The 57,671-nt window shown below is 53.1% G+C and carries 53 protein-coding genes and 3 pseudogenes (2 of these 56 only partly in view); 38 read left to right on the top strand and 18 right to left on the bottom strand.

Annotation, left to right across the window (positions count from 1 at the left end; genetic code table 11):
* Together ileS and CBE74_RS20530 are read left to right on the top strand one after the other, a co-directional pair.
* Nucleotides 1-2,174, top strand: partial view of an isoleucine--tRNA ligase gene (gene ileS / locus CBE74_RS20535; RefSeq protein ID WP_087454259.1) — the 3' portion only. 988 nt of this gene lie to the left of the window's left edge; only the last 2,174 of its 3,162 coding nucleotides appear in the window; its start codon lies off the left edge, out of view; its stop codon occupies nt 2,172-2,174.
* Between the two features lie 137 nt (nt 2,175-2,311).
* Nucleotides 2,312-3,706: a DNA polymerase IV gene (locus tag CBE74_RS20530; RefSeq protein WP_166740993.1), complete on the top strand. Its 1,395-nt coding sequence runs from the start codon at nt 2,312-2,314 to the stop codon at nt 3,704-3,706.
* Here CBE74_RS20530 and CBE74_RS20525 read toward each other — a convergent pair.
* On the bottom strand, nt 3,703-4,644 hold the full coding sequence (locus CBE74_RS20525; protein ID WP_166740994.1) for an asparaginase: 942 nt from the start codon (nt 4,642-4,644) through the stop codon (nt 3,703-3,705). The genes CBE74_RS20530 and CBE74_RS20525 overlap by 4 nt on opposite strands.
* A gap of 388 nt (nt 4,645-5,032) precedes the next feature.
* Between CBE74_RS20525 and CBE74_RS20520 the strand changes: the two genes are divergently transcribed.
* Nucleotides 5,033-5,620 (top strand): WKL family lipoprotein, encoded by a 588-nt coding sequence (locus CBE74_RS20520; RefSeq protein WP_087454256.1) that lies wholly within the window; start codon nt 5,033-5,035, stop codon nt 5,618-5,620.
* A gap of 217 nt (nt 5,621-5,837) precedes the next feature.
* On the opposite strand, the gene CBE74_RS24765 is transcribed toward CBE74_RS20520, so the two are convergent.
* Together CBE74_RS24765 and CBE74_RS20510 are read right to left on the bottom strand one after the other, a co-directional pair.
* Nucleotides 5,838-6,008 carry a hypothetical protein gene (locus CBE74_RS24765; protein WP_225870062.1) on the bottom strand — a complete coding sequence of 57 codons (171 nt, stop codon included), beginning with the start codon at nt 6,006-6,008 and terminating at the stop codon, nt 5,838-5,840.
* Between the two features lie 49 nt (nt 6,009-6,057).
* Nucleotides 6,058-6,741: a hypothetical protein gene (locus CBE74_RS20510; protein WP_225871123.1), complete on the bottom strand. Its 684-nt coding sequence runs from the start codon at nt 6,739-6,741 to the stop codon at nt 6,058-6,060.
* A 137-nt stretch (nt 6,742-6,878) separates the two neighbouring features.
* Here CBE74_RS20510 and lspA point away from each other — a divergent pair, with 137 nt between their 5' ends.
* From lspA to CBE74_RS20495, 3 genes are all read left to right on the top strand, one after another.
* Nucleotides 6,879-7,370 carry a signal peptidase II gene (gene lspA / locus CBE74_RS20505; RefSeq protein ID WP_087454255.1) on the top strand — a complete coding sequence of 164 codons (492 nt, stop codon included), beginning with the start codon at nt 6,879-6,881 and terminating at the stop codon, nt 7,368-7,370.
* Nucleotides 7,363-8,286, top strand: coding sequence for an RluA family pseudouridine synthase (locus CBE74_RS20500; RefSeq protein WP_046096086.1), 924 nt, complete (start codon nt 7,363-7,365; stop codon nt 8,284-8,286). Before lspA ends, CBE74_RS20500 begins: the two co-directional genes overlap by 8 nt.
* Before the next feature lie 66 nt (nt 8,287-8,352).
* Complete coding sequence (locus CBE74_RS20495) at nt 8,353-8,892, top strand: hypothetical protein (RefSeq protein ID WP_087454253.1); 540 nt, start codon at nt 8,353-8,355, stop codon at nt 8,890-8,892.
* Here CBE74_RS20495 and rarD read toward each other — a convergent pair.
* Nucleotides 8,889-9,773: an EamA family transporter RarD gene (gene rarD, locus CBE74_RS20490; protein WP_087454252.1), complete on the bottom strand. Its 885-nt coding sequence runs from the start codon at nt 9,771-9,773 to the stop codon at nt 8,889-8,891. The two genes, CBE74_RS20495 and rarD, sit on opposite strands and share 4 nt — an antisense overlap.
* Nucleotides 9,774-9,967: 194 nt before the next feature.
* Between rarD and dnaE the strand changes: the two genes are divergently transcribed.
* From dnaE to CBE74_RS20465, 5 genes and pseudogenes are all read left to right on the top strand, one after another.
* A complete protein-coding gene (dnaE, locus tag CBE74_RS20485; protein ID WP_087454251.1) occupies nt 9,968-13,528 on the top strand; it encodes a DNA polymerase III subunit alpha in 3,561 nt (1,186 codons plus the stop codon).
* A 104-nt stretch (nt 13,529-13,632) separates the two neighbouring features.
* Nucleotides 13,633-14,937 carry a threonine ammonia-lyase IlvA gene (gene ilvA / locus CBE74_RS20480; protein ID WP_087454250.1) on the top strand — a complete coding sequence of 435 codons (1,305 nt, stop codon included), beginning with the start codon at nt 13,633-13,635 and terminating at the stop codon, nt 14,935-14,937.
* Nucleotides 14,938-14,999: 62 nt separating this feature from the next.
* A complete protein-coding gene (locus CBE74_RS20475) occupies nt 15,000-15,635 on the top strand; it encodes a YigZ family protein (protein ID WP_087454249.1) in 636 nt (211 codons plus the stop codon).
* A 38-nt stretch (nt 15,636-15,673) separates the two neighbouring features.
* On the top strand, nt 15,674-15,907 hold the full coding sequence (locus tag CBE74_RS20470) for a hypothetical protein (protein ID WP_087454248.1): 234 nt from the start codon (nt 15,674-15,676) through the stop codon (nt 15,905-15,907).
* A gap of 41 nt (nt 15,908-15,948) precedes the next feature.
* Nucleotides 15,949-16,324, top strand: a pseudogene (locus CBE74_RS20465) (RNA-binding S4 domain-containing protein).
* A gap of 66 nt (nt 16,325-16,390) precedes the next feature.
* Here CBE74_RS20465 and CBE74_RS20460 read toward each other — a convergent pair.
* The 6 genes from CBE74_RS20460 to CBE74_RS20435 form a co-directional block, all read right to left on the bottom strand.
* A complete protein-coding gene (locus CBE74_RS20460; protein ID WP_014836579.1) occupies nt 16,391-16,516 on the bottom strand; it encodes a hypothetical protein in 126 nt (41 codons plus the stop codon).
* Nucleotides 16,517-16,605: 89 nt separating this feature from the next.
* A complete protein-coding gene (locus CBE74_RS20455; RefSeq protein ID WP_087454247.1) occupies nt 16,606-17,646 on the bottom strand; it encodes a GTP pyrophosphokinase in 1,041 nt (346 codons plus the stop codon).
* Between the two features lie 142 nt (nt 17,647-17,788).
* Nucleotides 17,789-18,412, bottom strand: a complete 624-nt coding sequence (locus CBE74_RS20450) for a glycogen debranching protein (protein ID WP_087454246.1) — start codon at nt 18,410-18,412, stop codon at nt 17,789-17,791.
* A gap of 183 nt (nt 18,413-18,595) precedes the next feature.
* On the bottom strand, nt 18,596-19,954 hold the full coding sequence (locus CBE74_RS20445) for a 3'-5' exonuclease (protein ID WP_087454245.1): 1,359 nt from the start codon (nt 19,952-19,954) through the stop codon (nt 18,596-18,598).
* A gap of 300 nt (nt 19,955-20,254) precedes the next feature.
* A complete protein-coding gene (gene glgX, locus CBE74_RS20440) occupies nt 20,255-22,492 on the bottom strand; it encodes a glycogen debranching protein GlgX (RefSeq protein WP_087454244.1) in 2,238 nt (745 codons plus the stop codon).
* A gap of 10 nt (nt 22,493-22,502) precedes the next feature.
* Complete coding sequence (locus CBE74_RS20435; protein ID WP_087454243.1) at nt 22,503-23,120, bottom strand: TetR family transcriptional regulator; 618 nt, start codon at nt 23,118-23,120, stop codon at nt 22,503-22,505.
* Between the two features lie 377 nt (nt 23,121-23,497).
* Here CBE74_RS20435 and CBE74_RS20430 point away from each other — a divergent pair, with 377 nt between their 5' ends.
* On the top strand, nt 23,498-24,160 hold the full coding sequence (locus tag CBE74_RS20430; RefSeq protein ID WP_087454242.1) for an Rv0361 family membrane protein: 663 nt from the start codon (nt 23,498-23,500) through the stop codon (nt 24,158-24,160).
* Nucleotides 24,161-24,271: 111 nt separating this feature from the next.
* Entirely contained in the window at nt 24,272-24,973 is a 702-nt protein-coding gene (locus CBE74_RS20425; RefSeq protein ID WP_087454241.1) for a hypothetical protein, read from the top strand.
* An 8-nt stretch (nt 24,974-24,981) separates the two neighbouring features.
* Here the strand turns inward: CBE74_RS20425 and CBE74_RS20420 are convergent, their stop codons facing one another.
* On the bottom strand, nt 24,982-25,986 hold the full coding sequence (locus CBE74_RS20420) for a YbjN domain-containing protein (protein ID WP_087454240.1): 1,005 nt from the start codon (nt 25,984-25,986) through the stop codon (nt 24,982-24,984).
* Between the two features lie 397 nt (nt 25,987-26,383).
* Between CBE74_RS20420 and hisD the strand changes: the two genes are divergently transcribed.
* The 14 genes and pseudogenes from hisD (at nt 26,384) to pyk (ending at nt 39,473) form a co-directional block, all read left to right on the top strand.
* A complete protein-coding gene (gene hisD, locus CBE74_RS20415) occupies nt 26,384-27,703 on the top strand; it encodes a histidinol dehydrogenase (protein WP_087454239.1) in 1,320 nt (439 codons plus the stop codon).
* 77 nt (nt 27,704-27,780) lie between these two features.
* Complete coding sequence (locus CBE74_RS20410; RefSeq protein WP_087454238.1) at nt 27,781-28,896, top strand: histidinol-phosphate transaminase; 1,116 nt, start codon at nt 27,781-27,783, stop codon at nt 28,894-28,896.
* Nucleotides 28,897-29,021: 125 nt separating this feature from the next.
* Entirely contained in the window at nt 29,022-29,630 is a 609-nt protein-coding gene (gene hisB, locus CBE74_RS20405; protein WP_087454237.1) for an imidazoleglycerol-phosphate dehydratase HisB, read from the top strand.
* Between the two features lie 2 nt (nt 29,631-29,632).
* A pseudogene (locus CBE74_RS20400) lies at nt 29,633-29,838 on the top strand (hypothetical protein).
* A 368-nt stretch (nt 29,839-30,206) separates the two neighbouring features.
* Nucleotides 30,207-31,511, top strand: coding sequence for an MFS transporter (locus CBE74_RS20395; RefSeq protein WP_087454915.1), 1,305 nt, complete (start codon nt 30,207-30,209; stop codon nt 31,509-31,511).
* 21 nt (nt 31,512-31,532) lie between these two features.
* Nucleotides 31,533-32,165, top strand: coding sequence for an imidazole glycerol phosphate synthase subunit HisH (gene hisH, locus CBE74_RS20390; protein ID WP_087454236.1), 633 nt, complete (start codon nt 31,533-31,535; stop codon nt 32,163-32,165).
* 116 nt (nt 32,166-32,281) lie between these two features.
* Nucleotides 32,282-33,010, top strand: a complete 729-nt coding sequence (priA, locus tag CBE74_RS20385; RefSeq protein ID WP_087454235.1) for a bifunctional 1-(5-phosphoribosyl)-5-((5-phosphoribosylamino)methylideneamino)imidazole-4-carboxamide isomerase/phosphoribosylanthranilate isomerase PriA — start codon at nt 32,282-32,284, stop codon at nt 33,008-33,010.
* The gene (locus CBE74_RS20380) at nt 33,007-33,789 is read left to right on the top strand and encodes an inositol monophosphatase family protein (RefSeq protein ID WP_087454234.1); all 783 of its coding nucleotides are present in this window, start codon (nt 33,007-33,009) and stop codon (nt 33,787-33,789) included. Before priA ends, CBE74_RS20380 begins: the two co-directional genes overlap by 4 nt.
* A gap of 139 nt (nt 33,790-33,928) precedes the next feature.
* Nucleotides 33,929-34,702: an imidazole glycerol phosphate synthase subunit HisF gene (gene hisF / locus CBE74_RS20375; protein WP_087454233.1), complete on the top strand. Its 774-nt coding sequence runs from the start codon at nt 33,929-33,931 to the stop codon at nt 34,700-34,702.
* A 96-nt stretch (nt 34,703-34,798) separates the two neighbouring features.
* Nucleotides 34,799-35,155, top strand: coding sequence for a phosphoribosyl-AMP cyclohydrolase (hisI, locus tag CBE74_RS20370; protein ID WP_087454232.1), 357 nt, complete (start codon nt 34,799-34,801; stop codon nt 35,153-35,155).
* A gap of 60 nt (nt 35,156-35,215) precedes the next feature.
* The gene (locus CBE74_RS20365) at nt 35,216-35,857 is read left to right on the top strand and encodes a TIGR02234 family membrane protein (protein ID WP_087454231.1); all 642 of its coding nucleotides are present in this window, start codon (nt 35,216-35,218) and stop codon (nt 35,855-35,857) included.
* A 134-nt stretch (nt 35,858-35,991) separates the two neighbouring features.
* Entirely contained in the window at nt 35,992-36,801 is an 810-nt protein-coding gene (gene trpC, locus CBE74_RS20360) for an indole-3-glycerol phosphate synthase TrpC (RefSeq protein WP_087454230.1), read from the top strand.
* Nucleotides 36,802-36,913: 112 nt separating this feature from the next.
* Entirely contained in the window at nt 36,914-37,777 is an 864-nt protein-coding gene (lgt, locus tag CBE74_RS20355; protein WP_225870099.1) for a prolipoprotein diacylglyceryl transferase, read from the top strand.
* Between the two features lie 277 nt (nt 37,778-38,054).
* A complete protein-coding gene (gene pyk, locus CBE74_RS20350) occupies nt 38,055-39,473 on the top strand; it encodes a pyruvate kinase (protein ID WP_087454228.1) in 1,419 nt (472 codons plus the stop codon).
* Nucleotides 39,474-39,543: 70 nt separating this feature from the next.
* Here pyk and CBE74_RS20345 read toward each other — a convergent pair whose 3' ends face one another.
* The gene (locus CBE74_RS20345; protein WP_087454227.1) at nt 39,544-40,119 is read right to left on the bottom strand and encodes a DM13 domain-containing protein; all 576 of its coding nucleotides are present in this window, start codon (nt 40,117-40,119) and stop codon (nt 39,544-39,546) included.
* 235 nt (nt 40,120-40,354) lie between these two features.
* Nucleotides 40,355-42,763: a glycogen/starch/alpha-glucan phosphorylase gene (locus tag CBE74_RS20340; RefSeq protein ID WP_087454226.1), complete on the bottom strand. Its 2,409-nt coding sequence runs from the start codon at nt 42,761-42,763 to the stop codon at nt 40,355-40,357.
* Between the two features lie 489 nt (nt 42,764-43,252).
* On the opposite strand from CBE74_RS20340, the gene CBE74_RS24760 reads away from it, so the two are divergent.
* On the top strand, nt 43,253-43,612 hold the full coding sequence (locus CBE74_RS24760; RefSeq protein ID WP_166740995.1) for a DCC1-like thiol-disulfide oxidoreductase family protein: 360 nt from the start codon (nt 43,253-43,255) through the stop codon (nt 43,610-43,612).
* On the opposite strand, the pseudogene CBE74_RS20335 reads toward CBE74_RS24760, so the two are convergent.
* A pseudogene (locus tag CBE74_RS20335) lies at nt 43,606-44,872 on the bottom strand (amidohydrolase). The gene CBE74_RS24760 and the pseudogene CBE74_RS20335 overlap by 7 nt on opposite strands.
* Before the next feature lie 113 nt (nt 44,873-44,985).
* Nucleotides 44,986-46,323: a DUF4921 family protein gene (locus tag CBE74_RS20330; RefSeq protein WP_087454224.1), complete on the bottom strand. Its 1,338-nt coding sequence runs from the start codon at nt 46,321-46,323 to the stop codon at nt 44,986-44,988.
* Nucleotides 46,324-46,354: 31 nt separating this feature from the next.
* Between CBE74_RS20330 and CBE74_RS20325 the strand changes: the two genes are divergently transcribed.
* Entirely contained in the window at nt 46,355-46,786 is a 432-nt protein-coding gene (locus tag CBE74_RS20325) for a hypothetical protein (RefSeq protein WP_087454223.1), read from the top strand.
* On the opposite strand, the gene CBE74_RS20320 is transcribed toward CBE74_RS20325, so the two are convergent.
* Nucleotides 46,756-47,946 carry a glycerate kinase gene (locus CBE74_RS20320; RefSeq protein WP_087454222.1) on the bottom strand — a complete coding sequence of 397 codons (1,191 nt, stop codon included), beginning with the start codon at nt 47,944-47,946 and terminating at the stop codon, nt 46,756-46,758. The two genes, CBE74_RS20325 and CBE74_RS20320, sit on opposite strands and share 31 nt — an antisense overlap.
* 529 nt (nt 47,947-48,475) lie before the next feature.
* Between CBE74_RS20320 and gdhA the strand changes: the two genes are divergently transcribed.
* Both gdhA and ald read left to right on the top strand, forming a co-directional pair.
* Nucleotides 48,476-49,822 (top strand): NADP-specific glutamate dehydrogenase, encoded by a 1,347-nt coding sequence (gene gdhA / locus CBE74_RS20315; RefSeq protein WP_087454221.1) that lies wholly within the window; start codon nt 48,476-48,478, stop codon nt 49,820-49,822.
* 212 nt (nt 49,823-50,034) lie between these two features.
* Nucleotides 50,035-51,144, top strand: a complete 1,110-nt coding sequence (ald, locus tag CBE74_RS20310; RefSeq protein ID WP_087454220.1) for an alanine dehydrogenase — start codon at nt 50,035-50,037, stop codon at nt 51,142-51,144.
* Here the strand turns inward: ald and CBE74_RS20305 are convergent.
* Both CBE74_RS20305 and CBE74_RS20300 read right to left on the bottom strand, forming a co-directional pair.
* Entirely contained in the window at nt 51,103-51,537 is a 435-nt protein-coding gene (locus CBE74_RS20305; protein WP_225870100.1) for a dihydrofolate reductase family protein, read from the bottom strand. The genes ald and CBE74_RS20305 overlap by 42 nt on opposite strands.
* A 54-nt stretch (nt 51,538-51,591) precedes the next feature.
* Nucleotides 51,592-51,759 carry a dihydrofolate reductase family protein gene (locus CBE74_RS20300; protein ID WP_225870066.1) on the bottom strand — a complete coding sequence of 56 codons (168 nt, stop codon included), beginning with the start codon at nt 51,757-51,759 and terminating at the stop codon, nt 51,592-51,594.
* A gap of 420 nt (nt 51,760-52,179) precedes the next feature.
* Here CBE74_RS20300 and CBE74_RS20295 point away from each other — a divergent pair, with 420 nt between their 5' ends.
* From CBE74_RS20295 to smc, 7 genes are all read left to right on the top strand, one after another.
* Complete coding sequence (locus CBE74_RS20295) at nt 52,180-52,914, top strand: DivIVA domain-containing protein (protein WP_087454219.1); 735 nt, start codon at nt 52,180-52,182, stop codon at nt 52,912-52,914.
* A 59-nt stretch (nt 52,915-52,973) separates the two neighbouring features.
* Complete coding sequence (locus CBE74_RS20290) at nt 52,974-53,504, top strand: YceD family protein (protein ID WP_166740996.1); 531 nt, start codon at nt 52,974-52,976, stop codon at nt 53,502-53,504.
* The gene (gene rnc, locus CBE74_RS20285) at nt 53,501-54,250 is read left to right on the top strand and encodes a ribonuclease III (RefSeq protein WP_087454217.1); all 750 of its coding nucleotides are present in this window, start codon (nt 53,501-53,503) and stop codon (nt 54,248-54,250) included. Before CBE74_RS20290 ends, rnc begins: the two co-directional genes overlap by 4 nt.
* Before the next feature lie 24 nt (nt 54,251-54,274).
* Nucleotides 54,275-55,132, top strand: coding sequence for a bifunctional DNA-formamidopyrimidine glycosylase/DNA-(apurinic or apyrimidinic site) lyase (gene mutM / locus CBE74_RS20280; protein ID WP_087454216.1), 858 nt, complete (start codon nt 54,275-54,277; stop codon nt 55,130-55,132).
* 270 nt (nt 55,133-55,402) lie between these two features.
* Nucleotides 55,403-56,869 (top strand): alanine/glycine:cation symporter family protein, encoded by a 1,467-nt coding sequence (locus tag CBE74_RS20275; RefSeq protein ID WP_087454215.1) that lies wholly within the window; start codon nt 55,403-55,405, stop codon nt 56,867-56,869.
* A gap of 159 nt (nt 56,870-57,028) precedes the next feature.
* A complete protein-coding gene (locus CBE74_RS20270; RefSeq protein ID WP_171483187.1) occupies nt 57,029-57,361 on the top strand; it encodes an acylphosphatase in 333 nt (110 codons plus the stop codon).
* Nucleotides 57,362-57,423: 62 nt separating this feature from the next.
* A protein-coding gene (smc, locus tag CBE74_RS20265) for a chromosome segregation protein SMC (protein WP_087454913.1) crosses the window boundary here: on the top strand, nt 57,424-57,671 show its start. Its footprint extends 3,256 nt past the window's final position; 248 of the gene's 3,504 nt are visible here — the first part of the coding sequence; the start codon lies at nt 57,424-57,426; the stop codon falls past the right edge of the window.

Genomic DNA, 57,671 nt, shown 5'->3' with positions numbered 1-57,671 from the left:
ATGCTTTCCAGATTCTTGCTGCAGAATATGTGACCACTGAAGACGGCACCGGCATCGTTCACCAGGCACCTGCATTCGGTGAAGACGATATGAACACCTGTAAAGCCAACGGTATCCCCACAGTGATCCCGGTGGATATGGACGGAAAGTTTACGTCGCTAGCACCTGAGTATGAAGGTCTTTTGGTCTTTGATGCCAACAAGAACATCATCGCTGATCTCAAGGCTGCGGCTAGAGTTGTACGCCACCAGACGATCGAGCACTCTTACCCGCATTCGTGGCGTTCCGGGGAGCCTCTTATCTACATGGCGTTGCCGTCATGGTTCGTGGAGGTGACTAAGTTCCGCGACCGTATGCTTGAGCTGAACAAGGACATCGAGTGGATGCCCGCGCACATCCGGGATGGCCAGTTTGGCAAGTGGCTTGAAGGTGCTCGCGATTGGAATATCTCGCGTAACCGCTACTGGGGTTCGCCTATCCCAGTGTGGGTGTCCGATGATGAAAACTATCCGCGTATGGATGTTTATGGTTCTTTGGACGAGCTGGAACGCGATTTTGGTGTGCGTCCCACCTCGTTGCACCGTCCGTTTATCGACGAGTTGACGCGCCCTAACCCAGACGATCCAACAGGAAAATCGATGATGCGTCGTGTGCCTGAGGTGTTGGACTGCTGGTTTGAATCAGGCTCCATGCCTTTTGCTCAGAAGCACTATCCGTTTGAAAACAAAGAGTGGTTCGATAGCCATTCCCCGGCGGACTTCATCGTGGAGTACTCGGGCCAGACTCGAGGTTGGTTCTACACGCTGCATGTGTTGGCTACCGCGCTCTTTGATCGTCCTGCCTTTAAGAAGGTTGTGGCGCATGGCATCGTCCTTGGCGATGACGGAACAAAGATGTCCAAGTCTCGTCAGAATTACCCCAACGTGAACGAGGTCTTTGATCGCGATGGTTCTGACGCTATGCGTTGGTTCCTCATGAGCTCGCCGATCCTGCGTGGCGGTAACCTAATCGTCACCGAGCAAGACATCCGCGAGGGTGTACGCCAGGCGCTTTTGCCGATGTGGAACGCCTACTCTTTCTTGCAGTTGTATTCGTCGAAGCCTGCCGAATGGTCTGTCGATTCCACAGATGTCTTGGACAAGTACATCTTGGCAAAGCTTCACGACGTCGTCCGCGGCGTCGGCGAAGCCCTCGATAATACCGATATTGCTCAAGCATGCGATGAGGTCCGCTGGTTCTGCGATGCTTTGACCAACTGGTATGTGCGTCGTTCGCGCGAGCGCTTCTGGGCGGGTGACGATCAGCACCCAGAGGCCTTCAACACCTTGTTTACCGTGCTGGAGACTTTGACCCGTGTCACGGCTCCGCTGCTTCCGATATCCTCTGAGGTGATCTGGCGCGGACTGACCGGCGAGCGCTCAGTGCACCTGGCGGATTTCCCCAAGGCAGAGGATTTCCCGGCAGATGCTGACCTTGTCCGTGCTATGGATGAGATTCGTGGCGTATGTTCTGCTACGAGCTCGGTGCGCAAGGCTCACAAGCTGCGTAACCGCCTCCCGCTGCCTCAGGTGACGGTTGCATTGCCGGATTCGCAGCGCCTTGAGCCGTTTACGTCGATCATCCGTGATGAGGTCAACGTGAAGAACGTCGTGCTCACCTCCGACGTCGATGCCGTTGGGCGCTTTGATGTAGTGGTCAATGCCAAGGTTGCAGGACCTCGCCTAGGTAAGGACGTGCAGCGGGTGATCAAAGCAGTGAAATCTGGCAATTATGAGCGCTCTGGCGACGTCGTTGTTGCGGATGGTATCGAGCTGAATGCTGATGAGTTCACGGAACGTCTAGTCGCTGCGGATCCAGATTCAACGGCTCAGATAGATGGGGTCGACGGCCTGGTAGTGCTAGATATTACTGTGGATGAGGCCCTGGAAGCGGAAGGCTGGGCTGCGGATGTTATCCGTGGTTTGCAGGATGCTCGCAAGGCTTCGAACTTTGAAGTCTCAGACCGCATCACTGTGGAGCTCTTTGTCCCTGAAGAGAAGAAAGAGTGGGCTGATCGCCATTCGGCACTTATCGCCGGTGAGGTGCTAGCGACTGCTTTCACCGTAACCGTTGGTGGGGAAGGCGCGCATAAGGTCATAGAAGCTGTGACCGCAGATGTCGCAAAAGCTCAGTAATAACAGCGCATAAGAAAATATCCCGGACGCATAACACCCCCTTGTGTCCGGGATATTTCCTGTGGTGGTACCTGCAGCGTCTACTTGCGCTTTTATAGATTCGACACACACGTTTTATCGAACTAATGTTTGTATTTATGAGGCGTTGGGTACTGCACATAGATATGGATGCGTTTTTCGCATCCTGTGAGCAGCTGACGCGACCAACGCTGCGTGATAGACCGGTTCTTGTCGGAGGGGTGTCGGGCAGGGGAGTTGTCGCAGGTGCCTCCTATGAGGCTCGGGCGCTGGGCGCTCATTCCGCGATGCCGATGTACCAAGCAAAAAGGCTTGTTGGTTTCCGTGGCGTTATTGTTGCCCCGCGTTTTGAGGTCTACCGGGCGGCTTCGCACCGAGTTTTTGAGATTCTGCGTTCTGTGGGTGGGCTAGTGGAGCAAGTTTCTGTGGACGAGGGGTTTATGGAGCCAGAAGAACTCCAGGGGGCAACGTCTGCAGAAGTCATGGAGTGGGCGCATGAGTTGCGCCGGATAATACGACAGGATGTTGGGCTTCCGGCCTCCGTGGGAGCGGGATGTGGAAAACAATTTGCCAAGATCGGTTCGGATCAGGCTAAACCGGACGGTGTTTTTGTCGTGCCGGCGGAAAAACATGGAGAGCTGATTCTTCCTTTACCTGTGGGCGAGCTGTGGGGCGTGGGCCCGGTAACTCGCACAAAGCTCAAACAGTTGGGCGTGGAAACAATCGGAGACCTAGCCGCAATGACACAGTGGGAGGTGGATATTAGCCTGGGAACAACGGTCGGACGGGCACTGTGGATGATGGCGCGCGGCGTAGATGATCGCCCGGTAGCTCCGCGGGCTGAGGCTAAGCAAATATCAGCAGAACACACGTATCCGAAAGATCTCATGAATGTTCCCCAAGTGGATGATGCGCTGCGGCGTGCCGCGGATGATGCGCACAGGCGGCTGCTTAACGACGGCCGAGGCGCGCGGACGGTAACGGTGAAACTTCGCATGGCGGACTTCCACATAGAATCGCGATCGGCTACCTTGCCCTATGCCACTGATGATCGGGATACGTTTCTAGCAACGGCGATGAAGCTGGTGCGCTACCCGGATGAACTGGGGCCGATACGCCTTGTGGGCGTTAGCCTTTCCGGTCTGGAAATAGCTCGTCAAGATGTGCTATTTCCCGAGATCGACAGGGAGATCGTTCAGCGTGATTCTGACTTTGAAGTGGGAGTATCTGGGGCAGTGTCCAAAGAAAGCGCTGATCAACAGGAAACTGACCTAAAAGATACTCACCACGATGATCTTGTAGAAGAATCCCCACGGTGGCGTGCAACCCAAGATGTTTGGCATCCTGAGCTGGGCCACGGTTGGATCCAAGGACTTGGGCACGGGAAGATGACCGTAAGGTTTGAAACACGTACTACGGGGATCGGCAAGGTGAAGACTTTTGATCTTGATGATTCCGAGTTACAGCCTGCCGATCCTGTGGCAAGCCTTGATTGGGATGTAGCGGATTTTTAGAAAAGAGTTGCCGGATGCACGCCTGTAGCCACAGCAATGGCGAGCAGTACTCGTGCTTGGCCAGCCCGGAAATACGTTGAGCTGATTGCGCTCTTTGCGGCAAGGGTTGCTCCGCCACCGGCCCCGCCGTAAGCGCCGAAGACCTCGCCGCGTGGAACCCGAGTTGTTATAACAACGGGTATCCCGGCGTCGAGGGCAGCTCCGAGGGCCACTCCCATCTCGGTCCCCACATTTCCTGCGCCCATTGCCTCAACCACTAACCCTTGGGTTCCAGCATTTACCGCGGCGTCGACAAGCGTGGCTGGCGCGCCGGGGAAGGCCGGGATGATATCGACGCGGACGTCGGAAAGCTGCGTGGGGCTCACTGGATCCGCGCGCAACGGCTCCTCGGGGCCGTTGGTGGCAAAAGCGAGGGCATCGGAGGTGTGCCATTTCATACAACCGCGAGCCGGCAGCACCGCATGACCAAAGACAACCAGAACTCCGATGTCGCGAGCAGAAGTATCGCAGGCCACCATGATTGCTTCAAAGAGATTGCCTTGTCCGTCGGACTCGGGGTGATCGAAAGGAAGCTGAGCACCAGTGAGCACGATGGGGTTCGGGCTGGTGTGGAAAGTATCCAGTGCTATGGCTGTTTCCTCCATGGAGTCCGTGCCATGGGCGACCACCACGCCAAGAACATTGGGCTCTGCCAGAGCCTTGTGAGACTCAGCGACTATGACATCTATGTCGGTAAAAGTCATAGATGCGGAATCAAGACGATGCAGCTCGCGTACTTCTATGTCCACGCTTCCGCTGAAGCGAGGCGCGACATGCGCGATTAATTCCTCACCAGAAACCGTGGGGATAAGTGCACCATTGGGGTCCATCGTGCAGGAGATGGTTCCTCCTGTGGTGAGAACGACAACTTTTCCAAGTTCTTCATGAGCTGAGGTCATGTGCTCAAGACTGCCATATTGCGGGAGACAGCTGTGTTTACGTGACCATGTTGACGTGAGATTTTTTTCAATGAGCGCTAGCATTCATGAGATACAACCCTTGTTCGCCATGTGGGCAGGGGAGCTAGGAGAGCATTCTTTGCGACGTATGCGGTCTGCGTTAAATGGCCGTGTGCTTTTGCTCATGATGCACTTCTGGTGACCTTGTGCAGGCCTCTGCGCATGGCGGACCGGTGACGGGCAGCAGCTTCTGCCGCTCACAGCCAATTCCGCTATAGTGCAGGGTTCGTGCCCGAGTGGACATGATCGGAAGTTCTGCAACCGCAGAATACAAACCATTGTGGCTTGGTGTGCGTGCCTTAACGGCGAACCAAACCTAGGAGTATTTGTGAAGCTAAAGAAGATCGTGGCAGTTACCCTTGCAGCAAGCGCGGGTCTCGCCCTTTCCGCTTGTTCCAGCGACGACAAGGGCTCGTCGAGTAGCTCGTCTGCGTCTAAGAGCACCTCATCTGCGGCCTCAGAGGCTGCGCCGGCAGAACTTCCTTCTGCTGAGGACCTCAACGCTATTTTGGCCGTGGCAACAGATCCCAATGCGCCAGTAGAAGAAAAAGTAAAGACTGTTCAAGGTGGAGAGACCGCGCCTGAGCTGTTCCAAACCATGACAGCATCCAAGCAGGAATCAGGAGCCGATTTCCACGTGGTTCCTCCGATCCTCCCTGGCTATACTCCTAACTCGGTGCTGGCTACGGTGAACTTCACACTGCCAGGTAAAGAAGCACAACCAGCAGAGAACGTGGAATTCATCTACGACAACGGTATGTGGAAGCTGTCCCAATCGTGGGCTTGTACCTTGATCACCAACACTGTGGCTCCAGAACAGGTTCCTCCTATGTGCCATGATGCTGCGGCACAACCGCCTGCGCCAGAAGCACCCGCTCCTGCGCCGGAAGCCCCTGCACCCGCACCAGCGCAGTAAAGCAGCACGCTAAAGCTTGAGCACACAGCTGCTCAGCGTTCATGACATACAGCACTGCCGTCGCCCTCTCGGTAAGAGAAGCGACGGCAGTGCTGTATTTTCTTGTATTCCCCTGTCCAGTATCAGTGAGTAGGAGAGAATTCTAGAGCGCTTGTGGAATCTTGGATTATGCGAAGATCTGAATTCTCTTGCCCGTAAACTACCCGGGTAGTCAGGGCTAGGGTGCCCATGGGAAGCGGTTTTTTAGATCGACGGTAAGACGTCCTGTGCTGGTTGTATGAGAACTGAGGACTTCTAGGGACGTGCCGTTTTGCTCAAGTGCTCCTAGCACGGGGCGTTGTTGGACGTCTACGTCGAGTACAACGGAATCCCCCTGAGCTTGCGCCAAGGTAAAACGCATCGTTTGTAAAAACGCAGAGTCGCCGTTGACCCGTGAATCAACTGTCCATACGGCGCCCTCGCCGATTTCCTCCGTGGGGAAAATGACGGGTAGGGACGCAAGTTTGAGCAAAAACGGTTCTACAATGGCACGGCCCGGTGTCGGTTGCGTCGACGGGTGCGGCGACGTTGACGGAGGACACCTGGCCAGATTTTTTAGCAAACCAGCCAAGACGAAAGCCTTTAGCGGTGTTTACTTCTTGTGCGACCTCAAGCTCGTCATATGTGGGGTCTGCAAAAGTCACCGAAACTGAACGTGCTCCGTTATCATTTTCCACCGAGGCTTGAACCGGGGATTTTAAGTAGTGGATGTCGCCCCCGGAGGGCGCGGTGGTGTCAAAGGTTCCTTGCTTACGGGCCTCTTGATGGAAACCATCGGAGATTTTTACTGCAATTTTTTGGGAGTTATCGTGTGTGGTCTCCAGATCTTGGTATTCGTAGATCTTTTTGTCTGAATTGCCAGAATTAAGGACAGTAATCTTTGGGGCGTCGACTTCCAGGCCGATTGCTCGTTCAACCGGGGGAGTGTCAGGAGACTTCTGGTTACTGCATGCCACAAGCGTGCTGCCAGCTAAGAGGCAGGACAACATAACAGCTAGTGGGCGCTTGATCATGTGCCGGTTTTGCGGCTGATCGGAGGGGGATAAGCTGACAACGGGGGGAGTCTTTTGGTGATCAAACACAGGTCCACTGTACAGATCGCGTGTGTTCGGTTGGAACTTTTACCGGTGGGTTTGCCAAGATAGAAGGCGTGACTCGAACAGACAGGAGACAGCGGGGCCCGATAGGTACCGACAATCAACGCACATTCATCGTTACGATGGCCGCCATCAGCATCAGTATTGCAGCGGTGGATCAGGCGTCTAAAGCGGCAGTATTGCATTTCCTTGGTAACGGCCAGCCATTAAAGCTCATTGGTGATTGGTTCCGTTTCCGCCTCCTGTTCAACCCAGGCGCCGCGTTCTCCCTAGGCGAAAACGCGACGTGGCTTTTTACCTGCATTCAACTCATTTTTGTTGTCGGCATCGCGTGGTATGCACCAAAAGTGCGCGATGGCTGGACTGCCGTGGCTTTGGCGATGATCGCCGGAGGCGCGTTGGGTAATCTCATCGACAGGCTATTCCGCGAGCCAGCGTTTTTTGTTGGTCACGTTGTGGATTTCATCTCCGTGGGGAACTTCGCAGTTTTCAACGTGGCTGATAGCGCCATAACGTGCGGCGTGGCTGTTTTCTTTGTAGCGATCTTGTTGGAGAGTAAACGAGAAGCGCAGCAGCTCCAACGCAACGAGGATGAGGTGATTGACAATGCGTGAGCATCGTTCGCTCCCTGTTCCTGAGGGGCTAGCAGGCATGCGTATCGACGCAGCACTGTCCAAACTCCTCGGCATCTCGCGCACGGTCGCCGCAGATTTAGCCACAGCTGGCGATGTGCTTGTCGACGCCACCCCCGTGGGGAAATCGGACCGTATCGCCGAGGGACAGTGGCTGGATGTGACACTGCCGGAGACAAAGGATCTCACTCCTCGCGAGGAACTCGTCGAGGGCATGGACATCCTGTATTCCGATGATGATCTGATAGCAGTCAACAAACCGGTGGGAGTGGCAGCGCATCCTACACTTGGGTGGGAGGGGCCTACTGTGATCGGTGGGCTGGCCGCCGCAGGCTTTAGGATTTCTACCTCGGGCCCTCCTGAGCGCAAGGGGATAGTCCAGCGTCTCGACGTCGGCACGTCTGGCGTCATGGTGATTGCTGCCTCTGAACGCGGCTATTCAGTTCTTAAGCGAGCTTTCAAAGAGCGCACGGTGTCTAAGACATATCACGCGCTAGTTCAGGGACACATGGATCCTTTCACAGGCACCATCGATGCCCCGATCGGCAGGCATCCGTCGGCAGGCTGGCGTTTTGCCGTGACCAGTGATGGAAAACATGCGGTGACGCATTATGAGACTCTGGAGGCTTTTGCGGAAGCTTCACTGCTCAAGATCCACTTGGAGACCGGACGTACACACCAAATTCGTGTGCACATGTCTGCGCTGCACCACCCATGTTGTGGCGACCCCATGTATGGGAGCGATCCCAAGCTTTCGGAGAGGCTAGGCCTCATTAGGCAATGGCTTCACGCAGTTTCGCTCGGCTTTCATCATCCTGCTGATGGTCGCTGGATGGAGATAACATCGCCATACTCCGATGACTTGCAGCACGCGCTCGATGTTTTGCGGGAAGACTAGTAGTTGCTTGCTGTAGCGGCGCACGTTACCGTGCCGTAGTGTTCATCTACGCGTTAACATTGTGCAATGGACCACGTGGATAAAGGCCGGATGGTTATCGCGCTTGTGAGTATTGCTGCGCTCATGGCTGCTATCGCGATTCTGGGGCAGTCGGATAAGACCAGCAAACCGATGAACATTAACGGCGACCAATTGGGTATGGAACACTCTGAGAGCCTTGACCACTATGTCTCTCGGTCACGAGAATCATTATCTGACTTTGAAGGAAAGGCATTTGCCTTAGCGACTTTTCGCGGGCATTTCAGCGTAGCGGAAATAGGTTCTGTACTGGAGAAAGCGGGTATTGAGCGAGTCAATGCAGTAATTTCTGGCGGAGCTACGGCCATTGAACTTCCTGAGCCCATCCAGGGCGTCAACCGGGCTTCAGTGCTTACACAGCAGATTGTTATGCGGGGTGCGGACGAGGATGATATCCGTTCGGTCGTTGTGTATGACAACGTGAAGGCATTGCAGAAACTGCAAGAAGACCCGAAGATTCTGACCGTTGAGGCTTTGCCTCCTGATGCTGCTTGGGGGCGTATCGGAATCCGCCCTGTAAACCTTTAAACCTGGGCAGTGGGAGGCGTCGAGAGCTTTTTAACTTTCCTGCGCCATAGCGCGAGATCTGTGAGGTAAATAGCTACAGAAATCCAAATGATCACAAAACCCACCCAGCGGATGGTGTCCAGCTGCTCATTGACTACAAACACTGCCCACAACATTTGGAACGTAGGGGTCATATATTGCAGCATTCCAATGGTAGAAAGCGGAATGAGTTGTGCGGCGATACCAAAAAGGAGCAACGGAACTGCCGTGACTAATCCAGCGCTGATGAGCAACGCCGAGTGCTGCGGTCCATGAGAGAAAAATGTTCCTGTTCCTGTGGCTTCAAGATAACCCACATATGCCAGAGCTACTGGCATGAGGATGAGAGTTTCTGCGGTTAGCGATGCTGCAGGGGATAGGGACAATCCCTTTTTTACTAGCCCGTAGAAGCCAAAGGATGCGGCCAGAAGCAAAGAGATAACGGGAACGTGTCCTCCCACGATGCTGAGTAGAAGCACCGCGATGGTAGCAACTATCACGCTGAGCGTTTGGAGCTTTCTTAGACGTTCCGCTAAGAAGATGACGCCGAGGAGAACGCTTACTAATGGGTTAATAAAATACCCGAGGGCCGCATCCGCCACGTGTTGGGAATTGACAGCGATGACATAAATGAGCCAGTTAGCGGCGATGAGTACTGCTGCAAGCGCAATGCGTGACCATGTGGACACACTTGCGTTGCGCAACTCGCGCCATTTTTTAGTGACTGTGATGACAATGGCCATGACCACTCCGGTCCAGATGATCCGGTGGGCGATGATTTCTACAGGGGCCGCGGGGAGGAGCAGCGGGAAGTATGCGGGGAAGAGACCCCACAAGAGATACGCCAAAAAGCCATAGAGCATGGGGGAATCCTAACCTCTCCCATTGGTCGGACGCACCCGATAGTGCCGGTAGCGGACCCAGTTGGGGGTCGGGCAAGCGAAACGGGAACAGTGATATTGAAATTGAAGTTTAATAACGAACGTGGTGGGGCGTTAAAATATCCCCTGACCTGGCATGAGGCGATTTAAATAACAAGGCGCTACACTGACTGGCTATGGCCAAGAAATCCTCTTTCGTACATCTGCACAATCACACTGAGTATTCGATGCTCGACGGCATGGCGAAAGTGGATATGCTTGCCGACGAAGTCGTGAGGCAGGGGATGCCAGCTGTGGGTATGACAGACCACGGCAACATGTTCGGATCGGATGCTTTCTACCGAACTATGAAGAAAGCCGGAGTAAAACCAATTATTGGTATCGAGGCGTATATGGCTCCGGACTCTCGATTCAACAAAACAAGGGTTCGGTGGGGCGAGCCACATCAGAAGTCCGATGACGTCTCAGCCTCCGGCGCATATCTGCACCAAACTATGCTGGCAGAAAATGCCGAAGGCCTCCGCAATCTTTTCTATCTGTCATCGATGGCATCCTATGAAGGGCAGCTGGGTAAGTGGCCACGAATGGACGCAGATCTGATAGCCGAGCACGCCTCCGGCATTATTGCAACCACCGGATGTCCCTCCGGAGACGTACAGACTCGCTTGCGCCTAGGGCAATTTGATCAGGCGCTCGAAGCCGCCGCCATGTGGCAGGACATTTACGGCAAAGAAAATTATTTCTTGGAGCTCATGGACCATGGCCTGGAGATCGAAAACCGGGTTCGCTCGGAGCTGCTGGAAATCGGGCGAAAGCTTGATCTTCCGCCATTGGTCACCAACGACTGCCACTATGTTTTGGAATCTCAGGCGCAGGCCCACGAGGCCATGTTGTGCGTGCAGACCGGAAAAACGTTGAGCGATCCCGACCGATTCAAGTTTGACGGGTCTGGCTATTACATCAAGACTGCAGAACAGATGCGGGAAATGTGGGACTCTCTTGTGCCTGAGGCCTGCGACAACACTTTGTGGATTGCAGAAAGGGTCCAGGATTACGGTGAGATTTGGGAGGAGCACACCCACGACCGTATGCCCATCGCAGATGTGCCAGAGGGCCATACGCCGACATCCTGGTTGCATCATGAGGTTATGGAGGGACTCCGCGTTCGCTTCAACGGCGGGGAGGTTCCGCAGTCCTATATCGACCGTGCTGAATATGAGATTTCAGTGGTTGATATGAAGGGCTACCCCTCCTACTTCCTCATCGTTGCGGAGCTGATCAAACACGCCCGATCCATCGGTATCCGAGTAGGCCCTGGTCGTGGTTCTGCCGCAGGTGCCTTGGTGGCATACGCGTTGACCATTACCAATATTGATCCGATGGAACATGACCTTCTTTTTGAGAGGTTCTTGAACCCTGAGCGGCCTTCCGCGCCCGATATCGATATCGACTTCGATGATCGTCGTCGCGGTGAAATGATCCGTTATGCTGCTGATCGTTGGGGAGAAGACAAGATCGCCCAAGTGATCACCTTTGGAACGGTGAAGACCAAACAGGCGCTTAAAGACTCAGCTCGCGTGCAGTATGGACAGCCTGGCTACCAGATCGCCGATCGCATTACAAAGGAACTTCCTCCCGCGATTATGGCCAAAGACATTCCGCTATCCGGGATTATGGATCCCGAGCATCCCAGGTACGGGGAAGCCGGGGAAGTTCGAAATCTCATTGAGACAGACCCCGACGTTAAAAAAATCTATGACACTGCTCGCGGACTAGAAGGCGTAGTACGTCAGGCGGGCGTCCACGCTTGTGCCGTCATTATGGCCAGCGTGCCGTTGTTGGAGCATATCCCGATGTGGAAGCGTGCCGCAGATGGGGCGCTTATTACCGGATGGCCGTATCCTGCGTGCGAGGCCATCGGCCTGCTGAAGATGGACTTCCTAGGGCTGCGTAACCTTACGGTTATCGGTGACTGCATCGAGAACATCAAGATCAACCGGAAAGAGACGATTGATCTTGAGGAACTGGCCACAGATGACCCCAAGGTGTATGAACTGCTGTCCAGCGGCGATACGCTCGGTGTTTTCCAGCTCGACTCGGGCGGCATGCAAGAACTGCTCAAACGAATGCAGCCCACGGGCTTCCACGACATCGTGGCGTCTTTGGCTTTGTATCGTCCTGGCCCCATGGGTGTGAATGCGCACTGGGATTATGCGGACCGAAAGAATGGTCGTAAACCCATTGAGCCTATCCACCCTGAGCTTGACGAGCCGCTGCGTGAGATTCTTGATGAAACTTATGGTCTCATCGTTTATCAAGAGCAGATCATGCGTATTTCCCAAAAGGTAGCTAACTACACAGCTGGTGAAGCCGATGGGTTCCGTAAAGCGATGGGTAAGAAGCAGCCTGAAGTCTTGGCTAAACAGTACGACAAGTTCCTCGAGGGAATGCTGTCCAACGGGTACTCCAAGGGCGCTGTGGACGCACTGTGGGGAACTATTGAGCCCTTCGCCTCCTACGCGTTCAACAAATCCCATGCCGCAGGTTATGGCTTGGTTTCTTATTGGACTGCGTATCTGAAAGCCAACTACACAGCTGAGTATATGGCGGCGCTGCTGACGTCTGTTGCGGATAAGAAAGACAAGTCTGCCATCTACCTATCCAACTGTAGGCACCTGGGCATATCGGTGCTCTCACCGGACGTTAACGAGTCTCGTTTGAACTTCCTCCCCGTAGGAAACGATATCCGTTTTGGCTTGGGGGCTGTGCGTAACGTTGGTGAGGACGTGGTCAACTCGATCGTGAAAGCCCGCCAGGAAAAGGGCAGCTTCTCAGACTTCTCGGATTATCTGGACAAAATCGATACCGTTGCGTGCAACAAACGCGTGACAGAATCTTTGATCAAGGCTGGCGCGTTTGATTCCTTGGGACACCCGAGGAAAGGCTTGTTGCTCATCCACGAGGACGCAGTTGATTCCGTCATTAGCACTAAAAAGGCGGAAGACAAGGGACAATTTGACCTCTTCGCCGGATTCGGCGGCGATGATGACTCAATGAGCAATGCTTTTGCCGTGCAGATTCCAGAGGCTCAATGGGATAGAAAGCACCAGCTCGCGCTAGAACGAGAGATGCTTGGACTGTACGTTTCTGGGCACCCGCTCGATGGATACGAGGAAGCGCTAGACGCTCAGACAGATACTCAGCTGACAACGATCCTGGCCGGTGAGTTGCGTAATGGCGCAGAGGTACAAATCGGCGGCATTATTTCGAGCGTTGACCGTCGTTACTCTAAAAAAGATGGCTCCCCTTGGGCAATCGTAACCATTGAGGATCACCATGGTGCCCAGGTGGATCTGCTGGTGTTTAACAAGATCTACGCGATAGTTGGACCCCAGATTGTGGAAGACAATATCATCCTGGCCAAGGCACACGTCTCAATCCGTGATGATCGTATGTCGCTGTTCTGCGATGACCTCAAGGTCCCTGACCTTGGCCCGGGCAATGGAGCAGGGCTTCCCCTCCGATTGACGATGCGCACAGAACAATGCACCATGGCAAACATTGCGCGTCTGAAAGACGTGCTGGCTAATAACAAGGGCGATTCTGACGTGTACCTCAACATCGTTCATGGCGATGAGGCCACCGTGATGATTCTTGGTGAACATTTACGGGTTAACCGCACAGCAAGCCTGATGGGGGACTTGAAGGCCACGATGGGCCCGGGGATCCTCGGCTAGGAGGACGACAATTGGGGTGAACGCGAGGCAACCTTGGCCTGTGCGCACCCCAATTGTTCTCTCAATTAAAAATCACTTGAGATAACCGTCTAAACTGTGTCCTCATGACTACATCGGACAAGAAGCAGATCGCACATAGCGTTAATCATGAGGTTCATGCCGCCGATATTCAGATGGCGCAAGCACGGATTTCTGCTTCTATTGCTCCGACTCCCTTGCAGTATTGCCCACGTCTTTCCCAAGCTACGGGTGCGGAGGTGTACCTTAAGCGCGAGGACCTCCAAGACGTCCGTTCGTACAAAATTCGGGGAGCCGTGAACGCAATCTCGCAGCTTTCCGACGCCCAACGTGCGGCAGGAATCGTGGCGGCGTCGGCAGGCAACCATGCGCAGGGCGTAGCGTTTGCTTGTCGAACGATGGGGATCAAGGGACGCATCTATGTTCCTGCGGCAACTCCTAAGCAAAAGCGCGATCGTATTCTGGTCCATGGCGGAGACTCCGTAGAACTCGTGGTGACTGGGGCTAACTTTGATGAGGCGGCCGCGGCTGCGCGTGCCTATTCCGAGGAAACCGGGGCGACAATGGTGGAGCCCTTTGATAACCGAGACACCGTGATAGGCCAAGGAACCGTTGCGGCGGAAGTCCTCGCGCAGCTGACGAGTCTGGGAAAATCACTTGACTCGATAGTCGTTCCCGTCGGTGGGGGCGGGCTTCTTTCCGGAATACTGAGCTATGTTGCGGATATGGCGCCTCGTACCGCAGTGGTCGGGGTGGAACCGGAACACGCGGCTTCCATGGCTGCGGCGCTAGACAACGAGGGTCCTGTGTCTTTGGATACCGTTGATCCCTTTGTCGATGGCGCTGCGGTGAAGCGCATCGGTGATCTTAATTACCAGATCATTGAGGCAAATCTTGGGCGGCTGCACCCCATGCACGTAAGCGAGGGTGCTGTGTGCACGGAGATGCTAGATCTCTATCAAAACGAGGGAATCATCGCAGAACCAGCCGGAGCCTTATCGGTGACGGCTTTAAGGCACCTCAATCTCCCTAAAGGCCAGGTTGTAGTATGTGTGATTTCTGGAGGCAACAACGATGTCTTGCGTTATAGCGAGATCATGGAACGTTCTCTGGTGCACCGTGGACTGAAACATTATTTCCTCGTGATTTTCCCACAGGAGCCTGGTCAACTGAGGTCTTTCCTCAGCGACATTCTGGGGCCAGACGATGACATCACGCTGTTTGAATATTTGAAACGGAATAACCGCGAGACTGGCACCGCGTTGGTCGGCCTGCAACTGGGACGCGCGAGTGATCTCAAGGGGCTCTTGGAAAGGATGGATTCCTCCCGGATTGAGTGCCGTCGACTCGAACCTGGTACCGCAGAATATGGGTACTTGGTGAGTCTGTAGCGGGCCCCGTGGCTTTGAGGCAGCGTATCGCAATCGATAGTAAGAGTTGAGAGGCAGCGTTTATGTACGTCCGGCCGGTGGACCACCAGGAATTTTCCACTGAGATTGACATTAAGCGGTCTCGATTCATCACTTTTATTCGACGGGTTGCTTCTGAAGAGGAAGCGCGGAATTTTATCTCCGACATAAAAAAGCGATTTCCTGATGCACGCCACCATTGCAGCGCCTATATCTACCATGTCGAGGGATCAAATCCCGTAGAGCGTTCGAGCGACGACGGCGAACCATCGGGTACCGCGGGAACCCCCATGCTCGATGTGCTGCGGGGAAGCGGAATCCTCGATGTTGCAGCGGTAGTTGTGCGATATTTCGGCGGCACAAAGTTAGGCGCCGGAGGCTTGGTTCACGCTTATTCAGGCGCGGTGTCTGATTGCCTGGCTCAGGTGGCAACTGTGCAGCGACATAAAAGAGAGCTCTATTCTGTTGATTTCAACCACGCGGATGCCGGGCGTTTTGAAGCTGAGCTGCGTGCGCGGCACGTGGCAGTCGTGGACACCCAGTATTCTCACCGTGTGACATTAACGTTGGCTGTGGACCCTGGCCAGCGGGAATTCCTTGAAAATCTGCTGGCCTCGTTAACCCAGGATGGCGCGCGGCTATGCGACGCTGGCATCGCATGGATTGAACAGTCGCATTAGTGGGCTATTTTTGCCCAAGCTTTGTAGAATCTTAAAGCATGACTATGCAACCTCGTCCTTATAACTCGATTGAGCAGCGTAAACAAGATGTGCGTAAGTACACCCGGAATGCAGCAGTAAGCGTTGTCGGCGGTGTTGCTGGTGGCCTCGCAGTTTTTGCCCTGACGTCCTCTACGTTTCTGCTCATTGTCGGGTTGATTATCGCGGTAGTTGGCGGCTGGACTAACTGGTCTAAGGTGCAAAAGATCGTGAATCATAAGGACAATTACTAAACAACCGGTCTAGGCGACCTGATGAGGAACAGGACAAGCACGTGAGCGATGGCAAGCCAGTGCGTATCGACGCATGGGTATGGGGCAGTACGTCTGATAAAAACTCGGTCTCTTGCCTCTGAGGCTTGTAAAGCTGGCCACATCAAGCTCAACGGATCTGCAGTAAAACCATCGCAGTCGGTGGTGCCTGGGGATCGCGTTCGAGTATGGGTAGATCATCGTGAATACGATGTTGAGATCACAGAGTTAATCCGTAAACGGGTGGGGGCGGCTATTGCCCGCAACTGCTACGTAGATTATTCTCCGCCACCTCCGCCCAAAGAAATTCTTATGTCGATGCCTCGACGTGACCGGGGTGCAGGGCGTCCTACCAAGAAAGAGCGGCGTGAAATCGACCGTTTACAGGGACGCGCATAATTGTGTACTCGATAAAGTAAAAGGGTGGTGGAAAACGTAGTTTTCCACCACCCTTTTACTTGCTAACTAGAATCCCCAGTTAGGAAGCGGGAAATTGATCCCCAGTGGGCGGAAGAAATCGGCGATCGATAGCGCCCAAACGGAAATAAAATCTGCGAGAAGCGGAAAATGGGTAATGATCGATGTGCCCATGAGGAAAACTCCTAAGGTTCCATTGTTGCGGCTGCCTGTAAAGCAGCATTGTACACAAGCCAGCCTACGTGCCTGCGGACTCATGTCAACTATGGAGATGTAAGCTCAGCCTTGCTATGTGGTTCCGAGTCATCCAGAATACGTGCTGCCCGCATTGCGTGGAGGCGCTTGCGTAAGCGGGGTCCGCGCTGACGTGGATACTTTCCGCTCTTTCCCGTCGCATTGATATGTTCATCGTGGTATCTGCGTAGCAGCAGGTCGTCGATGATTCGCACCTGTCCAGGCTGGAATTGATAGTTCAATGAGCGTCTTACAGCATCTATGTCAGGGTCATTGAGGAGATCTCGTAGCTTTGTCGCAGTAGTAATACCGTGAGCAAAGAGCAATTCTTCCAACCACCGATAGTCTTCGATGCGCGATTGTGGGAAGCGATTTCCTACCAGCATGGCGATAACACCGGGCAGTGTCTTAGCACTGAGCTCAACATCTAGATCAGTACTGTGATGGTGGCCTGGATCCTGGATAGCTGCGATTTGATCAAATTGTTGGTCAGCCAGCTCAATGAGTCCAGCGGCAAGGGTGAAGGCCCTGTCCACCTGAGGATCCAAACCGCCAGACCGCTTGTAGCGGACATCATGCTCGAATTCTGCCCACGCATGTTGCAGCACTGTCCGGATTTGGACTTCAAAAACAAAGCCGTGGTAGCCGGCAAGATCTTCAATTCTATGGTCGACCTCCAAAATTAGGTGGTGGGAACCATAGCCAAAACTGCCAGATACTCTTGTTTGTGCGGCTTTATCCACGGAACGGTGCACGATAAAGACATCTGCGAGGGCCTCAATAATTTGAGGGATTTCCGTTGAATGAAGCGTGGTGATCCGGACACCAATCACATCGTGGATATCGACCCACGGCTCTGGATAGATAAGGTGTCCATCGGAGTTTTTCTTACGCGCTTTAGTCCGTAAGGACTGCCATTCTTTTAGCCGGACGCTTACGCGATCATAGGTGAGGCCGGCGTCGGCAAGCACTTCTTCAAACGCTTCCCGAAAGTCAGCTTCTGCATGGGGATGCTGGTTAGTGAAGTCTCTGTATCGCGCACTGAGTTTTGAGATGAACTTGTTAGGCATGGCGTTACGAGTTCCTTCCTCTGGTCTCGATGAGGCGATGACGAGTGACCCACTATGCGGGGAGCGAAGTGGCCGGCGATCTACCTTATCAGGTAGCCGAATCTTTGGTTTATAACACCATACTCTGTTTCAGAAGTCGTGACTAAGCCGCAAAGTGATCGACATGCTCGGGAAAACCTGAAGAGCAGACCACCCCACCTTGCTCCAGGGGGTGCTCAAAAGTGGTGAGCCATGTCGCAAGCTTTGGGCAGTTTTTACTGCGAGGAACTGCAATCAAGGTTGTGGGAGTAGGGCAAAAGAATACGGGTGCTTCTCTGATTTTCATGTTGATGTGATGGTTGAGGAGGACAAAGGTGCGCGGTTGCGCCAACCAGCTAGTGACTGGCCCGCTACCTGCCGCTATGTGAAGTCCGGTGGTCGGCTGTTTCACGAGTCGGGAAAGATCTCTCGTATGAATCGCTATACCGTGTGGTGTGCGGGCGGTGTCGATGAGATTTGTAGCGGCATCATTCCATAGCTGCCGGATTGTTTTGCCCAGCGAGTGCAACGAGCCCTGTCTGAGCAGTTGGCCATTGTATTTTAAACTCGCAGATAAACCGGAGGACAACGCGATAATCGCTGGAGCTCGATCAAAGTACGGGCTAAACATCTCATACGATAAGGTCTCTGAGTTGTCACGGCTACGAGTGAGATGCACTGTGACAGTGCCGAGACCAGCTTCCGGGTTCCTAGATGGAGGATGTAGCCTCTGCAGCTTAGAAATCATACTCGTTGTCATAAAGTCTCCCCCTGACGCACAATTTATGCCGCGGTCATAAGCCTGACGGTTTTTATAGCGCAGTTGTATATAGCTTTTGTGTGATTCGACGTAATACGCCGGGGGAGAGGTTCCCTGCGTCATGCAGTACCCCCTAGACGGAGGGAACCTACTAGTTAAGCAACGTGTTGTTTAAAACGGCGGTTGCTCGTCTGGCGCATCTAGTCCGAGCTGTGCAAAGAGATCCTCAGCTGTCCAGATCTGAATATTTTGTCCTTTAGCTATTAGTTCTTCAGCGCGTTTTTGTTTGGACGTTATAGATGCCCAAGGACCGCAGACAAGAATAGTTGTCTTTTTGGTCACATTTTTGCCAATTGTTCCGCCTTGCTCGGCGATGCCGTCCCAGAGTTTTCCTTTATCAAAGGGCTCAAAATCGCCAGTGAGCGTGACATTTTGTTGGTAGAGCCTGCCGTGCGGATCAGCGTCTGGGTTGGGTTCGGGGATAACTTCCGGGGTTGCAGCTTTCGCCCATGGCGTCTGTGCCTTTCGCTTCTGAGGCGCAGCGGTTTTTGTCGCAGCGTGCGTTTTCCCTATCGGTGGTTGCGTAGCACTGGTGGCAGCGGACTCTACCAGGGACGCAGAGGGCTTTTTCTTGAGCACCGGATACACGCGTTGAGCAGAAAGCTGGCCTTGAGTGAAACCGAGCGCCGCGCAGACATCGACAAAGCTTCCCTTGACGTCGGCTTTTTGTGCGAGTTTTATGATAATTCCTGCACAAGCAGCTGCGTCTGCAGTGGCATTATGATGATTGGTCAAATCCACATTGAGATGCTTGGCGACGGTAGGAAGCTTGTGGTTGGGCGTCCCTAAATCAGCTGCACGCGACAACGCAAGCGAGCACCCGAAAGAAACAGTGGGCAGAGCCACGTTGTCAGCCTGTGCGGCACGGAAAAATGCCGTCATATCAAACTGTGCGTTATGCGCTGCGAGAGGAAGGTCTCCCGTAAAACTGAGCATCTCAGCGAAGCACTCAGAAAACGGCTGGGCTGTTGCAACATCGTCTGGGCGGATGCCGTGAATGGCGATGTTAGCCGGTGCAAAATGGTTGATTGGGGTAGGCGGTTGGCAGAGCCACTCACGCTTATCCGTGATCACGCCATCCTTTACTGTGACCACTCCGATCTGGCAGATGGACCCCCAATCGTCGTTGGCTGTCTCTACATCCACAGCGGCGAAATCCAGGCCTGGGATTGCTCGGTGCGCTGGGGCTTGGCCATTGAGGGCGGTGGTGGCGGCGGATATAAAGGCCTGTTGTTCGTCGGCCCTGTTGGGGCTGAACTCAAGCCGCACTGTATGAGAATCACAGTTGATAGTGACTATTCCGCAGTCGTATCCATCGGAAAGTTTCAATGTGGATACCGAATCGATGCTGGCCAAAGAGATAATTTTAGGTTCTGTGGCTAATGCGGTGTGCAACAACGACGGTGTGATCGCGACCTGGTCTCTATCGACGAGGACAGTAGCACCGTGCGCATGAATCGCATCTGCCATGGTGATAAAACTCCTTTAATACGAGTGCTTCCAAACCTCAGTTGCACGTATGCCCCTGCAGCTCACTGGCCAAGTGTTCTCCTATGGATGAGAACACTTGGCGGAGATGCCAGCAACATCACCTACGAGTAAGTGAGGGCTTTCCCTAGAAGCTTAGCGGGTGAGGGAAACTTTGGGCCAACATGCTGCAAAAGGACACGGCAGGCACTGCACAAACGCCAAGACTGTGCCGCATCTGGTTGCACGATGGCACGCAGATGAGGCACAGTCGTTGGAAACGATATGGGTTAAGCCCTGTTTTTATGCTCTGGAATAGTCATCGGCACGTGGAGCAGGTGCCTTGTTTTCTCCATGCGAGTCGGCTTGGGCATCATCATGCGCTGGTAGGGCTTCGAGCTGCCGGAAAAGCATGGTGGAACGAGCTGGAACGACCACGGTGTCTCCGACGCAGGCAACTTTCTCCGCGTAAGGGTAACCAGTGTCTTCCGTTGTGTCGACAATGAGCTTCCAGCTGTGCCCAAACTGTTCCGTAGGAATAGTAAATTCTATGTCCTCATGATACGCATTGAACATGAGCAGGAACGAGTCGTCTTCAATCTTTTGCCCACGGTCGTCTGGTTCTTTAATCGCCATGCCGTTGAGGTAAACCATGAGGGATTTTCCAAAAGCAAAATCCCAGTCTTCTTGCCCCATGAGCTGCCCGGTGGGCACAAGCCACGCAATATCACGATCATGAACGTCTGCGCCGAGAGGGCCACCTGCGAGGAATCTACGACGCCGGAACACCGGGTGATTGTTTCTGATACGGATTAACCGCCGCGTGAACTCCAGGAGCTCTTTATGCTCGGTGGCAAAATCCCAGTTCATCCAGGCTAATTCGTTGTCTTGGCAATACACATTGTTATTGCCCTTTTGCGTGCGCCCCATCTCATCGCCGTGCGCGATCATGGGTGTGCCCTGGCTCAGCAACAGAGTGGTGAGGAAATTGCGCCGTTGGCGGGCACGCAGGCTGAGGACTTCAGAATCGTCTGTGTCTCCTTCAATTCCGCAGTTCCACGAACGATTATGGCTTTCTCCGTCGCGTCCGTCTTCGCCGTTAGCGTCGTTATGCTTTTCGTTGTAGCTCACGAGGTCATTGAGGGTGAATCCATCATGCGCGGTGACAAAGTTGATCGATGCAGTGGGACGACGTCCATTGTTGGCATAAAGATCGGAAGAACCAGTCAAACGTGACGCGAACTCGCCAAGCGTAGAGGGTTCGCCCCGCCAGAAATCGCGGACAGTATCGCGATACTTTCCGTTCCACTCAGTCCACAGCGGTGGGAAATTGCCCACTTGGTAGCCGCCTTCGCCAACATCCCATGGCTCAGCGATAAGTTTGACTTGAGACACCACAGGGTCTTGTTGCACAAGATCGAAGAAGGTGGCAAGGCGGTCGACGTCGTGAAGCTCACGGGCGAGCGTTGAAGCAAGGTCGAATCGGAAACCATCAACGTGCATCTCCGTGACCCAATAACGCAGCGAATCCATAATCATCTGCAGCGGATGGGGGTCTCGCACGTTCAGGGAATTTCCGGTGCCCGTGTAGTCCATGTAGTGCGCTTTATCGCCGTCAACGAGCCGGTAATAAGCCTCATTGTCAATACCGCGGAAAGCAATGGTTGGTCCCATGTGGTTGCCCTCAGCGGTGTGGTTATACACCACATCCAGGATGACTTCGATCCCGGCCTCGTGGAAGGCGCGAACCATGCCTTTGAACTCGGAAACTGCGCCGCCTGGCTCCTGCGCCGCAGCATAGTCTTGCTGAGGGGCAAAGAAGCCGAAAGTGTTGTAGCCCCAATAATTGCGTAAGCCGAGGTCGCGGAGCCGATCGTCTTGCAAGAACTGGTGCACAGGCATGAGCTCGATAGCGGTAATACCGAGATCTTTGAGATAACTAATAATCGCAGGATGAGCGAGTCCTGCATAGGTTCCGCGAAGCGCCTCAGGCACGTCGGGATGCTGCATCGTCATGCCTTTGACATGCGCCTCGTAAATCACGGTTTCGTTATAAGGCGTGCGGGGTGCTCGGTCTGCGCCCCAATCAAAGAATGGATTGACGACCACGGACTTCATCGTGTGTTCGAGGCTGTCTTCGGTGTTTCGACCGAGCGGGTCATCGGGGTTGGTTACGTCGTAACTGAACAACGATGGATGTCCATCAAATTCACCAACAAAGGCACATGCATAAGGGTCGACGAGCAATTTGCTGGGATCACATCGCTTGCCGTTGGGTGGATCATAGGGGCCGTGAACGCGGAATCCATAGCGTTGACCAGGCTTAACTCCGGGGAGGTAACAGTGCCAGATGTGAGCGTCGACTTCATCGAGAATGACACGTTCCTCGTGGCCGTCTGCGTCGATAAGACAAAGCTCTATCTTTTCAGCAACATCCGAAAAAATAGCAAAATTTGTGCCTGCGCCATCGTATTTCGAGCCGAGAGGATAGTTCTGGCCCGGCCAGATTTCCCGCTGAGTCGAAGGAAGAGAGTCAGTCATGCCACTGACTTTAGCTGGTGCATTGCTCCAAACCCGCCATAATTAACCGCAATCCTTCAGTGAATTGTGTGGCATAGGCCTGCTGTTGTTGTTCTAGATCGCACTGGGTCTTAGGTGTGTGACAGCCTAAGTTTTGTGGTTCTTCCTGGTCAGCGGAAGGATTGGCCGAAGCTACTTCAGTGCCGTGGTGGAGAGCTGCTCTCTGTACAGCAGCTTGTTCAATAACCGTGGACCCCAAAATAAAGTGCAGTAACGTTGTGGCGCCGAGCGTGGAGTGCGGATGTTCGCCGAACGCTTGCCTGATGCAGTGCTCCACGTCGTTGCGCAGAACATTGTCCGTAAGCGCAGCACTAAGAAGTTCCGCCCCGTCGCGATACTCAAGCATGACCGCACGAACCTTGTGAGCAACGGCGGTAGGCGTTGACTCTGAATCTGAAAGGAAGAGAGGAGCGAGTAAACGCCGTGCGGTGGCGTCGATAAGCGCTTGCTTGTTTTTAAAATGCCAGTAGAGCGCGCCGGGTGCTACCCCGAGCTTTTTAGCTAATCGACGCATCGTCATATCCGCAAGCCCATAGGTATCCAGGATCTCAAGGCTTGCGGTGATGATGAGGTCTTTACTCAATTGCACATCACTAGAGTAGCGGTCCCGGAGGAATAATAGGTACCTGACGCGATATGACAATGGGTAACGAATTTATAATTTTGGTCGATTACCCTTAAAGGAAAGTTCTTGTTCGAGAGAGCCAAGAATTTCAAAAATAGTGATGATTTTGGGTAACGTCATCGGAGTTGAACTGAAGCAAGCGTAGTGCCTGCTTGTCATAGGATATGTGTGACCTGTGTGTTGTAGATGTTCCTATAAAGTTGGTTGCTAGTCTTGCTAAGGTCGTACTAAATTCTTAATGTTCTGAACCTGTGGCAGGCACTCCGTCTGCGATTGCCTTCAAAGAGCGCCGCTGAGTAATCAAGCGGTGGCGTTTATCGCTTTATAGGAGATCTAAAACTGTGCTTAACCGAATTCACGTCAACCGCGCTAAAAAGATTGCGATCGCCGTGGCGGCATCGAGCGCGCTCGTTTTGACGGCGTGCGGTGATGAGGATGACTCCAAGGAGAATAAGACCACCTCAGCTACGACTTCTAGCTCAGTTGCTACTACAGCTTCCGAGACTTCTGCGTCGCCTGCAGCACCTTCTACAGAAGAGCCTACGCCAGCAGCATCTCCTGCCCCTGCCCCACAGGGAAATAACGTACCTCCTGCAGCGATCAATGAGGCAATGCCTGAGCTAACCTACAATGACGTCCCACCGATTGACGGCGGCGCGCCTGCAACCGATGCGGATCGTCAGGCCATTGAGAACCTGGTACGCGGCATCAACGGTGCGAGGACTATCCGTGATTACATCGGCTACGTGCCGGCACACACCTGCCAGCGCGTGATCAACGAGCAGGGTGGCCCTGCTGCTTTTGACCTATCACAGTTCCCAGACGTTCCTCTTGATGATTTTGAGGAATACCGTAAGGCAAAGCCATCCATCGACAACGTTGATTCAGTTCAGGTGAACGGCAACATTGCTTCCGCAAGCGTGACGGCCACCGCAAACGGTGACACGAACACTGCCACCCAGCGCTTTGAACGTGAGAACGGCAAATGGAAGTTCTGCCGCTAGTAACTGGGGCAACTCCGCAGAATGCGCCTTTTGAGCACCTCTGAACACTCTAGTTGGTGCTGTTGGAAGGACATATTGGGCTACCGCTCGTTTGGGCGGTAGCCTTTTGCTATGCCTAAGCAAGATTCTGGATCTTTTATTCCTGCATCAGATGAGCACTCACATGGTGCAGGCGACGCTGTAACCAAGTCAGGGACTGATCTGGAAAGCAAGGATGCTCGAGGGTCTTTGCGTGAAAAACAAACAAAACGTCCATGGAAAGTTTCAGAGAAAACAGGAAATTTCTCAGCGGTAGTGGTGGCTATCGTATGCATTTATGCGGGACTCGGTGCGCTGTGGCCGGTCATACGACCTCGGTACGATGCGACCCTGGCCGAGGGCGGCGGGCTACAACTAATGTCAGGAGAAAACGTTGAGTTTATTTCCTTTGCGCAATTCGTAGGGATTACCACCTTGGTGGCCGTAGTATTAGCGATTTCTCTACTCAAACTCCTTCCGCATAGGCGAGGCGTGGCGCTGTTGTTATGGTTCGGCGTATGGATTTTTATCGGTGGGGGCGTGTTTTTATTTGTGGGAGATCTTGTTTCCGGTCTGATCTCCGCCGTAGGACGAGCAAAAGAGCTCCAGGTAGGAGACAATATCTCCTTTATTCCGCCATTATCTCCAGGTATCGCTGCGCGTCTAGCGCCGGTGTTCGTGGGAATGGCCGTGTATTGGTGCCGCATGTACATCAATGGCGATGATGCTGACGTCGAGGAAGAGAGCACCGAGGAAGAAGACACCAAAGAATCGGCGGAAATAAAAGTTACGTAGCTCGTTGCTTAAAGATGCTCTGGTCCGGGCGGGACGTCGTAAAGCCCGAAACCAGGGCTTTTTAGCGTTCGGACGCACACAAAAATCGCGGAGAAAGCCTGCTCTAGATGCGCTGCGAGTTGTGTATCGTTGAGGCCTCCGCCGACGTCGACAGTCGCCTCCACTCGGATACTTAATGAATCGTGGGCAGTGGTGGAGACAAACGCCTTAGAGTCGATGCTTTCTTCGTTCCATCTATTGCACAGCATGAATACGCGGCTGAATTCGCGTTCGGAACTGAGCCCCGAGTCCCAAAATCCCCAGCAAAGAATTGTGGGGCCGGACTCCAAGGAACAACCAAACTCGATATCGGCGTGCCATTCGCCTGTGGGCAAGAGCGCGCGTTCATTCCACGTGCTCGACACCTCGGACATGATCGGGGTGATTCTTTCCATTGTCACGGCAGAGGGGACATCAAAAAGTTCGGAGGTATCTGAGCTGACCTCAATATCTTCGAACGGCGATTGAGGGAGTGCGGTTGAGGATGCTAGCTCGGGGAATTTTTCCAAAAACCAGTTGACAGCTAATAGCGTGGCATCACAAGCAAGCTCTAAAAACTCTGCGAGTTGTAGATCCGTGGCTCCGATGGCCGCTGAATTGGCTGATCGAAATGCCAATTGCAGATGTGAATCAGGGGAATAGCTAATGCGCGCAATAGGGCTGACTCGCTCGCTGTTCCATAACGTAACGGCTGTGGCCACGTCGTTGAAATAGTGCAAGGGGAGTGCGCCGGAAGCCTTCGCATCCACGATAATGATGGGCTCGGAACCACCGCGTAAAGTCACAAAATCACTATGTTCAGGCCACGGAATTTCCAGAATGTCGCCATTGATAGCGGGGATCGAATGGAGGTTGTATCCCAACTCGTTGAGTACCCGAGAAACCCGAGGCATCGTGACAGGCTGGATGCGGTCCTTGTTAAAGTCTGGACGTTCGGGAGGCTGCGAGCCCTCTGAGGGGCGGTGATTTTTCACGCGAGGGCTCCTTTCCTTCTACTTATACTGCGCTAGCGTGATGCTGTGATCCCCACGGTGAAGGGCGCAGCATCAATAGATACTTGGAAAAGAGTAGCCCGCATGCTTGTCATAAGTAAAAGCTAGGAGAGGTTCGTGCCGGAGCTGTTGGTGCAAGGCTGACATAAAGCTGGCTTGGGAAGGGGTAGCTCCAGCTCCATTTTCGGGGAAGAGTCTATGCGAAGCTACCTACTCATGCTTGAATGACTCTAAGACGGTAATCGGAAGATAATTCCGTTTCCCGCATATAATGTGAAAACGTGTGTTGGTGATGTTTCCACGTGAAATCACGGTGGAAGCGTTGTCTTTTTCAACGCACATGGAAAGAAGACGTTCCCCCACGGAAGTGTGAGCAACAATGCTGAGCTTGATCGATCTACGCGGACATACCCCTACTACGAGTGAACTCCGTCGTACTCTCCCACGTGGAGGTACAGACGTTAACTCCGTTGCGCATATTGTTGAGCCGCTTCTTCATAAGATTCAAGAGCACGGTATTCAGGCAGCCCTTGATTTTGGTGAAAAATTTGATCATGTGCGGCCTAAGAGCGTGCGCGTCCCTCAGGACGTGATGGACGCTGCGTTAGAGTCTTTGTCTCCTGAGGTAAAACAGGCGCTTGATGAGGCTATCGACCGAGTGCGCAAAGTGCACGCGGACCAAAAACCACAGGAACATGCGACACACCTTGCGGCTGGAGCCACTGTCGCAGAAGTGTTCTTGCCGGTTGATCGCGTAGGTCTGTATGTTCCCGGCGGCAACGCTGTGTACCCCTCAAGCGTTGTTATGAACGTGGTACCAGCGCAGGAGGCCGGCGTTAAGTCTTTGGTGGTGGCATCGCCGCCGCAATCTCACTATGGCGGCTGGCCTCACCCGACAATTCTCGCGGCGGCAAAGCTGCTGGGAGTCGATGAAGTATGGGCAGTGGGAGGTGCACAGGCTGTAGGGCTTCTAGCCTATGGTGATGACTCCGAGGGGCTAGAACCTGTGGATATGATCACCGGCCCCGGAAATATCTTTGTTACCGCGGCAAAACGACTGGTCAACGGGGTAGTAGGTATCGACTCGGAAGCTGGGCCAACTGAAATCGCCATCGTGGCTGATGGAAGCGCTAACCCCGTATGGATTGCCTATGACCTTATTAGTCAGGCAGAGCATGATGTCTTAGCCGCCTCAGTGTTGATAACTGACTCGGAAGACCTCGCAGAACGCGTTAATGCTGAGGTGAAAGCGCGGTTTGAGATTACGCGCAACTCAGATCGGGTTGCCCAAGCTCTCCAGGGGGAGCAATCGGGAATCGTGCTTGTCGACGATCTCGCGACCGCCCTGACAGTCGCCGATGCTTATGCTGCGGAGCACTTGGAGATCCACACGGAAAATGCCCAGGAGGACGCCCGCAAGATACGCAACGCAGGCGCTATCTTTGTCGGAGGCTTCTCGCCGGTTCCGCTTGGCGATTATGCCGCAGGCTCTAACCATGTTCTTCCAACATCTGGGAGCGCGCGTTATAGCTCGGGGCTTTCCACCCATACCTTCCTACGCGCGGTGAACCTCATTGAATATGACGAGGCCGCACTAAAAGACATCTCGGATACGATCGTTGCCCTTGCCGACGCAGAGGAACTTCCTGCGCACGGGGAGGCTATTCGTTCCAGGTTTGAAGACCTCACCGCAGAATAAACCTGATGCCTAGCTTAAGGCTTTGATAACCGACGAAGCCCTTATTGCTCCAACACATGAGAGAAGCACCTGAATATATGTCAGAGATTAGTTTGGACGATCTTCCGCTCCGCCCTGAATTACGTGGTCAATCAGCATATGGGGCGCCGCAGTTGGAAGTAGAGGTACGGCTTAACACTAATGAGAATCCGTACCCTCCTTCTGATGCATTGATCGAGGAACTGGCGCATGTGGTGGCGGAACAAGCGAGGTCTCTTAATAGATACCCCGAACGTGATTCCGTGGAGCTCAGGACTGCGCTGGCTCAATACGTGACTGAGCGCACCGGCACAGAGGTTTCCTATAAAAACGTGTGGGCGGCGAATGGTTCTAACGAAGTATTGCAGCAACTTCTGCAGGCTTTCGGAGGTCCAGGACGCACAGCATTAGGCTTCCAGCCGAGCTATTCTATGCACCCCATCCTGGCAGAGGGAACCCATACTGCTTTTGTTTCTTGCCCGCGTGGGGCAGATTTCCGCATCGACGTAGATGCTGCTCTTGAAGCCATCGCAGAGCACTCACCCGAGATCATCTTTGTGACTACGCCCAATAATCCCACGGGTGACGTCACCTCGATCGAGGACATTCGTCGTATCTCGGATGCCGCCCCCGGCATTGTCATTGTGGACGAGGCATATGCAGAGTTCTCGGATGCTCCTAGCGCTACCACTTTGATTGCGGAATACCCGGACACCATTGTGGTTTCTCGGACGATGAGCAAGGCGTTTGATTTTGCGGGGGGAAGGCTCGGCTATTTTGTAGCTTCACCTGCATTCATAGAAGCCGTTATGCTGGTTCGCTTGCCTTATCATTTGTCGTCGCTCTCCCAGACTGCGGCTTTGGTGGCACTAAGGCACAGCAAAGACACTCTTGCAACGGTGGACATATTGGTGCGGGAACGGCAGCGCGTACAGGATGCTTTGATCGCATGTGGTTTTGATGTGGTGCCAAGCCACGCTAGCTTCCTATTTTTCGGGGCTTTTAAAGACCAACATGCTGCGTGGCAGGAATTCTTGGATGGCGATGTGCTTATCCGGGATGTGGGAGTACCTGGTTACTTACGCGTCACTGTAGGGCTTCCCTCGGAAAATGATGCTTTCATCCAAGCTGCGCGTCGAGTCGCCCATACCAATGGGATCATTCCTAAGGCATAGCAAACTACACAACGCTTGGATCATTGTATTCCCAGTACAATCGGCGTGAGACTAAAAATTAGCGGAGATATTTTAGTGCAGATAGGGAGACTTTCCCTGTGACTAAAACGGATAAGGATATTGAGATGGCGGCAGCCCCTAGAGTTGGAACGGTGACTCGCACCACGAGCGAATCAAACATCACAGTCACCATTAACCTTGACGGTACCGGACAGGTCAAGGTGAACACGGGGGTGCCTTTTCTGGACCATATGCTTACGGCATTCGGCGTACATGGCGCTTTTGATTTAACTGTTTCCGCCACAGGCGATACTCACATAGATGCGCACCACACGGTTGAAGACACTGCGATTGTCTTGGGGCAAGCCCTCCTTGCGGCTGTGGGTGATAAGCGCGGGATTCGCCGTTTTGGTTCTTTCCAATTGCCCATGGACGAGACTCTGTGTGAAGCAATAGTAGATTTTTCGGGACGCCCTTATTTTGTTATGAACGGGGAGCCTGATTATATGGCGCACTCCGTTATCGGAGGTCACTATCCTACGGTCATTAACCGACACTTCTTTGAATCCTTAGCGCTTAATGCCGCTATTACTCTGCATGTGAATTGTCGCTATGGTCGTGACCCGCACCATATAACGGAGGCTGAATTCAAGGCTGTGGCCAGGGCAATTCGCCATGCTACTGAGCCGGATTCCCGGGTGCAGGGCATCCCGTCTACTAAAGGGGCGTTATAGCAGTGGAGCACCCGGAGACGTATCTTGCCGCGGGCACAACGGGAGACTATGTGGTGTCCTACATATTGTTCCTGCTCGGCGGACTCTTGGTCGGTGGCGTGTGGTCGGCGTATAAAGCAGAAAACACTCTATTAGCCGTGGCTTTGGGTGCGTGTGCGTTGTGGTATCTATATGCGGCGGAATCGCATGGGCTGTGAGCTTATATTGATGTACTGAAACGTGCAGTTCCTACGGGCGGTGAGAACGGACTTAGCCAACGGGCTCGTTTCTCATCGCTCGTTTGTATGCACTAAAAACAGAGGCAACTAGGTTGTGATTCAACAGGTTGTACTTCAACACAAGAAGTAGTCCACAATGGAAAACACACGTGGCTACGTGATCCGTGCTGTATCTGATTTGTACTGAGCATGATTTTGTAAAACGGGAGGGATTGAGAATAGTCGGAGATAAGAATCAGACGTAAGTACTGGGGAACACGCAGTAGCAGCGGTGAAAGAACCACCGGCACTAGAGCGTGATGCCGATGCCGATCAATCGATCCTGAAAATCACTGGTTTCCTGCCCACGATCGTGGCTGTGGCCGCAGCTTTTGCGGCTTTTTCCCTCATACTCCCGGTGATCCCGCTGGCGGTTATTGCAGGTGGCGGATCGGATACGCTGGCAGGTGTCACCACTGCTGTGTTTATGGCAGTTACCGTGTTGACCCAATTATGCACAAACGCTGCATTATTGCGTTTCGGGTATCGCAAAGTAATGGTGCTTGCTGCGTTGCTTCTTGGAGTTCCCGCTCTGTGGTACGTCGTGGCGATGGACCCCGTCTCCGTACTTGTGATCGCCGGTGTACGTGGCGTGGGGTTCGGGCCTTTGTGTGTTGCTCAATATGCATTGGTGGGGCAACTAGTACCGGCAGGAAAACTCGGGAAAGCTTCCGGAGTACTTGGGCTGTTTGTTGGTGGCTCCCAGATGGTGTGCCTCCCGTTGGGCTTAGTGCTTATCGACGCCGGCGTTGGCTTCAACGCAGTATTCATTGCAGGCAGACTCGCCGCTCTTATCGCTGGTGCGATGGCCTTTGCGATTCCAAATGTAGATCCCGAGCAATCTGCTGCAGCCGAAGTATGGACTGAAGAAGACGATGCCCGAGAGTTGGCTAAAAACCGCCGCAACAAAGTGGTACGCGCGGCCCGTGCGCAGATAGTCAAGGTGGCCAAACACACGGTGCCTGCGCGGACTCGCAGGCAGATCCGCAAGCGGATTCACCGTAGGCCGCGAACCAAGGGGTTAATAGTCACTGTGGTGCTAGCGGTGGCATTGGCCAGTGTCTCTATGGGGCTATGTGCGGTGTCTAGCTTCCTTCCTGCGTCAGTCAGAGAAATGGATCCGGTCAGTGGCGCAACAATTGCGGGGGTCATGCTATCCGTGGTTGGCGGTGCACAGATGATTTTCCGCTATATATCGGGAACTCTCGCCGATAGGCTACAACGGCCCGGCACCACGATGATCCCAGGTTTGGTCTTGTCCTCAATAGGCCTGATCGGCATCGTAGTTGTACTGACGCAGGAGTGGTCTGCGCTATGGCTGATCTTTGCTGCCCTGTTGTTCGGCGCAGGATTCGGATTGGTGCAAAATGAAGCGCTTTTGGAGATGTTTCTCCGGGTGCCTCGCGGAAAATTAGCTCAAGCGTCGACCGTCTGGAATGCCTCGTTTGATACTGGCACGGGTATTGGTTCCATCATCTTGGGCATCGTGGCCACAACACACGGTTATAGTGCGGCGTTTGCAGGTGGTGCTGTCTTGGTGAGCATAGGTTTGGCCACTGAGATAGGGGACCGAATCCTCCGAAAAAGGGGTAAGCGTTGGGCGCTTGCACAAGCGACGGCTTAGCCCCCATTAGTATGGTGAACTATGAAGAAAGTGGCGCTGCTTGATTATGGTTCAGGGAATCTTCGCTCAGCTCAACGGGCTCTTGAGCGCGTGGGCGCGGAAGTAACCGTAACGAGTAATCCGGAGATAGTCCTCAACGCTGATGGACTTTTAGTGCCAGGCGTGGGTGCTTTTGCCGCCTGTATGAAAGGCCTGCGAGAGATCCAGGGAGATCGCATGATTGGGCAGCGCCTAGCTGGCGGGCACCCGGTCATGGGAATTTGCGTGGGAATGCAGATCATGTTTGAGCAAGGCATCGAGCACGGCATAGAAGCGCAAGGTTGTGGGGAGTGGCCGGGGACCGTCGAAAAGCTCCAAGCAAAGGTGTTGCCGCATATGGGTTGGAATACCGTGGAGATGGAAAGCACAAGCGAGCTTTTTGCCGGGCTAGACAGCGCCACGCGTTTTTATTTCGTGCACTCTTATGGCGTGAGAAACTGGGAGTTTGAGGGGGACGGTTTAACGCAGCCACCACTGGTCACGTGGGCGAGCCACGATGAAGATCGATTTGTGGCAGCAGTAGAAAATGGCCCACTTTGGGCCACGCAGTTCCACCCGGAGAAGTCTGGAGATGCTGGTGCTCATTTGTTAGAGAACTGGTTGGGGACTCTCTGACGTCTGTATCCCCTTAGGAAGCATAAGACGCCGGAGGAATCTGCTTTGCCGGGGGTAGGCATGCTTTTGAATCATCGTTGGTGAGAATTGCATTCCTGTGGCTAAACTTGGCGTTTATGACTTTCACACTTCTTCCCGCAGTCGACGTTGTCAACGGACAAGCTGTCCGCTTGGATCAAGGCGAAGCCGGAACAGAGAAGTCATATGGCTCGCCTGTTCAATCAGCTTTGAAATGGCAAGAACAAGGCGCACAATGGCTTCACTTTGTAGACCTTGACGCGGCATTCAACCGGGGAACAAACCATAACCTGATGTCAGAAATAGTGGGAACACTAGACATCAAGGTGGAACTGACTGGTGGGATTCGTGACGACGAGTCATTAAAACGAGCACTCAACACAGGTGCCGCCCGGGTAAATATCGGAACAGCGGCACTGGAAAAACCGGAATGGATTGAAAAAGTCCTTGGGGAATACGGCGATCGCATTGCAGTTGATATTGCAGTACGCAACATCGACGGAGAATGGCGGACACGCGGCAATGGCTGGGTCTCCGATGGCGGAGATCTGTGGGAAGTACTTGAGCGTCTCGACGCCCAAGGTTGCACGCGGTTCATAGTAACGGATGTTTCCAAAGACGGAACCCTCACCGGACCGAACGTTGAGCTATTACGCGACGTTTCCGCCGCCACAGAGGGAAATATTGTTGCTTCTGGCGGAATCTCTACTATCGACGATCTTCTGGAGCTTGCTCGATATGAAGATGAAGGAATCGATTCAGCGATTATCGGAAAAGCCCTCTATGAAGGACGTTTTACTCTCCGTGAGGCACTGGCTGCTTTATGAGCGATGTGCGCGAGCTGTACCACATTGCCGAGGCAATTCTCGATGATGCGGAGAGGATGTTTATCCAGGGCCTAGGCTCGGACCCCGCTTTGATTAAAGGAAAAGGGGACTTTGCCACGGAATATGACATCCTCATTGAGCAGTATCTACGGAAAACCTTGACCCAGATGACTGGAATCCAGGTTCATGGAGAGGAATGCGGCGGGGACCAGGGCACTCCCATGTGGGTTGTTGATCCTATTGACGGCACTGCTAATTACGCTGCCGGAAACCCCATGTGCTCGATCCTTATAAGCCTTGTCGTCGATTTCCAACCCGTGCTTGGCCTCACCAGCGTTCCCGCGACCGGGCAGCGCTTTGGCGCGTTTGAAGGCTCACCGTTGTATATCAATGGGCGGCCGCAACGCCCCCTAGAAGATGCACCACGAGTGGCTGCGCATTTGGGTTTTTCTTCCATTTCCTCGCCTGTGCAATCGAGTTTCCCTACGGAAGTGCGACAGGGTTTGTTAGGCGTACTAGCAGAAACGTATTTGCGCCCACGCATTACCGGTTCTGTAGGAATCGACTTAGCCTATTCCGCCGCAGGCATTTTTGATGCAGCTTTGTCCCTTAGCCCCAACATATGGGATAACGCCGCTGGTGTCATGCTGGTTCGCGCGGCTGGGGGAAAAGTAACGGATCTTAATGGTGAAGAGTGGACACCAGAATCGCAGGGCGTAGTCGCGGGCTCTGCACGTTCGCATGCGTTGTTGCTACACGCAATTGATAAGTTCCGTTAAAAAGATAGCCCAGTAGTCGCTTGGCTTAGATCGCACGCCAGATGGGGGATGCGGGCAGCCAGCTATGGGAAAAGTGTGAGAGAAGTGCGATAGTCTCCATGAAATACACACGTGGACTATGGTCGCAAAGGAGTCATTAATGCCGGTAGCAGTACGAGTTATCCCTTGCCTAGACGTTGATAATGGGCGCGTAGTCAAGGGCGTGAACTTTGCAGGGCTGAAAGACGCAGGAGATCCTGTCGAACTTGCGGCACGTTATGACGCAGAAGGTGCCGACGAACTAACCTTCTTGGATGTTTCCGCATCCAAGGACGGCCGTGGAACGATGCTTGACGTGGTCAAGCAAACCGCGGATCAAGTTTTTATTCCGCTCACCGTGGGCGGCGGAGTGCGAAGCGCTGAGGATGTGGACCAGCTCCTACGCGCAGGTGCAGACAAGGTCAGCATCAACACATCTGCCATTGCTCGCCCCGAACTGATCCGTGAGCTCTCTCAGCGATTTGGTGCTCAATGCATTGTGCTGAGCGTCGACGCGCGCCGTGTTCCAGAGGGAGGAACGCCGCAACCCTCTGGCTTTGAAGTAACAACACATGGCGGCAGCAAATCCGCTGGTATTGATGCCGTACAGTGGGCGCGTCGAGGGCAGGAGCTAGGCGCTGGGGAAATACTTTTAAACTCAATGGACGGCGATGGAACAAAGCAGGGCTTTGATATTGAGCTTTTAACTCTTGTGCGTGATGTGGTGAGCATTCCCGTGATTGCTTCGGGCGGCGCTGGCGCAGCCGAACATTTTCCACCCGCTGTTGCTGCAGGTGCAGACGCAGTGCTGGCGGCGTCCATCTTCCATTTTGGTGAAGTAACAATTCCTGAAGTAAAAGAGGCGATTGCTGAGGCTGGTTTCCAGGTTCGCTAATACCCCATCCCACCCAAATAGTTACACGATTCCTTATTTTGTGGTTGGACGACTTTTCATGACTACAACACAAAGATGAACAATGAGGACCCAACGATGAATACTGCAGACCCAAGTACCTTTGAACTTGAAGACTCCATACTTCAGCGTGTGAATTTCAATGATGCTGGGCTCATACCAGCAGTCGTTCAATCGACCACCGGTGAGGTATTAATGATGGCGTGGATGGATTCCCATGCATTGGCATGCACCCTTGCCACACGCCAGGGGACGTACTTTTCTCGATCCCGTCAAGAGTATTGGATTAAGGGGCTTACCTCGGGGCATACCCAGGAAGTGAAAGAACTTAGGCTTGACTGCGATGGAGACACTGTCCTCATGACAGTGGAACAACAAGGTGGTGCGTGCCACACTGGAGATCGAACCTGTTTTGATGCAGACAAGCTGTTATAGGTTTATGCGCGCTATCACTTGTTAAGACAGCATCCCACGTCAAAGAGAGGTTGAACCAACATGGCGATCAAACCCATGCAATCGAGCGCCCTTATTGGGCTTGGAGCATTAGCTGTCTGGGGCGCGTCACGCATGCCATGGCTGGGCGTGGAAGCGTACGACGATAAGTCGGGAAGCAAATCCCTCGACGTTAGTGGTGCGATGTGGAGCACCGAGACGACTGCAGTAGCTCTTGTGCTTCTCGCTGCCTGCATAGCAAGTTTTGCTTTACGACGCGCCGGGCGTCGGCTAGTCGGCATAGTTGCAGGATTAGCAGCGGCCGGGGGAGCATGGTCCCCGATTCATCTTGTGACAACAGACCCAGATCGGGAACGTGTTTTGAACCTGTTGACCTCGGGATCTGCATCAGGGCATCAAAAAGATGGCGCTGCGCTTACTGGGTGGGCAGAAATTACGAATCTTACAACGCATACTCCCGCCGCGGCCTTAGCAATCATTGGGTGCGCGCTTGCATTATTCGGGGGATTGGTGCTTGTGATGAACCCCGGGCAAGATTCTGTGAAGAAGAATCGGTATGAGCGCAAACAAGAACGCTCACAGAAGATACGTAAAGATCTGGAAGACGCCCCTGATTCGGGAAGAGTCCTGTGGGATGCTATTGACGCTGATATAGATCCCACAGTGGACAAAGGTCGCGGATAGGCTTATTCGGTTCTAGAGGAACTCTAGGGAAATATGCTTAATGGTTCATAGCCCCAAGAAAAAGGGCAATTTTCACAAGTGCAGGTTGTTCCAGTAGCCTAAAAACGATCATTCTAAAGATAATGGGACGGGTTATGGCATCAGTCTTCGAAGAGATTATTGCGGGCGTCATTGAAGACGTAGCTGCGCGAGAATCAGTGGTGTCGTTTAAAGAGATCAAAGCCCGTTCGCGTGCCTGTGAGCCGCCTCGGGATGCAATTGCCGCGCTTCTTAGTAGTGGTTGCGGCGTAATTGCGGAGATTAAACGCGCCGCTCCTGACCGAGGCGTTTTGGCAGAGATCAATTCTCCTGTTGGCCTAGCAAAAGAACTTGTCGCCGGTGGCGCTAGCTTGATCGCATGCCAAACGGAACGGCGGAGGTTCCACGGCTCGTTGTCTGAGATGGCTGAAATCCGTCATGCAGTATCGGTGCCAGTAATGTGCCGAGACTTCATCGTGGATCCCTATCAAATCCATGAGGCACGCTGCTATGGGGCAGATATGGTGCCGTTGCGTGTGGCCGCTTTAGACCAGGCCAGGATGATCGCGCTTATAGACAGGATCGAATCCCTTGGAATGGCCGCTCTGGTAGAGGTCCGGGACACCGAGGAAGCATCCCGCGCGGTAGCAGCGGGTGCGAAAGTCATAGGAGTCAATGCTCGAGACTTCTCGACGATGACGCTTAACCGGCTGGCCTTTGCAGAAATTGCCCCGGGGCTTCCCACCGATGTTATTAGGGTCGCTTTGTCTGGTGTGCGTAACGCTCGCGAACTCTTGGATTATGCAGCGTCTGGAGCGGACGCTGTGGTGGTGGGAGAAAAGATCGTTACTGCCGCCGATCCGTGCGAGGCGACGCGTTCGTTGGTGGCGGCGGGGCAGCATCCCTCGTGCCCATCCCGAGGATAAAAAGGGTCGAAACGGCTAAAAATTAGCCTTACACAGTTGGGTTATAGAGCGGAATACGGCAAACTAAGGAAGTTCCGTTACTAATGACGACTGGAGTTTATTCAAGGTGACTGTGAGTAATATGGCGTATCTGCCATCCCCTCCTCAGGGCGTATGGATGTTAGCCGGGATCCCCATTCGTGCATATGCACTATGCATCATTACGGGGTTTATCATCGCTGTGTGGATAGGCTCCAAGAGATACGTTAAGCGTGGTGGGAATCCAGACGTGGTGATCGATGCCGCTATCGTGGCGATGATCTCCGGCGTGATAGGCGGACGCCTCTACCACGTGATAACAGATCATCAGAAGTATTTTTGCGATGATTGCAACCCGCTGGATGCCCTCAAGATTACTAATGGTGGCCTTGGTATTTGGGGTGCTGTCTTCCTAGGGACAGTGTGCGTCTATTTTTATTTAAGGGCAAAGAATGTTCCTTTTGCTCCTTTCGCCGATGCGATGGCGCCTGGCATTGTGTTAGCGCAGGGAATAGGCCGCCTAGGCAACTGGTTTAACCAAGAGCTATATGGGGCAGAAACGTCTGTGCCATGGGCGCTAGAAATTTATTACCGCGTGGATGCTGAAGGAAAATTTGCTCCGCTCACCGGACATTCGACTGGCGAGGTTATCGCTACTGTCCATCCGACATTCCTTTATGAGCTGCTATGGAATGTTTCGGTCTTCTTGTTCTTACTCTGGGCAGATAAGAAATTTACGCTGGGCCATGGACGGGTGTTCGCCTTGTACGTTGCGGGGTACACCTTAGGGCGATTCTTTATTGAAACTATGCGAGTAGATGAAGCAACTCATCTTTTTGGGTTACGCATCAACGTTATTGTTTCCGCTGTGGTCTTTATCATCTCAGTTGTTGTTTTTTATGTGTTGTCGCAGAAAGCTGCAAAAAGCAGGGGAAGAGACTGCGAAGGCAGGGCCTGATCCGCAGGATACTAGCGAGGCACGCAGCTCTTAATCTACGGATTTTCTAGGGAGTGGTCGGATATTCCGGCTGCTCCCTTCTGAATATCGTGGGTTATTTGTCTTTGTGATGGAAATCGCGAAAACTTTTCAGATTGACCCAAATTGCCCGAATAGGCCCGATAATGTCTGTTTTCTATGGTTTTGATGGCGGTGGGGAGTCAGCGAGATGAAAAAATGTGGGTACGGGGACAGAAGTCGCTAGCAGGATGCACTATTCGGGATTAGGGTTTAAATCATGGAACGTCGCACAAAGATTGTTTGTACTCTTGGCCCGGCAGTGGCCAGTGAAGATGGAATCCTGCGCTTAGTCCAGGATGGCATGAACGTCGCCCGAATGAACATGTCACATGGTGACCACTCGGACCACGAGAAAAACTACAAGTGGGTGCGTGAAGCAACCGATAAAACCGGCAAAGCAGTGGGCATCCTCGCGGACCTGCAGGGGCCAAAGATTCGCCTTGGTCGTTTTGTAGAGGGTGCCACCGTTTGGGCAAACGGAGAAATTGTTCGCATTACGGTTGATGACGTTGAAGGAACACACGACCGTGTTTCTACGACGTATAAGAACCTAGCTAAAGATGCTAAGCCGGGCGATCGTTTGCTTGTCGACGACGGCAAGGTAGCACTGCGCTGCGTCGACGTCGAAGGCAACGATGTTATCTGCGAGGTTATTGAAGGCGGGCCTGTCTCTAATAACAAGGGAGTCTCTCTTCCCGGAATGGATATTTCCGTTCCCGCGCTATCGGAGAAAGACATCGAGGACCTACGCTTTGCAATAAACCTTGGCGTTGACATCATCGCTTTGTCCTTTGTTCGTTCGCCAGCGGACGTTGAGCTCGTCCATGCAATTATGGATGAAGAAGGGCGTCGATGCCCTGTTATCGCCAAGTTGGAAAAGCCTGAGGCAATGGATGCTTTGGAGTCGATCGTTTTGGCTTTCGACGGCATTATGATTGCACGTGGTGACCTGGGCGTGGAGTGCCCGCTTGAGCAAGTTCCGCTCTTCCAGAAGCGCGCAATCCAGATCGCTCGGGAAAACGCAAAGCCGGTCATCGTGGCTACGCAGATGCTTGATTCCATGATCGAAAATATGCGCCCGACTCGCGCTGAGGCTTCAGACGTGGCCAATGCCGTTCTTGACGGCGCAGACGCCGTGATGCTTTCTGGTGAAACCTCTGTGGGTATTGACCCCCATAACGTCGTTCGCACTATGTCTCGCATCGTCTCCTATGCTGAGACCGATGGAAAGGTGCCTGACCTGGCACACATTCCGCGCACTAAGCGTGGCGTGATTTCTTATTCGGCACGAGACATTGCCGAGCGCCTTAACGCTAAGGCACTGGTTGCTTTTACCTCCTCGGGAGACACCGCTAAGCGTGTTGCTCGTTTGCACTCGCATCTTCCGCTATTGGTCTTTACACCAAACCAGGCGGTTCGTTCGCAGTTGGCTCTGACCTGGGGCGTGGAGACTTTCTTGACACCTGAGGTTAAAGACACCGACGACATGATGAAGCAGATCGATGATCAGCTCTTGGGCATGGACGCCTATCATCGTGATGATATGATTGTGCTTGTTGCTGGTACTCCTCCGGGAATCCCTGGCAACACCAACATGATTCATGTGCATTTGTTGGGTGAAGAAACACACGTATAAGCACTAAAACGTGATAAAAGGAAGCGGTCCATGAATGGACCGCTTCCTTTTATTTCAATAGCGGGGTTAACTAGGAGAGCTCAGCCGCGCCGAAGGAGACATTGAAAGCTTCGCACCACAGGGTTACGGACTTCCAATCGGAGAAGTTGATGTTGTCAGGCAGGGTGTACACCTGGTTGCCCTGGTTGCCCTTGATGGGGGCAACGTCAAAGTGCTCGTGGTCCTTGGCTACAAACCAGCCGGCCTGGCCTTCAACAACGGGGCCCTTGCTTAGCCATACGTGAACGTCGGGGCCGTTGGAGGTGGAGAGGTTGCTAAGAACAAGCTTCTTTTTGCCGTCGGCGTCTACGATCAGATCAACCTTGCCGCTTGTCTGGTGCTCGTGAGAAATGAAAGTACCTTGGCGATGCTGGGCGGCGTTTTCTGCCATCATCTTGTCGGTACGCTCCATGGCATCACCGGTTGACGGGGTGCTTTGTGTGGAGGTCTGGGAGGAGAGTGCAGCAGGAAGCTGGTCTTCGACATTCTTGTCAATGAAAAGCAACCACGGTTTGAAGACAAAAAGTGCTACCGCGAGGACTACAACGAGTACTGCGGCGATGATAGAAATCTTTTTCCGGCTCATCTGGAATCGTTTTGCGGTCATGAATCAATCTTTCTCTGCGAGGTCGTGGCTGTCGCTCTTACATGGTTGACAGCGGGTCTACATTTGCTATTACGGAACGTTAAGCCTTCATGGATTGAAACGTGATACAAAGCACAAAGTTTTCCGCTCGCGGACGTCAGTTTCTGAGAAAGATAGCGCGTTTATCTGATAGAAAACTGAATAAGTTACGAGACCTAAAAAGGTATCGCGACTTATCGGAAAAATCAACTAATGGCTACGCGATGGCGGTTGGCTCGATAGCCCACACTTCTTGTGCGTAATCGGAAATGGTGCGATCGGAGGAGAAACGCCCTGATTCGCAGATATTTATCCAACATTTGCGGGCCCACGCCAACTGATCGTTGACATAGTCCGCTGCCATAGCGTCGCGAGTCTCGCGGTACGCAGAGAAATCGCCTAGAACGTAGTAGACGTCGGGAGTCTCCCAGCCGTTTCCGTCGAGAAGCGATCCTCTGAGATCGTGGAACCAGCCGGAATTATCGTCGTCGAGGGTGCCGTCGATAAGGGCGTCGAGTGCTCGTTTTAGCCCCGGGACCATCTCATAGGTGCCCATGGGGTTGTACCGTGCTTTAAGCTCGGGGAGTTCCTCGTTCTTGGCGCCAAAGATGTAGGCGTTGTCGTTGCCTACGGAGTCAAGAATCTCAACATTGGCACCGTCAAGGGTTCCTAGGGTGAGCGCACCATTCATCATGAACTTCATGTTTGATGTGCCCGAAGCCTCTTTACCTGCCGTGGAGATCTGCTCAGAGACATCGGAAGCCGGGATGATGTGCTCGGCGGGGGAGACATTGTAATTCTCCACAAACACGACCTTGATGAGTTTGGAGACCTCTGGGTCGTTGTTTACTAGGTCCGCAATAGCATTGATGAGCTTGATAATGGCTTTAGCTCGGATGTAGCCCGGAGCAGCCTTTGCACCGAAGATGAAGGTGCGTGGAGGAATCTGGGTTTCACCGTCTTCTTTGATGCGGAAGTAAAGGTCGATGATGTAGATAGCGTTGAGGAGCTGACGCTTGTACTCGTGGAGTCGCTTGATCTGGGTGTCAAAGATCGACTCGGGATCAATCTCAAGGCCTTGGCGATCCTTGAGCCAGACAGCGAAATCACGCTTGTTAGTGGCCTTGATCTCCAAGAGCTCCTTCATGATCTCTTCATCATCGACATAAGAGCGGAGCTTTTTCAGCTCAGAAAGATCGGTGACCCATGCGTCTGAACCCGACAGGCGTGTTAGGAGCTCAGAAAGACGCGGGTTGCACATCTTCAACCAGCGACGTGGAGTGACGCCGTTGGTTTTGTTGTTGAATTTTTCTGGCCACAGAGCATGCCATTCTTTGAGTGTGTCCGCCTTGATGATCTCGGTATGCAGGGCAGCGACACCATTGATGGAGAATGCCGCGTAGCAGGTGATCCACGCCATGTGGACATTGCCATCATGGACGGGGGAAAGGTAATTGATCTGTTCCTGATTAAGGCCGCGTTGTTCCATATCCTCGCGGAAGCGACGGTCGATTTCTGCGGTGATTTCCCAGATGCGATAGAACAGCTGCTGGAAAATGGAAACGTTCCACTGCTCGAGAGCCTCCGCGAGAACCGTATGGTTGGTGTACGCAAAGGTACCTTGGACTACCTTCCAAGCGTCGTCCCATGAAAGGCCGTGTTCGTCGAGAAGCAAGCGCATCAGTTCGGGAATAGCCAGCACGGGGTGCGTATCGTTGAGCTGGATGCTGTTGTACTTATGGAATCCGCGGACGTCATCGCCATGGTGTTTGACGTAGTTATCGAGCATTTGCTGCAAGGACGCAGACACAAAGAAGTATTGCTGACGCACACGCAGGACTTTTCCGGCATATGTTGTGTCATTGGGGTAAAGCACTCGGCAGATATCCATGACGCGCTCCCGCTCGACGATGGCGTCGGTAAAGCGCTGGGAATTGAAGGCATCATAGTCGAACTCTTCGAGCGGCTCGGACTTCCACAGACGTAGGGTTCCCACGTTATCTGTGCCATACCCTGTGATGGGCATGTCATAAGGGGTGGCGCGCACAACCATGTCGTCGAAGGTGACGATGCGTTGCTGATCATCGCGACGAATCGTAAATGGATAGCCGTCTTCTCGCCATGCGTCAGGATGCTCAGTTTGGAATCCGTTGTCAAAGGTCTGACGGAAAAGCCCATAGCGATAGAGCAAACCATATCCAGTAACCGGCAGGTTCTGTGTGGCACAGGAATCGAGGAAGCACGCAGCGAGACGCCCGAGGCCACCGTTGCCCAGAGCTGCATCGTTTTCAGCTTCTAGCACGTCGGAGAGCTCGTGCCCTTGCAACCGCACAGCTTCCTTTGCGTCTTCCTCAAGACCCAGGTTGGTGAGGTTATTAAGCAAGGCGCGTCCCATGAGGAACTCCGCGGAAAAGTAATGCTGCTGGCGGGTCGCAGAATACGTTTCCATGGTTTTTGCCCAGTTATCAGCAAGTTGTTCCATGACGGAGTTGGATAGGCCGAACCAGAATTTTCTGTCGGTTGCTGCCTGCGGAGAGGATCCGGAAGCGCTACGGACGTACCCACCGATGTTGTCAGCAAAAGCTGAAATGTCTTCAGTGTGCTCGTGTGAACGGTGTTTGTTCATTAAAGAACTCCTGACCTTTGAAAAAGATTGCTGCACATTTTCTTTGCGCAATTCACCCTCCATATCCTATATGCGGATGGACATCGCCACATGCAATACCAAGGCAGACACATTGCCCGTGGCATAACATATATGGAGATAACGAGGGAAATAGCTATACGACGCCCCTGCGCAGCCTCATAATCACACTGCGTTATGCCCGATGATGTGGGTTTTATGTGAGAAAAAGCGCGCAGTAGAGATGCCTCTTAACGTGATCGGATACATAGCGAGGTATCCCTGCTCACGCTAGAAAAGCAATGCAAAGACCCCACCAAGTAGGGCAAGGACAGTTCGCATAATGGTATTTAGTTCCAAAATATCCGGGTAGGGGAACAACGCATTAGCCCGGGGTTTGTGTAGTGCTGTTTTGGGGATGGCGTGGTGCTTTATTAGCAGGTAGAACTAAAAGCTCTAGAGAGCGCAAGGAAATGAAGGGGTATAAGGGCAGTGAGGCTGGAATTTTATTTTGATCGTGACTGCGGCTTTTGCGAGGTAAGTGCAGGAGTTTTGGCACGACTATGCCCGAGTACACACATAATTCCAGCCGTGCCGGATTCCTCTTATGTGGGGAAAAATATTAGTCATTCGGCGGTATCTCGGGTTAATAATTCTTGGTACCAGGGAGCGAACGCTATAGCGAGCATTCTAGAAAATGGGGGACGCAACGCTGGGCTCAGGTGCGCGGGAAGAGCGTTAAAAAACCCCGTGGTCGCCCCTTTTGCTGGAATCGTCTACAGACTAATAGCAATAAACAGGCACAGGCTCGGCCCTCTTGTTGGCGCAGAGGCCTGTCGGTTGAACTACTGATGCCCCAGATAAGTAAGCGCCGCTGTGACTGTGGCATGAGTTGCGGATGTCACCGTGGGCACATAATCGGGTAGGAAAGAGCCCATGTGATTGACCGGGATATCCGATTCTATGGTTCCGCGCCGCTCCGCGTCTTCCCATTGATCGCGTGGCGTGGCTCCCATGGTCCAGAAGAGATACGGGGAGTTGAATGCCATCCATGGGGCTGTTGGAAAAATCTTCCGACGCTGTCCACTGGCTTGCAGTACGAGAGTCTGTCCCAAACACCTGATCAAAACTAGCTCGCACACGTGCGAACACATGGGGGTCGTTTTCTGTCAGTGGGCCGTGGGCGAAATAGCGGAAAGTAGGAGGGACAATCACTCCAGAAGCCACACATTCCGCCTGCACTACGCGTTCGATGGCGGCATAAAGTTTGTGCCGAACCTCGTTGCTGTACATACGGCAGTTCAGCACAATCCGTGCACTTCCTGGGATCGTATTGTTGGAGTGCCCTGATTCCAAGGTTCCCACAGAGACGATCGCAAAGTCTTGAGGCGCGATCTCGCGGCCCACGATGCCTTGAAGGCGAATAACGATCATGGCTGCGATATACGTGGGATCAATCGAATTATGGGGCATCGAACCATGAGCGCTTTTCCCCTCGATGCGTATTACTATGGAATCGCATGCTGCGAGGACCGCACCTGGTTTGGACATAACAACGCCAGCAGGACCTGGCACGATGTGCTGTGCGAAACACACGTCAGGACGCGGAATCTTTGCCACCAGACCGTCGGCGACCATGGCTTCAGCGCCAGCGCCGTTTTCCTCGGAGGGTTGAAAAAGCGCGATGAATGTGCCCGACCAGCGTGAGCGGTGGGCGTCGATAAGCGCACAGGCTCCCAACAACGCGGTGGTATGCATATCGTGTCCGCAAGCGTGCATAACCGGAACTGGTGATTCCCCGGAAGTATCTATGCGACGTGAAGCAAAACTTACGCCTGTGGTTTCTTCCACTGGAAGCGCGTCAAAATCGGCGCGGGCAAGGACGCACGGGCCTTCGCCGTTATTAAAGATCGCTACAACCCCGTGTCCGCCGATCGATGGGATGATGTCACAGTTGAATTCAGCAAGCTTCTCTTGGATTTTTGCGGAGGTTTCTCGTTCCCAACCAGAGAGCTCGGGGTGAGAATGCATCCACTGGTAGAAGTCCTTTTGCCAACTGAGGTCGGTCGTAGAGGAAGCCAAAAATTCAGCGATATCCATGCACTCCACCATAAAGAAAGCGACCCGAGCATTAGTAAACATCCCCCCGGTTCTTGCATCCCGGCGCGATAAGGCACCGGATACTTCCCAGGGGGTAGAGGATGCGATCGCCTGGTGAGGGCTATTTAATGCAGTGAGGTAGTGTATTTCAAACTATTGCGCTGAAGCGTGCATTCCGTAGCAATTCGAATATTCGGGGAGATGCGGCCTTGGCCACGGAGGCTATAGAGCGCATGGACAATCCGGTCTCGAACGTCCCATGGAGAAAGCGTATTCAGGTAAATTTTTGTTCCGCCCTCAAAGCCCGCGAGTGTGGATACTCGCCACTTGATCATGATGCGCCACGGCATGGGGATGTCTACGTCGGCGGGTTTATGATGCCATTCTTCATTGCAGGGGATTTGTGGGCCTGCACCGGCATGGCATGCGTGTACTAGGTCGCTCATGGCGCGGATTTCTTCTGGCGACTGCAGCCAGGGTTCAGAGACCGCTGATTTGGAGAACACCTCAAGGGTGGGGAAACGGTGACCAAAACCTGCAAAACATATGGCATGGTCGTTTTCTGCAATCACGAGGTTGTGCATGGCGGCGAAATCGACGGCCCATTCGTTATACATATTGGGGTTCTGGCGCAGTTTTTGTACTTCTATGTCGGAATGAACGCCGCGTTCATCAACAGCGACTAATTGCTTGTGTAAGTGATCAAAAGAAGCACCGGCGGGTTTGAGCCAGTTTTGAAAAACCGCAACGTAGGGCGCATAGCGGTTGCGGGCATAGAGGTCGCGCAGCGAATCTATAGTGAAACGTATAAAAGCCTCGTGTTCCTCGTGTGTGAGAGTTCCGGCAGACGCTAGTTGATCGCTGCTCGTAGCACTATCGGTGTAGTGGCGGCGGGCTATGATCACGTCATGTCCGCCACCGAAGAATGCGGGCGCGTCTTGTAAAAGCTCGCTTTCAGTGTGATCCCCACTATCACCAGCGGCTCTGCGCTTGGTTTTGGCAATTTCTAACACATGCTTCTTGCCAGAATCCGATGCTAGGTAATGTTCCATGCGGGTTTGGGTTTCCGCGTCTAAACAATATCCGTAGTTATCGTGCCAGTAATCGTAGGAGACGATCTCAAATAGATTTGGGACTCGGCGGAATTCTGCCGTCGTAGCATGAAGTTCTGCAGCGTTCACGCCGCGCAGAATGTCCCAATCGGACGTTCCCTCGGCAGGACTTAAGACCATTCGCGATTTTTCCGGAGGCGTTTCTATCTGGCGATCTGCGCAAAAAGCACAGGTGGAAACGTGGTCTTGAAAAGTGAGATCGTGGATGTCTGCTGGCAGGTGTGCCAGGGGACGGTTGCCTCTCCCCGGAACCGTCCACACTTGAGTCCCGGAGAAGGGGTTGACCTGTTTGATTGTTCCGTCTGCCATGGTCACGATCGGGGTGGGTCGCGAATACATCTGCGCGTTCATAGCTCTTTAGAATATTAGCTACTCTGGTACTATGCCTACGATTCAGTTTGATTGCCTGATAGATAGTGAAAATGCAGCGTCTATGACTAAGCGCGTGCGCACACTCAACGAGCTTCTTATTCGCGATGGCAAGATTGTATCGGCGGATGTGACTCACGATCCGCACCCTCATGTTGAGCCATTATTGGAAGATCAGCTGCGGCAAATATTGCGGGAACAAAGAGACAATGAACCGGAATATGACGAGGACGACGTAGTGGAAGCATCAGAAGATGATGTGACTGTTCAGCGTTTCTCTATTGACGTAAGCGGGGTAGGTGGTTCACTCAATGAGTTAGCGATGACGTATTCGCGTCTTTTCACCCCGCTTGCCGATCTTCCTCGTGACACACTAGCGCTCAACGATGAGCAGGCCTTTGAACAGGCCACTCCTTACCCGTGGTCGCTTGAAATTTTGAGATAAGACCTCATCACTGCGCTGCCGGCGCGGGTGAGTTGCTCTTGTGTGGAGGCGACTTCGTCGAGAGGCGCGAGCTGGATGGGAAGTGCTCCTTGTGGTGCGTCGTCAGCTAACTTGCCCGCGACGATAACAGGGAGGGTGTTTTCTCCTTTGAAGGAAAGGACTGTTCCTACTACTTTTCCTTTGGTCGACTGGGAGTCGAAGGCTCCTTCGCCGGTGATAAGGATATCCGCGTGTTGTGCCAAATCTTCAAGGCCGAGCGACTGGGCAACGACGTGTGCTCCGGGAAGAATACGCACATGATCAGCGTTTCCGTGGAATATCCCCGATAACCATGTGATACCCACTGCCAGTGCTCCTGCGGCTCCCATGCTCACGGTAGTGGGGTCGACTCCGGAGACTTCACAAAGCCGTGCAATACCTGCATCAAGTAGTGCGATGTCGCTCTCGGAGGCTCCTTTTTGAGGGCCAAATTGAGCGGCTGCGCCGTGAGGGCCGATAGCCGGTGCGGTGACGTCACTTAGCAGCACCCAGTCCATCGCTGCAGCTGGGATGTTGAGTTGAGCTGTGTCGAGGGAATCTATATCGATAAGCGCTGCGCCTCCTTGCTTGAGCGCTAGGCCGTTCTTATCTATGGGAGTGGCTCCTAGAGCCACCAAGATTCCGGTTCCTCCGTCGGTCGTTGCGGTTCCGCCGAGTCCTAGGACGATGCGCGTTGCTCCGCGTGTTTGTGCGTCGGCTATGAGTACGCCGGTTCCGTAGGTGTCCGCAAACGTAGGGTTGAGGCGGTCTGTTACTGCTGCGAGTCCGCTTGCTGCGGCGACATCGATGTATGCGGTGTGTGATGCGGAATCGAATGTGTAGGTGGCTTCGGTGAGTCGTCCGATGGCATCAGTGGTCGGTAGCGTGATCTCTTCACCGCTGAATACAGAGGAGGTGCCTTCTCCGCCGTCTGCCATGGGGGCAAGCGTGATAGTGACTGATTCTGGAGGAATGTTGAGTCGTTGGAGTTCTTGGTTAATCCCATCGCTGATGTAGCGGGCCGCTTCTGTGGAGGTAGCGGTTCCTTTAAAAGAATCGGGAGCGATCACAATATTGAGGGGTTGACGTGGCCCTTGTTGCAGATCTGCAAGGTCATATGGCGGCACATTCTCCACGGTCATGTTCGCGCATCCTTTCTCCGGTGTTCGCAGGCTGTTTGTATGGCAGGCACAGCTCTGTTTGCGCTGGTTTGGTCCGCACGTGGTGTTTGCGGACGGTCGGTTTCTTAGCCTACAGGGCTGCAATGCATGTGCAGGCCGTGATGAGGAAGTCCACAGGCTCTCAGTACCATGAGCTTTTCGACGCCACCCTGTATGGAAAACTTATCTATCAATGGGCAGATACTCGGCAGAAAAGGGCGGGTTTTCTGTGGGGTGATAGATATTTTTGGCGCCTGTGGAAAATTTTTCCCACGGGAATGTGGTTTTATTGTGGCAGGTAGGGGTCTATATTTTAATTTTTTACGACAGGTGAAATTGGTATCGCTGCGCTATTTTCGATAGTCCGATAGGTGAATTTAGATAATTCGGTGTAAAGTCACAATCGCCGGCTTGAGAGCTGGCCCGCATTCAATCTTTTGCTAGGTTGCGTCCGCGCATGTGCAGGCGTTGTGTGGGGTTCCGGAAGTAAGTTCCTAGGAGGTAGGAAAACATGTCAACGATTGACGAGCGTGTGCAGGGCTACTATGACGCACTACTAAAGCGTAATCCTGCAGAGCCTGAGTTTCACCAGGCTGTGGCGGAAGTTCTTGACTCCCTGAAAACCGTCCTGGAGAAGGATCCTCACTACGCTGATTACGGTCTTATTCAACGACTCTGCGAGCCAGAGCGCCAGTTGATGTTCCGTGTGCCATGGGTGGATGACCAAGGTGTGGTACAGATCAACCGTGGTTTCCGCGTGCAGTTCAATTCTGCAATCGGCCCATACAAGGGTGGGCTGCGTTTTCACCCATCGGTCAACCTAGGCATCATCAAGTTCTTGGGTTTTGAGCAGATTTTCAAGAACTCCCTCACAGGGCTTCCTATTGGCGGCGGCAAGGGGGGTTCGGACTTTGATCCTAAGGGCAAATCCGATGCTGAAATCATGCGCTTTTGTCAGTCATTTATGACTGAGCTGCACCGTCATATCGGCGAATATCGCGACGTTCCCGCCGGTGATATTGGAGTTGGTGGGCGTGAAATCGGCTTCCTCTTTGGACAGTATCGTCGTCTTGCTAACCAGCATGAATCGGGTGTGCTTACCGGAAAGGGTCTTACCTGGGGTGGCTCATTGGTTCGTACTGAAGCCACCGGCTACGGCCTGGTTTATTTCACTAGCGAGATGCTGGCGCATCATGGCGACTCTTTCGAAGGTAAAAAAGTCATCGTCTCGGGCTCTGGCAACGTAGCAATCTATGCTATCGCCAAGGTTCAGGAGCTTGGTGGAACCGTTATTGCTTTCTCTGATTCCTCGGGCTGGGTTGAGACTCCCAATGGTGTGGACGTCGCAAAGCTCAAGGACATCAAGGAAGTTCGTCGTGAGCGTGCCACTGCATATGTCGACGAGGTAGAGGGTGCAATTTATCACGAAGATGGATCCATCTGGGACCTTCCCTGTGACGTAGCTTTGCCTTGTGCAACTCAAAACGAACTTGATGGCGACCATGCCAAGAAGCTCGCAGAAAATGGTTGTAAGTATGTTGCAGAAGGCGCCAATATGCCGTCGACTGCAGAGGCTATTGAGGTTTACCGTGAAAAGGGTATCCACTTTGGCCCAGGCAAAGCTGCCAATGCAGGCGGTGTGGCTACATCGGCCCTGGAGATGCAGCAGAATGCCTCCCGTGATTCTTGGAGCTTTGAATATGCGGATGAACGCCTCCGGGAAATCATGCGTGGAATTTTCCAGAATTGTGAGCGCACTGCCCGCGAGTATGGGCATGAAGGCGACTACGTGATCGGTGCTAACATCGCCGGCTTTAAAAAGGTTGCCGATGCGATGCTCGCTCAAGGCGTGATCTAAAACTCGTCATCGATTCTTAACGTGAAATTGCTGTGTATACAGCGGTTTCACGTTTTTCTTTTATTCAAGGAACTGATTGTAGTGGGGATGGAACAAGTTGTTGCACATCAATATCTTTAAAAGTAGTGACGCCAGCCACAAATAATCCTACACTGGGGGCACAATGGTCCTCACATTGGTCCGCACAACGGCCCCAGAGAAAGGAACACATCATGCTTATCGGCTGCCCGACAGAGATTAAAAACAATGAATCTCGCGTTGCACTGACCCCCGCTGGCGTAGTTGAACTGGTAAAACGTGGACATGATGTGATGATTCAAACTGGCGCGGGAATTGCTTCTGGTATTGAAGACTCTGCATATGTAAAAGCTGGTGCCCGGATCGCAGGCGATGCCGCAGAAGCATGGTCGGCAGATGTCGTGATCAAAGTAAAAGAGCCACTTTCTGAGGAGTATGGCTACTTTCAACAGGGACAAATTCTGTTCACCTACCTGCATCTGGCTGCGGCCCCTGAGGCTGCCAAAGCGCTTTTGGAAGCCGGAGTGACCGCCATAGCGTATGAGACAGTCACCGGTGATCAAGGCTTGCCGCTCCTAGCTCCCATGAGCGAGGTCGCAGGGCGTCTTGCTGCGCAGGTAGGGGCGTATCACCTCATGCGCACGCAACGCGGAGCGGGAGTTTTGTTGTCGGGTGTGCCGGGGACCGCGCCGGGCAAAGTGACAATCATTGGCGGCGGGGTTGTGGGGGAGTCGGCCGCTCGAATCGCTGTGGGATTAGGCGCTCAAGTGACGCTTCTCGACGTCAACCTGGATCGACTGCGTGATCTCTCGGCGCAGTACGGGCCTCGTCTTATCACCATGGCAAGTAACGCTTATAACATTGCGCACGCAGTTGCTGACGCTGACCTGGTGATCGGTTCTGTGTTGATTCCCGGGGCCGCTGCGCCAAAACTTGTTACCCATGAACATGTGCTGTCTATGCGGGAGGGGACGGTTCTTGTTGATATAGCTATTGACCAGGGCGGTTGCTTTGCTGATTCTCATCCCACCACACACGACGACCCAACGTTTATTGTCGATGGAAAAGTCTTCTACTGTGTGACAAACATGCCTGGCGCGGTACCGGTGACCTCTACCGCTGCGCTGACTAACGCCACGCTTCCTTTCTTGCTTTCTCTGGCAGATAAAGGTTGGCGCAAGGCAATGGCCGATGATCCACACTTTGCGGCGGGGCTTAATACTGCGGAAGGGGAACTAACCAACGCTGCGGTGGGAGAAGCACTAGGGCTGGAGTCTGTAACCCCAGCTTCTCTCATCTCCTAGCGAGCGTTTGGGGCACAACGTATCCGTCCGGGTCGGAATTGCGGTACTAGTTTGAATCTGGACGTGGGCCGTATAGGTGGCTATAACGTTTCCCTTTGACGTCGTAGAAGCTGAGATCAGTTGTAGACGCGTAAGCGGGAGACCCTCAAAAAGCGTAGGGCCGGTGCCAACGATCACTGGATGCATAATGAGCGTGATCTCATCCATGATGCCGGCTTCCACGCACTGGCGGACTACAGAGAGTGAACCCTGGATTGCAATATCGCGTCCGGGCTGCTCTTTGAGGTTGCTGATGTAGGTGATGAGGTTATCGTCGATAAGCTGCGTATTGGACCACGTAATATCTTGAGGCTGTAAGGATGTGCTGGCCACATGCTTTGGCGTGGAATTAATAAAGTCAGCGAACCCGGCATCAGGGCCGTCAGTAACAGCAGGCCAATAGGATGACTATTCGTTATAGCTGTTGCGTCCAAGGATGGCGTCGTCGATACGTCCGATGCTTTCGGTCATAAGCTGTGCTAGTTCCTGATCAAAAGCATCAAATTGGAATGTGTCGGGGCGGGTGGCGCGCCCATCGACAGAATAGAAAAGTGTTGCTACAAGTTTGCGGGTCATGGGGATCCTTAAGGGATAGGGCCACGTATGCGTGGTTGCGAGAAAGCTGCTCTACGCCAGTTCTTCTAGGAACCGCGGTTGTCTCTGCGGAAGTTGTTTGGCGGCCGGAAAAGTTGTGCTTACTGAGTGGTCACACAGGAAGCTTGTGTCAATAGGGTGCTGAAAGCGCGTGCTAAGTACAAAAGATTGTACACAACAAGAAAAGCGTGGCGTGGCAATTGAGTGCTGCTAGCAGTAAATCGTGCTCGCCGCAAAGACACGTCTATATGTGAATATTGAGACCTTCTGGGGCGTAAAAGTATCTCTGAGACAAATATTTTTGGGGGAGGCGCGGCGCTAAAAGCCCAGTTCTGGCGGTTTGCGCAAAATAATTTGGCGTTAAGAATGGAAAGGCTGTGTACTGGGAAGTACCCTTAAAGCATGTACCGCGTATTCGAATGCCTTGATGAACTTGTCCAGACTGTAGAGCAGGCATATGGCGTTCCAATGACGTCTAACTGCATGGTTCCTCGTAATGAGATGCTGGCGCTTCTCGACGACCTACGCAATGCGCTGCCGGTCGAAGTCGATGATGCTCAGGATGTCCTCGATCAGCGCGATGAAATCATTCGTGGTGCTGAGGAGCGCGCACACGAAACGGTTTCTTCGGCGGACCGTGAGGCCACAAGCATTATGGAGCGTGCCCGTCAGGAATCTGACACGATGCTTACGGATGCAGAAAACCGTGCTCACGCCACGGTTGCTAAAGCACAAGACGACGCTGACCACATGGTCAACAGCGCGCGTCGAGAAGCTGACGACACTATTAATCGTGCACAAAATGAGGCCGAGCGAATCGTCGCGAGTGGCAATGAGCAGTACCAACGTAGCGTGGACGAGGGCCTAGCGGAGCAGCATAGGTTGGTGAGCGAAGCTGAAGTTGTGCGCCGCGCGAACGAAGAGGCTCACCGCGTTGTCGATGCCGCCCATGCCGACTCGAACCGCTTGCGTCAAGAATGCGATGCATTTGTGGAGAACAAGCTGTCCGAGTTTGAGGACTCACTTTCTGCAACACTTCGTACTATCTCTCGTGATCGTGCCGCTCTGCGCAGGGGTGCAGGTGCCTCTGCCGGTGCAACTACCATGCCGTCAACGCGCGGTGGATACGAGAACTAGAGCCTCCTTAAGGTGTACAAGTACTCGTTAGCACTGCTAGCGAGTACACTCAAGGGACGATGATGAACGATTCTTCTCCTTTTATTTTTAACGTGTCCTCGCTGCTGCGGGGTTATGCTATGCCCGAAACCTTTACGCAGACTGGACCTAGTCCTGTTCGCATTGGTCCCGCGATGATCGGGATTCCAGAAGGCGGCTCGGTCCAGGTTGATGTGACCCTTATTCCGCTGGGAGATGCCGTTATAGCAGAAGCGACGATTCGGGCGGAGCTGGAGGGCGAATGTGCACGCTGCTTGAAGCTGCTCACCCCAGACGCAGAATTTCATGTGAGTGAAGTTTTTGCGGCAACCGATGACTTCATCCAAGGGGAGGACAACGAGGGGGAGGACGATGTGTCAAAGATTATTGACGACTCGATAGATCTCCTTCAAGTTGTTATCGATGAAGCTGGTATGAACTTACCGTTTAACCCGGTGTGCGAAGCCGGTTGCGATGATTCGGAATCCGATGTGCCGGCACCTGATGGAGTGTCTGGGGAGAAGCAGGATCGAACTGATCCGCGCTGGGCTGGATTGGAGAAATTCCTGTGAGCAGAAAAAAACAACGAGCAACCGGTTTTAATGCCTTGCAGGAAGCCTTCGACCGTATTAATTACGACTCTTTGATTGACTCTTTGGGCGTTGATATTCCTCAAGATCTGCTGATGTTGGCGTTGACGCACCGGTCCTTTGCCAATGAAAACGGGACTCTTCCAAACAACGAGCGTTTGGAGTTCCTCGGCGATGCCGTTTTGGGGCTGTCCGTTGCCGGTAAATTGTACGAACAATACCCATCGAGGGCGGAAAGTGACATCTCCAAGATGCGCGCGAGCATAGTGAGCCGTTATGGCCTTGCTGATATTGCTCGGGAGATTAAGTTGGGTAGCTTCATTTTGCTGGGCAAAGGGGAGCTGATGACTAATGGTAGAGACAAGGAATCGATTCTTGCTGATACCACTGAAGCTCTCTTGGGGGCAATCTACTTAGCACACGGCTTTGAAGTTGCTCGGGCCACGGTTTTACGACTTTTCCAAAAGAAGATCGATACTGCCAGTGCCGTCGGTATGCACCAAGACTGGAAAACCACGCTTCAGGAGCGCGCTGCTGAGCGTAAACTTCCCGTGCCGGTATACACAGCTTCCTCCACGGGGCCAGAACACAGCCAAACATTTACTGCTGTCGTTACCGTGGGCACTGCGACTTTGGGAGAAGGAATAGGACCCAATAAGAAACTTGCAGAGCAGGCAGCAGCACATAAAGCGGTTGTCTTCCTTCAAGAAAACCCCACGTTTTCTTGAATCCTTAAAATTAAGGATCACGCCGTGCCTGAATTGCCAGAGGTAGAGGTTGTTCGTCGGGGGCTTGAATGTCACGCCGTTGGGAAGACTTTGACTTCGGTGACAGTCTCCCATCCGCGTGCTGTCCGTTATGTAGAAGGCGGCTCGCGGGAACTTGAGGCACGGTTACGGGGACGAGTACTTTCCTCGGTGTATCGGCGTGGAAAGTTTTTGTGGTTTGTTTTGGATGATTCCTGTGCGCTCATGGTTCATCTAGGTATGAGTGGGCAAATGCTCATTAAGCGTACCGACGCCCACTCGCATCCGCATACCCGGATCCGATGTTCCCTTAGCAATGAAGTGGAGCAGGGAGAATTATGGTTTGTAGATCAGCGCACGTTTGGCTATTGGCGACTTGCTGAATTGACCTATGCGCATAACCGATTAGTTCCCGAACCAATGGCTCACATAGCGGCTGATCTCTTGGAGCCCACGCAGGATCTTATGGCAACAGCGCGATTGATAAAGTCCAAACAAGTAGAGATTAAAAAACTGCTTCTTAATCAAGAGATCGTTGCGGGGATCGGCAATATATATGCAGATGAGATACTCTGGTCTGCACAAATACACCCTAGGCAGAAAGCACATCGGCTTTCATTGAATGCAATTCACTCGCTTCTGTGCGAGGGACAAAAAGTGATGAATAAAGCCCTGTTGCAGGGTGGAACGAGTTTTGATTCGCTGTATGTCAATGTGAATGGGCAGTCTGGCTATTTTGATGTTTCCTTGCAAGCCTATGGGCAAGAGGGGAGACCGTGTGGACGCTGCAGTACCGCGGTGATTCGGGAAAAATTCACCAATCGCTCAAGCCACTTGTGTCCACGCTGTCAGCGGCTGCATTAAGTGCCCTATGAAAACAAAATATTTTTGGTTGGTTAGCCGAAAATATGGAGTTTATTTGAAGGGAAACAGGGGATTGTGGGGTACTCAGCTCATTCTTATCGAATGTGGAAATATGTAGTGGATTGACTAGAAAAACTGGTATTTCCCAAGGAAAATGCGATGACTGGCCCTTATTCCTTTATTAACTTCAAGTGGGATGGGGGCTAATGATGCCGTGCCTCACAAGTCAGGATTACGTGAGATTAAGTCACTGCCGGTACGATTCGCCACATGGAAAGTGTGCAGACGTTTGTCACTGACGTCATCAATGACAACTATTGGAAGATCATCCCCTTCCTTCTCATTGCTGCAGGAGTCTACTTCGCTGTTCGTACACTGGTCGTTCAAATTCGAATGATTCCAGATATGTTCCGAGCAGTTGCAGAAAAACAAGACACACCTGAGTCCCACACAGATGAGCAAGGTATTTCTGCGTTCAAAGCTTTCACCATCTCTGCCGCTTCCCGTGTGGGAACTGGAAACGTCGCCGGAGTCGCCGTAGCAATCACGCTAGGCGGCCCCGGCGCCGTTTTTTGGATGTGGATGATCGCGCTCCTAGGCGGTGCAACCGCCTTTGTGGAATCGACTCTGGCACAGCTGTGGAAGACGAAAACTGCGGATGGCACGTATCGCGGTGGCCCGGCGTATTACATGACCAGGGGTATAAATGCGCGATGGCTAGCAGTCATCTTCGGCGTAGCCATCACGATTACTTACGGTTTTGTCTATAACTCGATCCAGGCAAACTCTATCGTCGAGGCGACTGGCGCTTCTTTCGACTCCTCGACGATGACTTTTAAAGTCGTCGTCGGGCTGATCCTAGCGGCTGTGACTGGCGTGATTATCTTTGGTGGCGTTCACAGGATCGCAAACTTTACCCAGATCATCGTTCCAGTTATGGCATTGGCGTATTTGGCTATCGGCATCCTTGTTTTGTTGCTCAACGTGGAAAAGATACCCGGAATGTTTGCCAGCATCCTGGAGCACGCCTTGGGATTTAAAGAGATCGCAGGTGCGACAGTGGGCGCTGCGTTTATGAACGGTATGCGCCGTGGCTTGTTCTCTAACGAGGCTGGTCAAGGTTCTGCACCGAATGCTGCAGGAACAGCCAACGTCTCCCACCCCGTAAAGCAAGGCTTGGTGCAGACTTTGGGCGTGTATTTTGACACGATTTTGGTGTGTTCCATTACCGCTTTCATTATTTTGCTGGGTAATCCGACTTTTGGCGATAACGTTCAAGGTGCCACCTTGACGCAGTCGGCTCTTGCCGGCGAGGTCGGCGCATGGGGCACACACTTTGTCACCGTTATCCTGTTCTTCCTCGCATTTTCCTCGGTGATTGGTAACACCTTCTTGGCGCAGTCCAACATTGAGTACTTCACAAACTCTAAAGCTGTGATGACTACTTTCCGCATCATTGTGATGGCTTGTGTGTTCGGTGGGGCCATCGGCCCGTTGCCGTTGGTTTGGGCTCTGGGGGATACCTTTGCTGCGACAATGGTCGTGATCAACTTGATTGCTATTATTCCGCTGGGCGGAGTTGCTGTGAAGCTGTTGAAGAATTACAACCAGCAAAAGGCACAAGGCCTCGACCCTGTTTTCCATCGCGACATGCTCCCCGAGCTTAAAAATGTAGAGTGCTGGGACGGTTCGGATCCGGTTACTCGCCGCGACCATCAGATCGTGCGTGAAGTGTAATACAAAGAATTACAGAAAAGCCCTGTTTTCTTGCGGGAACTTGCCCAAAGTGCCCTGCGTAAGAAAGCGGGGCTTTGTGCTGTTTAAGATGTCAACAGCATTGAGGGGAGGCGTCGACACGCTTATAAGGGGGCTTGGGTATGGTAGTGGAAACTCATTATGAAAGGTCGATACGTGGACAACGGTGAATCTAGGGGAGCAGCGAGACAACCTGAGCAGGTTCGGCTCACCGCCTGGGTTCATGGACATGTACAAGGGGTGGGATTTAGGTGGTGGATGTACACCCAAGCGATGGAGCGCGGGTTAGCTGGTTCTGCCACGAATCTTGTGGACGGTCGAGTATGCGTTGTCGCAGAAGGCGACGCTGAATCCTGCCAAAGCCTGTTACATATTCTTAAACGACCTGATGTAGATGGCAGGCCTGGAACCGTGTCTACGGTGGTGGAACTCTGGTCTGAGCCCAAAGGCGTGCACGGTTTTATCACCCGCTAAAACATGTTTGTTTGCTGGCTTATCGTGATTCCTCTGCACGATGGTTTGCTAGACTGCCTTGGGTGTATTTGAAGTCGCTTACGCTTAGAGGATTTAAGTCCTTTGCCTCTGCGACGACCCTAAAATTTGAGCCAGGAATCTGCGCTGTGGTGGGCCCGAATGGGTCTGGAAAATCCAATGTTGTGGATGCACTTGCTTGGGTGATGGGGGAACAAGGTGCAAAGAACCTGCGTGGCGGCAAGATGGAAGACGTCATTTTTGCGGGAGCAGGGGAGCGCAAACCACTCGGCCGGGCGGAAGTCACGCTCAC

Source organism: Corynebacterium silvaticum, assembly GCF_002162115.2.
GTDB lineage: Bacteria > Actinomycetota > Actinomycetes > Mycobacteriales > Mycobacteriaceae > Corynebacterium > Corynebacterium silvaticum.
Note: the sequence above shows the minus strand (reverse complement) of the source record. Positions and strands in the feature narration are given on the sequence as shown.

Excerpts from the sequence above, each read along its gene's own strand:
- CBE74_RS20530 (WP_166740993.1), top strand. The coding sequence starts at position 2,312 with ATGAGGCGTTGGGTACTGCACATAGATATGGATGCGTTTTTCGCATCC.
- CBE74_RS20525 (WP_166740994.1), bottom strand. The coding sequence starts at position 4,644 with ATGACCTCAGCTCATGAAGAACTTGGAAAAGTTGTCGTTCTCACCACA.
- lspA (WP_087454255.1), top strand. The coding sequence starts at position 6,879 with ATGGCCGCCATCAGCATCAGTATTGCAGCGGTGGATCAGGCGTCTAAA.
- CBE74_RS20500 (WP_046096086.1), top strand. The coding sequence starts at position 7,363 with ATGCGTGAGCATCGTTCGCTCCCTGTTCCTGAGGGGCTAGCAGGCATG.
- CBE74_RS20495 (WP_087454253.1), top strand. The coding sequence starts at position 8,353 with ATGGACCACGTGGATAAAGGCCGGATGGTTATCGCGCTTGTGAGTATT.
- rarD (WP_087454252.1), bottom strand. The coding sequence starts at position 9,773 with ATGCTCTATGGCTTTTTGGCGTATCTCTTGTGGGGTCTCTTCCCCGCA.
- dnaE (WP_087454251.1), top strand. The coding sequence starts at position 9,968 with ATGGCCAAGAAATCCTCTTTCGTACATCTGCACAATCACACTGAGTAT.
- ilvA (WP_087454250.1), top strand. The coding sequence starts at position 13,633 with ATGACTACATCGGACAAGAAGCAGATCGCACATAGCGTTAATCATGAG.
- CBE74_RS20475 (WP_087454249.1), top strand. The coding sequence starts at position 15,000 with ATGTACGTCCGGCCGGTGGACCACCAGGAATTTTCCACTGAGATTGAC.
- CBE74_RS20470 (WP_087454248.1), top strand. The coding sequence starts at position 15,674 with ATGACTATGCAACCTCGTCCTTATAACTCGATTGAGCAGCGTAAACAA.
- CBE74_RS20460 (WP_014836579.1), bottom strand. The coding sequence starts at position 16,516 with ATGGGCACATCGATCATTACCCATTTTCCGCTTCTCGCAGATTTTATT.
- CBE74_RS20455 (WP_087454247.1), bottom strand. The coding sequence starts at position 17,646 with ATGCCTAACAAGTTCATCTCAAAACTCAGTGCGCGATACAGAGACTTC.
- CBE74_RS20450 (WP_087454246.1), bottom strand. The coding sequence starts at position 18,412 with ATGATTTCTAAGCTGCAGAGGCTACATCCTCCATCTAGGAACCCGGAA.
- CBE74_RS20445 (WP_087454245.1), bottom strand. The coding sequence starts at position 19,954 with ATGGCAGATGCGATTCATGCGCACGGTGCTACTGTCCTCGTCGATAGA.
- glgX (WP_087454244.1), bottom strand. The coding sequence starts at position 22,492 with ATGACTGACTCTCTTCCTTCGACTCAGCGGGAAATCTGGCCGGGCCAG.
- CBE74_RS20425 (WP_087454241.1), top strand. The coding sequence starts at position 24,272 with ATGCCTAAGCAAGATTCTGGATCTTTTATTCCTGCATCAGATGAGCAC.
- hisD (WP_087454239.1), top strand. The coding sequence starts at position 26,384 with ATGCTGAGCTTGATCGATCTACGCGGACATACCCCTACTACGAGTGAA.
- CBE74_RS20410 (WP_087454238.1), top strand. The coding sequence starts at position 27,781 with ATGTCAGAGATTAGTTTGGACGATCTTCCGCTCCGCCCTGAATTACGT.
- hisB (WP_087454237.1), top strand. The coding sequence starts at position 29,022 with ATGGCGGCAGCCCCTAGAGTTGGAACGGTGACTCGCACCACGAGCGAA.
- hisH (WP_087454236.1), top strand. The coding sequence starts at position 31,533 with ATGAAGAAAGTGGCGCTGCTTGATTATGGTTCAGGGAATCTTCGCTCA.
- priA (WP_087454235.1), top strand. The coding sequence starts at position 32,282 with ATGACTTTCACACTTCTTCCCGCAGTCGACGTTGTCAACGGACAAGCT.
- CBE74_RS20380 (WP_087454234.1), top strand. The coding sequence starts at position 33,007 with ATGAGCGATGTGCGCGAGCTGTACCACATTGCCGAGGCAATTCTCGAT.
- hisF (WP_087454233.1), top strand. The coding sequence starts at position 33,929 with ATGCCGGTAGCAGTACGAGTTATCCCTTGCCTAGACGTTGATAATGGG.
- hisI (WP_087454232.1), top strand. The coding sequence starts at position 34,799 with ATGAATACTGCAGACCCAAGTACCTTTGAACTTGAAGACTCCATACTT.
- CBE74_RS20365 (WP_087454231.1), top strand. The coding sequence starts at position 35,216 with ATGGCGATCAAACCCATGCAATCGAGCGCCCTTATTGGGCTTGGAGCA.
- trpC (WP_087454230.1), top strand. The coding sequence starts at position 35,992 with ATGGCATCAGTCTTCGAAGAGATTATTGCGGGCGTCATTGAAGACGTA.
- pyk (WP_087454228.1), top strand. The coding sequence starts at position 38,055 with ATGGAACGTCGCACAAAGATTGTTTGTACTCTTGGCCCGGCAGTGGCC.
- CBE74_RS20345 (WP_087454227.1), bottom strand. The coding sequence starts at position 40,119 with ATGACCGCAAAACGATTCCAGATGAGCCGGAAAAAGATTTCTATCATC.
- CBE74_RS20340 (WP_087454226.1), bottom strand. The coding sequence starts at position 42,763 with ATGAACAAACACCGTTCACACGAGCACACTGAAGACATTTCAGCTTTT.
- CBE74_RS20330 (WP_087454224.1), bottom strand. The coding sequence starts at position 46,323 with ATGAACGCGCAGATGTATTCGCGACCCACCCCGATCGTGACCATGGCA.
- CBE74_RS20325 (WP_087454223.1), top strand. The coding sequence starts at position 46,355 with ATGCCTACGATTCAGTTTGATTGCCTGATAGATAGTGAAAATGCAGCG.
- CBE74_RS20320 (WP_087454222.1), bottom strand. The coding sequence starts at position 47,946 with ATGACCGTGGAGAATGTGCCGCCATATGACCTTGCAGATCTGCAACAA.
- gdhA (WP_087454221.1), top strand. The coding sequence starts at position 48,476 with ATGTCAACGATTGACGAGCGTGTGCAGGGCTACTATGACGCACTACTA.
- ald (WP_087454220.1), top strand. The coding sequence starts at position 50,035 with ATGCTTATCGGCTGCCCGACAGAGATTAAAAACAATGAATCTCGCGTT.
- CBE74_RS20300 (WP_225870066.1), bottom strand. The coding sequence starts at position 51,759 with ATGACCCGCAAACTTGTAGCAACACTTTTCTATTCTGTCGATGGGCGC.
- CBE74_RS20295 (WP_087454219.1), top strand. The coding sequence starts at position 52,180 with ATGTACCGCGTATTCGAATGCCTTGATGAACTTGTCCAGACTGTAGAG.
- CBE74_RS20290 (WP_166740996.1), top strand. The coding sequence starts at position 52,974 with ATGATGAACGATTCTTCTCCTTTTATTTTTAACGTGTCCTCGCTGCTG.
- CBE74_RS20275 (WP_087454215.1), top strand. The coding sequence starts at position 55,403 with ATGGAAAGTGTGCAGACGTTTGTCACTGACGTCATCAATGACAACTAT.
- CBE74_RS20270 (WP_171483187.1), top strand. The coding sequence starts at position 57,029 with ATGAAAGGTCGATACGTGGACAACGGTGAATCTAGGGGAGCAGCGAGA.